This window comes from Paraburkholderia fungorum, from assembly GCF_046027215.1.
Lineage (GTDB): Bacteria > Pseudomonadota > Gammaproteobacteria > Burkholderiales > Burkholderiaceae > Paraburkholderia > Paraburkholderia fungorum_D.
Genome location: NZ_JAQQEN010000002.1, coordinates 2,475,945 through 2,533,615 on the forward strand (window position 1 = coordinate 2,475,945; position 57,671 = coordinate 2,533,615).

Consider the following 57,671-nt stretch of genomic DNA (forward strand, 5'->3'; position numbering starts at 1 on the left):
ATACCCATGCGGTTGTCGCCCTGCAGCTTACCGGCGACCGCCATGCCGAGCGCGGCGGAGATCGAGGTGCTGGAGTGCGCGGTACCGAAGGTGTCGTATGCCGACTCGTCGCGCTTCGGGAAGCCCGAGATGCCGCCCAACTGACGCAGCGTGTGCATCTGGTCGCGGCGGCCGGTCAGGATCTTGTGCGGATAGGTTTGATGGCCGACGTCCCAGACAATCCGGTCACGCGGCGTGTCGAACACATAGTGCAGCGCAATGGTCAACTCGACCGTGCCGAGGTTGGACGAAAGATGGCCGCCCGTCTGCGATACGCTGTCGAGCACGAAGGCACGCAACTCGTCGGCAAGCGGTTGCAACTGGCGGCGATCGAGGCGGCGCAGGGCTGCCGGGTCGTCAATGGTTTTCAGCAAGTCGTACATCGTCGTTCCATTGTAGGAAAACTTACGCGCCCGCACTTCATACATGCACCTTCTAGCAAAGGTGCGCGGCGGCGGGCTTTCGCGTTCAGCTAACCCGGTTCACCACCAGGTCGGCCAATTCGGCAAGACGCTGCGCACGCGCGCCAAACGGCGCGATTGCAGCGTGGGCGTCGGCGCGCAGTTGCGCTGCGAGAGCGCGCGACGCATCGAGCCCAATAATCGACACGTAGGTCGGCTTGCCGTCCTTCGCATCTTTACCTGCCGTCTTGCCAAGCGTCGCGGAATCGGTCGTGACGTCGAGAATATCGTCGACGACCTGAAACGCGAGGCCGACAGCGGCCGCATACGCGTCAAGCGAACGCATGGCGTCCGCATCCGGCGTTTCGCCCGCCAGCGCGCCCATGCGTACCGCAGCACGCAGCAAGGCGCCGGTTTTCATCCGGTGCATGGTTTCCAGTTGCGTGCGCGTCAGCGTGTGGCCGACGCTCGCGAGATCAATCGCCTGACCACCGCACATGCCGATCGAGCCGCTCGCCAGTGCCAGCTCCCGCACCAGCGAGGCCTGCTGCGCAGGAGCCAGAACCTCGGACGTCAGCGCGACGAACGCCTGCGACTGCAGCGCGTCGCCCACCAGCAGTGCCGTGGCTTCGTCATATTTGACGTGTACCGTGGGTTTGCCGCGGCGCAACGCGTCGTCGTCCATACAGGGCATGTCGTCGTGCACGAGCGAGTACACGTGAATCATTTCCAGCGCCGCCGCTGCCGCATCAAGGCATTCTGCGCGCGCGCCGGTCAGTTCGCCGGCCGCGTGACACAGCAGCGGGCGAACCCGCTTGCCGCCGCCCATTACTGCATAGCGCATGGCTTCGTGCAGTGTGGCCGGCGCGGTTGCTTCAGTCGGCAGGTAATGGTCTAGTGCCGTTTCCACTCGTTCAAGTACCGAGCGTGTCCATTGTTCGAATGTCATAGGTCGTCCCCGCTTTCAGTAGCGGCTGTGCCTGCGCTATTCATGGGCAGCGGCTTGAGCGTCTCGCCATCGAGCACGCGCACCTGCTGCTCGACCTTCTCGAGCTGCTGCTGGCAAAACGCCACGAGAGCTGCGCCGCGCCGGTAAGCAGCGAGCGACTCCTCGAGACTCAGACTGCCGCCTTCCATGCGCGCGACCAGCCCTTCCAGCTCCGCCTGGGCCGCTTCGTAGTTCTCGGGCAGCGGCGCGGTGTCGACGCCTTCGGCAGGCGCGGCAGCAGTATCCTTCGATGCGGTCTTCGCCATGAATAGTCGCAAAATTAAAACAAGTCGGACATTCTACGGCAAAAGAGACATTTCCGATCCGCTGGCCCTCCACGCCCCGCCTGTGGCCTCCGCGCCGCCCTGCACAGTCTCGCAGAAAAATATCGATTGGTCCGTGGCGAAAACAGCGAACTTTCTTGACATTTTTGACCCAAATCAGTCACTTAATGGCCCCAGGAAGGGGGAAACGGGTATAATCTTGGGCTCCCTAAATCGAATCTTCGATGGTTGGGTTGTTCACTGCTTTCACGTCTTCATCGGGAGTGGGAATGTCCAATCTGAGCAATGCATTGCAGTTGCGGTCTGTTCACAGCCAGCTGCCAGTCACGGCTTACTTTGACGAAGCGCTTCTAACGCGCGAAATCGACACCCTTTTCAAGAAAGGTCCTCGTTACATCGGTCACGATCTCATGGTGCCCGAAGCGGGGGATTATTTTGCCTTGCCCAGCGAGAGCGAGGGGCGTGTGCTCGTCCGTAACCAGCAGTCGCAAGTCGAACTGCTGTCGAACGTGTGCCGCCACCGGCAAGCCATCATGCTCAACGGCAGCGGGCAGACGGAGAACATCGTCTGCCCGCTGCATCGCTGGACCTACGACCTGAACGGTCAGCTCCTCGGCGCACCGCATTTTGCGGACAATCCCTGCCTGAATCTCGGCGCCACGCCGTTACAAAACTGGCAAGGCCTGCTGTTCGAAGCACAGGGGCGCGATGTCGCACGCGATCTGGCGCGGCTCGGCACCAAGCAGCACTTCGATTTTTCGGGCTTCATGTTCGATCACGTCGAAGTGCACGAGTGCAACTACAACTGGAAGACCTTTATCGAGGTCTATCTGGAGGACTACCACGTTGCGCCGTTCCATCCGGGCCTCGGCAGCTTTGTCTCTTGCGACGACCTGACGTGGGAATTCGGCGAGTGGTACAGCGTGCAGACAGTCGGCGTGCACAAGGATCTGGAGCAACCGGGTAGCCCCACCTATCGCAAATGGCACGACGAAGTGCTGCGCTTTCGCGGCGGCCAGCCGCCGGAATTCGGCGCGATCTGGATGGTGTACTACCCGGGCATCATGATCGAATGGTATCCGCACGTGCTGGTGGTGTCGTGGCTGATTCCGCGCGGTCCGCAGAAAACCACCAACGTGGTGGAGTTCTATTACCCTGAGGAAATCGCGCTGTTCGAACGCGAGTTTGTCGAAGCCGAGCGCGCCGCCTACATGGAAACGGCGCGCGAAGACGACGAAATCGCCGAGCGCATGGACGCCGGCCGCCGCGCGCTGATGGAGCGTGGCGAATCGCAGGTCGGGCCTTACCAGAGCCCGATGGAAGACGGCATGCAGCACTTCCACGAGTTTTTGCGGCGCGAACTCGGCGCGATCTGATCGGGCGTCGGTCGGGCTGGCGCAGGGCCAGCATCAAAGCATCGAAAGACGGGCTTCGGCCCGTCTTTTTTTGTTTAGACTAACGAGATCGTTCGGCTTCTCGCCAGCGGCGCCACGCCGCCGGAGGGGAGCCGCAACCGCCTGTTTCGAGGAGACGTCATGCCCCACACTCACTACACCACTCTGATCTCCGCGTCGAATCTCGCCGAGCGGCTCACCGCGGCGCCGGGAAGCGTGTTCGTCATTGATTGCCGGTTCGATCTGGCCGATACCGAGGCGGGCGAAAAAGCCTATCTGGCTGGGCATCTGCCGGGTGCGCACTATCTGCATCTCGACCGCGACCTGTCAGGGCCGAAGACGGGCACCAACGGCCGGCATCCGCTGCCGGATCGTGCGCGTCTCGTCGAAACGCTGGAATCGCGCGGCCTGAAGCAAGGTCAACAAGTGGTCGCTTATGACGCGCAAGGCGGCATGTACGCCGCCCGCGCCTGGTGGCTGCTGCGCTGGCTCGGCCACGACGCGGTCGCGCTGCTCGACGGCGGATTGCAGGCCTGGCAGGCCGCCGGACTGCCGCTGACGCAGGATGCTCCCGCGCAAAACACCGGCGACTTCAAGGCAACAGCGCCGCTGTCTGTCACGGTGGACGCCCAGACGGTCGAGCGCAATCTCGGCACCAGGGAGCGCGTTGTGGTCGACGCGCGCGCGGCGGACCGCTATCGCGGCGAGAACGAGACGCTGGATCGCGTCGGCGGCCATATTCCGGGTGCGCTCAACCGCTTCTTCAAGGACAACCTCACCGCCGACGGCCGCTTCAAGTCGGCTCATACGCTGCGCGAGGAGTTTCATGCGCTGCTGTCCGACACGACGCCGGAGCATGTCGTGCTGCAATGCGGCTCCGGCGTGACGGCATGCGTCAACGCGCTGGCGATGGAGGTCGCCGGCATGCACGGCGCGGCGCTGTACGCAGGGTCGTGGAGCGAATGGACGTCGAATCCGGCACGGCCGGTTGCCACGGGCCCGACACCTTAACGCACAGGATCTGGAAAAAGGCCGTTGCCGCTCACAAGCGGCAACGGCCTTTTTCTTTCCTCAAACCGAACGGCGGAACCTAGGCCGGCTCAAGCCACCCCGTGCTGCTTGAACCACACCAGCACCCGGCGCCAGCCATCCTCGGCATCGGCCTTTTTATAACTTGGGCGATAGTCGGCAAAAAATGCGTGGCCCGCATCGTCATAAACGACGAATTGCGAACCGCGCCCCGCCTGCGGACCTTGCGCGATGGCCTGTTTCATCTGTTCGAGTGTGTCTTGCGGGATGCTTTTGTCCTGAAGTCCGTACAGACCCAGCACCGGCGCATGCAGATCCGCGACCAGGTCGAATGGATTGGGCGGCATTAAGGCATTCTTCGCGCCCACCACGCGCCCATACCAGGCCGCGCCCGCTTTCAGCCGCGGATTGTGCTCGGCATACAGCCATGCAATACGCCCGCCCCAGCAAAAACCATTCACACCAAGCCGGTTCAGATCGCCGCCATGTTCGCCGGCCCACGCGACGGTTGCATCGAGATCGGCCATGGCCTGCTCGTCAGGCACCTTGCTGATGATCTGATCGTCGATCTGCTGGACGGTCGGCAGCACCGCCGGATCGCCCTCCCGCTCGAACAGATTCGGCGCGATCGCCAGATAGCCCAGCTTCGCAAAGCGCCGGCACACATCGGCGATATGCTCGTGCACGCCAAAGGCCTCGTGCACGACGATGATCACCGGCAAGTGCGTCTTGCCCTTGGGCTGCGCCCGATACGCCGGCACCAGCGTGTCGCCCGAACGCACGGCAATCTCGCCGGCCTCGAGGCCGTCGCTATCGGTATGGATGGTTTGCGCGGACACCGGCATCACGGCCGCGGCGAAACCGGTGCCGAGTGCGGCTTTGATGAAGGTGCGTCGGTTGAAGGGAACGTGCGGGACCAGACTGTCAATTTCGGGTTTCAGCATGCGGCACTCCTCCGGTAAATGGCTCAGGTGAATCAAGGCGACAGGATACGCTTCACACGCATCCTGTTGCAGATACACCCAATTCCAGCACCGTTAGTGCAGCTTGACCCGCGGCAGCGTCGTGCGACGCAACCAGTGCGCGAAGGTATCCAGCACCATACGCGCATAGCCGTGCAGCGCAGCGATATGCAGGCGGTACAGCGACATGTACATGAACCGCGCGAACAGCCCTTCGATCAGCATATTGCCGCCGATCACCCCGCCCATCAGATTGCCGACCGCGCTGAAGTGCCCAAGAGACACCAGCGAGCCGAAGTCACGGTAGGTGAATTCCGGCAACGGCTTGTTCTCGAGCCGGGCCGCGAGCGTCTTCAGCAGAAAGCTCGCCTGCTGGTGAGCCGCCTGCGCGCGCGGCGGCACGTTGCGTTCGTTACCCGGCCACGGGCACGCCGCGCAATCGCCGAGTGCGAAGATGTTGTCGTCGATTTCGGTTTGCAGCGTGCGGCGCACGTTGAGTTGCCCCAGACGATTGACCGGCAGGCCATCGAGCTGACTCAGGACGGCGGGCGCCTTGATCCCGGCCGCCCACACGGTCAGATCGGCGCGCACGGTTTTGCCGCTTGCCGTGCGGATAATGCCCGGCGCGACCTCGGCCACCGTCTCGCCGATCATCAGCTTCACGCCGAGCTTGGTGAGCAACTCGGCGGTGGCTGTCGACACGCGCTCCTGCAAGGCCGGCAAAATACGCGGCCCCGCCTCGATCAGCACGATGCCGACGTCGTGCCGCGGATCGAGCTTGTGCAAGCCGTACGCGGACAACACCTGTGCCGTATTGCGTAATTCAGCAGACAACTCCACACCCGTCGCGCCGCCACCGACGATTGCCACCTGGATGCGCGGCTCGCCCGATGGCGACGTACCCGGCCCGCATTCGACCGGCTCATGCACCTGATGCTCCGCGCGCATACACGCCGCGATCAGCCGTTTGCGAAAGCGCTCCGCCTGGCTCACCGTATCGAGCGCAAGGGAAAACTCAGGCGCACCCTTCACGCCGAAGAACGCCGTGGTGCTGCCGATCGCGATGACCAGCGTGTCGTATTCGAGTTCACGTTGGGGCAGCAACTCGGCGCCGTCATCGTCGAGCACGGTGCCAAGCGTCAGACGTTTGTTCGCGCGGTCAAGACCGGCCAGTTCGCCCTGCTGAAACTCGAAGCCATGCCAGCGCGCTTGCGCCGCATATTCGAGTTCCTGCGTGAAGGGGTCCATGCTTCCGGCGGCCACTTCATGCAGCAGCGGCTTCCAGATGTGGGTTGGATTGCGGTCGACCAGCGTCACCTGCGCTCGTACGCCGCCCTTGTTCTTGTGTGGCGCGTAGCGATCACCCAGCCGTGTCGCCAGCTCCAATCCCCCCGCACCTCCGCCAACGACGATAAAACGATGCATTGAACTCTCCGTGTTTGCCGATGGGTTGTGCGTCGGGACGGCACGGATGTGATGCACACTCGCACCGTCTGTCAGCGATTGTCCGCGAGCAGCACGGGTTGTCACAAGCCATCAAAACACATGTGTGACATGCGCACGACGTTATTGCCGATCGTGCGCGCCGTCACATGTATGTCAATGCGCTTCTTCCCAGTTCAGGCCGGCGCCCACTTCGGCGACCAGCGGCACTTTCAGCGCGGCCACACCGCACATCAATTCCGGCAAGCGCTTACGTACCTCGGACAGCTCGCTATCCGGTACTTCGAGAATCAGTTCGTCGTGTACCTGCATGATCATGCGCGTGCCGATGTTCGACTCTTCGATCCACTTCTGCACGGCGATCATCGAGAGCTTGATCAGATCCGCCGCCGTGCCTTGCATCGGCGCATTGATCGCGGCGCGCTCGGCGGCCTGGCGGCGCGGACCATTGCCGCCGTTGATCTCCGGCAGCCACAGGCGGCGGCCGAACGCCGTTTCGACATAGCCCCTGGCTTTGGCGCTCAGACGCGTCTCGTCCATATACCGCGCGACGCCCGGATAACGCGCGAAGTAGCGGTCGATATAGAGCTTGGCCGCATCGCGCGTGATGCCGAGATTTGCCGCAAGGCCGAACGCGCTCATGCCGTAAATCAGGCCAAAATTGATGACCTTTGCCACCCGGCGCTGATCGTTCGAGACTTCGAGCGGCGTCACGCTGAAAATTTCCGCCGCGGTGGCGCGGTGGATGTCCTCGCCTTGCGAGAATGCGCGCAGCAGGGATTCGTCGCCGGAAATGTGCGCCATGATGCGCAATTCGATCTGCGAATAGTCGGCGGAAACCAGCTTATGACCCGGCGGGGCAATGAACGCCTCGCGGATGCGGCGGCCCTCGCCGGTGCGCACAGGGATGTTCTGCAGGTTCGGATCGTTCGACGCCAGACGCCCGGTGACCGCCACGGCCTGCGCGTAATTCGTATGCACACGGCCCGTTTGAGCGTTGATCATGCGCGGCAACTTGTCGGTGTAGGTCGACTTCAGTTTCGACAAACCACGGTGTTCGAGCAGGATCTTCGGCAGCGGATAGTCTTCGGCGAGCTTTTGCAGCACCTCTTCGTCCGTGGAGGGCGCGCCGCTCGGGGTTTTTTTGACCACCGGCAATTCCAGCTTCTCGAAGAAGATCTGGCCGATCTGCTTGGGCGAACCCAGATTGAATTCGCCGCCGGCCAGCACGTACGCTTCGCTTTCCAGCTGGATCAGACGCGCGGCAATCTCGCTGCTTTGTGCACGCAGTTTGTCTGCATCGATCAGCACACCGGTGCGCTCCATCTTGCGCAAAACGCGCGACGTGGGCACTTCGATGCCACGATAGACATGTTCGAGCGTCTTCTCCGCGGCCACTTGCGGATACAGCGCCTGATGCAGACGCAAGGTGACGTCGGCGTCTTCCGCGGCGTATTCGGCGGCCTTGTCCAGCGCAACTTCGTCAAAGCCGATTTGCGACGCGCCCTTGCCCGCCACCTCTTCGTACTTGATGGTTTTGATGCCGAGATGACGCAGCGCGAGGCTGTCCATGTCGTGCGTACGATGCGATTCGAGCACGTACGATTGCAGCAGCGTATCGTGTTCGATACCGCGCATTTCGATGCCGTAATTTGCCAGCACCTGTTCGTCGTACTTCAGATGCTGACCGACCTTCTTATGTTCGGCGCTCTCCAGCCACGGCTTGAGTTTCGCGAGCGCTTCTTCGCGCGGAAGCTGCTCGGGTGCGTCCGGGCCGCGATGCGCGAGCGGCACATAAGCGGCACGACCCGGCTCGACCGACAGCGACAGGCCCACGATTTGCGCGGTCATCGGATCGAGCGAGGTGGTTTCCGTATCGAACGCGGTCAGTTCGGCCGCGTTGATCTTCTCGAGCCATGCGTCGAACTGTTCCCACGTCTGCACGGTTTCGTAGTGGCGTTCGTGGTCCACGCTGAGCGCTGGCGGCACATCGGTTTCCGGCCCTTCCACCGCGTCCGCGATTTCCACTTCGCGCAGCCAGGTCTTGAAACCATTGCGCGTAAACACGTCGCGCAGTTCCTCGCGCGATTCCGGACGGCTTTCCAGACTTTCTTCAATCGACTCGATATGCGCGGTCAGATCGCAATTCCGGTCGACGGTGACGAGCTTCCTCGCCATTGGCAGAAAATCGAGCGCACGACGCAGATTGTCTCCTACCGCACCTTTGATCTCGTCCGCATGTGCGACGATGCCGTCAAGCGAGTCATATTGCGTGAGCCATTTGATGGCGGTTTTCGGACCGCATTTTTCGACCCCCGGCACGTTGTCGACGGTATCGCCGATCAACGACAGGTAATCGATGATGCGCTCCGGCGGCACGCCGAATTTGGCGATCACGCCCTCGCGATCCAGTGTTTCGTTAGTCATCGTATTGATGAGGGTGACATGATCCGTCACGAGCTGAGCCAGATCCTTGTCCCCAGTCGACACGATCACGTTCATACCGCGCTTTTCCGCCGCGGTGCTGAGCGTGCCAATCACGTCGTCAGCCTCGACGCCTTCGATCATCAGCAACGGCCAGCCGAGCGCGCGCACCGCGACGTGAATCGGCTCGATCTGGCGCGAGAGATCGTCCGGCATCGACGGGCGATTCGCCTTATAGTCGGGATACCAGTCGTCGCGGAACGTTTTGCCCTTGGCGTCGAACACGCACGCGCTATACTCTGCTGTGACTTCCTTGCGCATGCGCCGCAGCATGTTGATCATTCCATAGAGCGCACCCGTCGGGCCACCTTCGGGTCCACGCAGATCAGGCATCGCATGATAGGCCCGGTACAGGTAACTCGAACCGTCGACCAATAGCAGGGTCTTACCTTCAAGGCTTCGTTCTTCAGGCATTATGACTAAGAGAAAAGTGATTCCGAGTCTGCGATCACTCGCAGATCAAGAGCGCGCAACGGCCAAGAAGGCCCGCGCATCGTGGCAGATGTTCACGATTATGGCAGAGTTTATCGAGGCGACCGAGTACCTCTCGGAGATTCGTCCGGCTGTCAGCATCTATGGTTCAGCGCGCCTGAAACCGAACTCGCCCTACTACAAACTCGCCACGCAGATCGCGCGCAAGCTGTCGGACGCCGGCTTCGCGGTGATCTCCGGCGGCGGCCCCGGCATCATGGAAGCGGCCAATAAAGGCGCTCACGCGGGTAAGGCACCGTCGGTCGGCCTGAACATCGAACTGCCGCACGAGCAATCGGGCAACCAGTGGCAGGACATCTCGCTGCGCTTCCGCCATTTCTTCACGCGCAAGGTCACGTTCGTGAAGAACTCGGACGCGGTGATCGTGATGCCAGGCGGCTTCGGCACGCTGGACGAACTCGCGGAAGTGCTCACGCTGATTCAAACCAAGAAGTCGCGCCACGTGCCGATCATTCTGGTGGGCGCGGAGTTCTGGGAAGGCCTGCTCGCGTGGTTCAAGAACTCGCTCACGCCCATGGGCCTGATCAATCCGACCGATATGGACTTGATGCAGGTGATCGACGACCCCGATCAGGTGCTCGAAGCGGTTCTGAAGTTCTATGAAGACCGCGAAGAGACCGAGCCGCATCCTACAAAATCGGATGAAGACCGGATGTTCTATCTGTAACGCTGCTGCTTCACGCTTCGGCGTGAACTGAATGCGGAGCTAGCGGACTTTAGCGGGCGGCCTCCATGCCGCCCGCTTGCATTTCATCTGTCTGGTCGCCCTGCGCTTGCAGCCATGCGCAGAACTGCGCCACCAAAGGCGCTTGCGCGACCTCGCGCCTCGCCACCCACCAATAGCCGCGTGCATCGATACGCGGGCCGGCCAGCGGCACGACAAGCCGCCCCGAAGCCAACTCATCCGCCAGTAACGGCAACGGGCCCAGCGCCACGCCGAGCCCATCCACTGCTGCCTGCAAGGCCAGATAAAAATGATCGAACGATTGCTTCTTGCGGCATTTGGCTGTGACCCCAGCCGCCGATAACCAGTTGCGCCACGCATCGGGCCGGGTGTCCGAATGCAGCAGGACATGGCGCGCGAGATCGCCAGCCACGTTGATCGGCGAGCGCTGCAGAAGCGTTGGACTGCATACGGGGAGCTCGCTTTCGCCAAGGAAATGGCCACTCACACAGTTCGGCCAGTGAGCCGGTCCACGCCGTACGGCGACATCGAAACTGTCCAGCGTTTCGACCGGTGCGTTTGAAGTAGATAAGCGCAGTTCTACATTTGGCACCTTGCGCTGGAATTGATGGAGCCGCGGCAGCAGCCATTTCATGGCGAAGGTCGGCAGTGCATTCACCTTTAAAACGTGAACGACGCCCGTATCGCGCAGTTGATCCGTGGCCAGCGCGATGCTGTCGAACGCGGCCTGCACGGTGGCCAGATAGCGGCGGCCGTCGTCGGTCAGGCGCACGCGCTTGCCGCGGCGATGGAACACCTGCACACCGAGCCACGTTTCAAAAGCCGCGACTTGCCTGCTGATTGCACCGTGCGTCACATGCAATTCGTTCGCCGCGGCAGTGAAGCTTTCATGCCGTGCGGCAGCCTCGAAGGCACGCAGCGCCGGAAAAGGAGGAAGATTACGAGCCATGCTTGTGATTCTAGATCACAAAGGTGCGCTCAAAAAATCGTTTTGCGCAGATCCAGTTCAGCGCTAACCTCCAGAGCTTGAACTGGAAGCTTAGCGATATGGATCACGATCTCACCTCAACCGAGGCCGCACAGGCGCCCACACCCACATTGCGGGAAATTTTTGGCGGCTTTCTCGGCCTCGGGCTGATCTCGTTTGGCGGCGCACTGCCGCTGGCGCGGCGCGCCCTGGTCGAGCAACGGCGCTGGCTGACCGGCGCGGAATTCACCGACTTGCTGGGCCTGTGCCAATTCCTGCCGGGTGGCAATGTGATCAATCTTTCCGTGGCAATCGGGATGCGCTTTCGCGGCGTGCCGGGCGCGCTCGCCGGCCTGCTCGGTCTGATCGCGGGGCCCTCGCTGGTGGTGATCGGCCTTGGCGTGCTGTACGAACACACGCAAAACGATCCGCATGTCAGGCACCTGTTTGCCGGTCTCGCTGCGGCGGCGTCCGGCCTGCTGATCTCGATGGCCGTGAAAATCCTGCTGCCGCTCCGGCGAAAACCGATGGCCGCCCTGATCGCGGCGCTCGGCTTCATCGCGATTGCGGTCATGCGCCTGCCGTTGCTGCCCACCATGCTGGTGCTCACGCCGCTCAGTATCTATATCGCGTCGAGGGCCACGCGATGAACGACACGCTCATTTCACTAGCCGTTATTTTCAGCCAGCTTTCGCTGCTCGCGTTCGGCGGCGGCAATACGATTCTTCCCGAGATGCAGCGTCAGGTAGTGGACGTGCATCACTGGATGCCGGCCAGCGAATTCAGCGCGCTGTTCGCGCTCGCGCAAGCCGCGCCGGGGCCAAACCTGATGATCGTCACGCTGGTTGGCTGGCACGTGGCCGGCTGGGCCGGGATGCTGGTCACGTCGGTGGCGAAGTTCGGGCCGTCCTCGATCGTGACGATTCTCGCGCTGCATGCATGGGACCGCTTCAAGGACCGCCCGTGGCGCCGTTACGCGCAGGCCGGGCTGGTGCCCGTGACGGCCGGTATCGTGGCGGCGAGCGCGGCCTTGATTGCCGAAGCGTCGAACCCGACGGCGATTGCGTGGGCGATTACCGCCTTCACCGCCGTGCTGGCGCTGAAAACGCGCATCCATCCGCTGTGGCTGCTGGCGGCTGGCAGCCTGATCGGGCTGACGGGCTTCGGGCAGTTTTAAACGGCAAGATCAAGGCGAGCGACATCATCGCTCGACCGTCCGCACCGGACACCGTTCACTGGAACGCCACCTCCGCAAAACTGCGCAGCTTGCGGCTATGCAGACGATGCAGCCCGTTCATCCGCAGCAACTCCATCGCCTTGACGCCGATCTGCAGATGCTGATCGACCTGCGCGCGATAGAACTGATCAGCCATGCCAGGCAGCTTCAACTCGCCGTGCAACGGCTTATCGGACACGCAGAGTAAGGTGCCGTAAGGCACGCGGAAGCGAAAACCGTTCGCGGCGATCGTCGCGCTTTCCATATCGAGCGCAACCGCGCGGCTTTGCGACAGCCGCTGCACCGGTTCGCGATGATCGCGCAACTCCCAGTTGCGGTTATCGACACTGGCTACCGTACCCGTGCGCATTACGCGCTTCAACTCGACGCCATCGAGCTGCGTGATCTGCGCGACCGCGCGCTCCAACGCCACCTGCACTTCCGCCAGCGCCGGAATCGGCACCCACAGCGGCAGATCCGCGTCGAGCACGTGATCCTCGCGCACATAGCCGTGGGCCAGCACATAGTCGCCCAGGCGCTGCGTGTTGCGCAGCCCCGCGCAATGGCCGAGCATGATCCAGGCATGCGGACGCAGCACAGCGATGTGATCGGTGATCGTCTTCGCGTTCGACGGCCCGACGCCGATGTTGATCATCGTGATGCCGCTACCGTCCGCGCGCTTCAGGTGATAGGCGGGCATCTGCGGCAGACGCGGCGGCGCCGTGCCTTCCTGCTCCTGTTCGCCGAGGTTCTCGTTATAGATGACCACGTCGCCCGGTTCGACGAACGAGGTGTATTCGCTGCGGTATGTGCGCAGTTCTTCGTCGTCGGTGTGGGCCATCATTGTGCGGCCGAGTTTGACGAACTCGTCGATATAGAACTGGTAGTTCGTGTACAGCACGTAGTTCTGGCAATGGGTGGGCGAGGTTGCCGTGTAGTGCTTCAGCCGATGCAGCGAGAAGTCCACTCGCGCCGCCGTGAACAGCGCCAACGGATGCGGCTCGCCCGCCAGCGGCTCATACGTGCCGTTGACGATACGGTCGTCGAGCAGTGCGAGATCCGGCGTATCGAATACGTCGCGCATCAGGAACAGGCGCTCGCGGTCCAGATCGCCTTCCAGATGGATGCCCTCGGCAAATGCAAAGTGAATGGGAATCGGCTGGTCCGAGACGCCGACTTCGATCTTCACGTGATGGTTCTTTGCCAGCAACCGCAATTGTTCACGATAGTAGTTGCCGAACAGATCGGGCCGCGTCACTGTCGTCTCGAACACGCCAGGGCCCGCGACGAAACCGTATGAACGGCGCGAGTCGATATGCGTGTTGACCTCGGTGCACACTCTGACGAAGGGGTAGCAGGCGCGCACCCGGCGTTCGAACAATTCGTTGCGGCGATAACGCGCAAAGGCGTCGCGCAGGAACGAGGTGTTCGCCTCGTAGATGGCGGACAGGCGGGTGACGGCCTCGGCGGCGTCGTCAAAGGATTCGGTGGGGAAGCTGTTGGCGGGAGTCTGCACCGCGCGTTGATTGGTATCGTTGTTCATCTTCATTCGCCTCGATTGATGAGGCGACATTACCACGGAACCCGTGATCGCCAAATGACCTTGCGGTGCGTACAACACACGCTGCAACAGCACTCGCAAGATTGCCGGCACGCCGCGCGAAAGCGGCGCAAAATAAGGCGGTCGCGCCCGTGGGCAAGGCTGGATTTGCTAGAATCGGGGCACCATATTGGAGAATCACCATGAAGCCGCTCCTTCCCGTCGCCGTTGCACTGGCCCTCGCCTTTGGCAACGCCGCGATGGCTGCCCAGCCTGTCGACGCCACGCCGCCCCCGGACCAGCCGCAGTCCGCTAACGAACGGGCCGGCCTGCCGGACCTGGCGGCGATCAACCGGCCGGCCGCGGAAGTCAGCTCCAAGGTCGAAATCAATGTGCCGCGTACGCCGAGCTTCCACGAACGCAGCGCGAACGGCACCGAAATCACTGAATATCGCGACAAAGGCAAGCCCGTTGAAATCAACGTGCGTTCGAATTTCGGCACACGCTATCAGATGAGCGCGCCGCTCGACACGTCGCCCACCGTGCGTGACAACGGCCACCCAAGCACGCGTCTGCCCTCGGTGAATCTGATCTATTGACGGAGGCAGGGGTAGCAGTGTGGCGGGGGGCTGCCCCGGCATGCCCCCGGATTCCGCGCAAACGAGAGGTGTTGTGTTGGCCATCGGCCTGCTGGTTGATGAGCGATGGTGGTTGCAGTCCTGCATGACCGCACTACTGATCCCGCACCCGGCACCGCCTTCAAGACCGCTTTTGTACCACCTCGCACTGGCCGCACTGCGCCAGCCCGACCAACCTGATCCGACGTTTCCCGCATGGCTGTCTTCACCGCTGTCACCGAACCCCAACTAGCAGAATGGATGCGTCACTACGATCTCGGCGATGTCGTCGAGTTTCGCGGCATCCCGTCCGGTATTGAGAACAGCAACTTCTTTCTGACGACGACGCGCGGCGAGTACGTCCTCACGATTTTCGAAAAGCTGACGGCCGAACAACTGCCGTTCTATCTCGATCTGATGCGGCATCTGGCCGCGCACCGCGTGCCGGTGCCGGACCCCATGCCGCGCGAAGACGGCGCGCTGTTCGGCACGCTGCACGGCAAGCCCGCGGCGATCGTGACCAAGCTCGAAGGCGCGCCGGAAATGGCGCCTCGGGTCGAACACTGCGCCGAGGTCGGGCATATGCTCGCGCGCCTGCATCTGGCGGGTCGCGATTACCCGCGCCATCAGCCGAATCTGCGCAGTCTGCCGTGGTGGAAGGAAACCGTGCCGACCATCCTGCCATTTCTGGAAGGCGCGCAACGTGACCTGCTGTCGTCCGAACTGGCGCATCAGGAGGCGTTCTTCGCCTCGGCCGATTACGCCGCGCTACCCGAGGGTCCTTGCCACGCCGACCTGTTCCGCGACAACGCGCTGTTCGCCCACGCCGCGCCGGAGACCGGCCACGAAGTGCGCCTCGGCGGTTTCTTCGACTTCTATTTCGCCGGCTGCGACAAATGGCTGTTCGACGTCGCCGTGACGGTCAACGACTGGTGTGTCGACCTCGCCACCGGCAAGCTCGACCAGACGCGCACGGCAGCCCTGCTGCGCGCCTACCAGAGCGTGCGTCCCTTCACCGCCGAAGAAAACCGCCATTGGGGCGACATGCTGCGTGCGGGCGCGTACCGTTTCTGGGTCTCGCGCCTGTATGATTTTCATTTGCCGCGCGCGGCCGAGTTACTCAAACCGCACGACCCCGGCCATTTCGAGCGCATTCTGCGCGAACGCCTGACCGGCGTTGCACTTCCAGGCATTCATACCTCATGCAACTGATCGAAGTCCCCGCGAAAACCGGCTATGTGTGGTTCCGGCAGGGTATCTGGCTGTTCCGCAAGAATCCCCTCGCGTTTCTGACGCTGTTCTTCACCTATCTGCTGGTGATGACGCTGGTGTCGCAGATTCCGGTGATTGGCGGCGTGCTGCCGCTCCTGTTCATTCCGGGCGTCGCGGTCGGCTTCATGGCGGCCTGCCGCAATACCATCGCGGGCAAGCCGGTATTCCCGACCATCCTGGTGGACGGCTTCCACTCGTATGGCCCGGCGGTCGCCAAACGGCTGCTGGTGCTCGGCGTGCTGTATGTCGTCGCCATGGCGCTGGTCCTGGCAGGCTCCGCGCTCGCCGACGGCGGCATGCTGCTGAAGGTCATGCTCGGCGGCGCCACCATGGATCAGGAAGCAATCGCCAACAGCAATATCCCGTTGGCGGTGATCACCGCACTCGCGTTCTACATTCCAGTGGCAATGATTTTCTGGTTCTCGCCGGTTCTCGCCGCCTGGCACGACGTGCCGCCCGTCAAGGCGATGTTCTTCAGCGTTGTCAGTTGCTGGCGCAATCGCGGCGCGTTCATCGTGTTCGGCGCGCTGTGGTTCGCGGTGGCGATAACCGTCTCGCTCGGTCTGTCCGCGTTGATGCAGGCGTTGGGCGCCGGCGACTTCGCGTTTGCGATCCTGATGCCCGCCACGATGATCGTCACGACCATGCTGTATTGCTCCTTTTACGCGACATATCGCGGCTGCTTCGGCGTGCAATCACCGGAAGCACCCGACCTGCCGACCACGCCGGCAGCCTGACGCTCTGGATCAATGTCCCCTGACGCGGGCGCCCTACCGGCGCCCGCGCTCACGTCTGCTGCCGGCCCCGCCGCTTCGGCTGCTTCGTCGAACCCTCATGCACACTCGTCAACCTGCCTCGATTTGCGGCACAATGATTTGCGCGCAATCGATTTGCACGCTCTTTTTAGACGAGATGTCATCATGACCCAGCGCCCCGCTTTGCCCTTCACCCTCGACGAGCAACTATGCTTCGCCCTCTATTCGACGTCGCTTGCGATGACGAAGGCGTACAAACCACTGCTCGACAAGCTCGGCCTGACGTACCCGCAATATCTGGCCATGCTCGTGCTCTGGGAAGCCGACGACGTCACGGTCAAGGACATGGCCGCGCGGCTGAATCTCGACTCGGCCACGGTCACGCCGCTGCTCAAGCGCCTGGAGACACAAGGCTACCTCGAGCGGGTGCGGGGCGTTGAAGACGAGCGGCTCGTCTACATCCGCCTGACCAAAGCCGGTACGGCCCTGAAGCGCCAGGCGCGCGAAGTGCCCGCGGAAATCTTTTGCGCAACCCAGCAGACGCCAGAATTCCTGCTACGGCTGCGTGACGACCTGACCCGTCTGCGCGCCACGCTCAACGACTACATGGACCACTAACCGGCCTGCTTCAAAAAAGCGCGCTATCGGCTCTATCCAAAAATTCATTTGCACACAAATGATTTGTGCGATATCTTTATCGCATGCCGCTTCGATAGCAGCCGGCCGGAACGGCGAACCCGCAGTGGCAAACAGTCAAACCCTGACAACCCAGATTGAGGAGCAACAAAATGAACGTACTTTACAAAGCAAGCGCAACTAGCACCGGTGGTCGTGACGGCCGTGCTGTGTCGTCGGATAACGTGCTGGACGTGAAACTGGCCGCACCGCGCGAACTGGGCGGCAACGGCACCGTGGGCACGAACCCGGAACAACTCTTTGCAGCCGGCTACTCGGCCTGTTTCCTGAGCGCCATGAAATTCGTCGCCGGCCAGCGCAAGCAAGCTTTGCCGGCGGACACGCAAGTTACCGCAGAGGTGGGCATCGGCCCGAACGACAACGGCGGCTTCGCACTCGATATCGATCTGCGCATTTCGCTGCCGGGCCTCGCTGCGGACGCAGCCAAGGAACTGGTCGACGCCGCGCATCAGGTTTGCCCGTACTCGAATGCCACGCGCAACAACGTCGCGGTGCGCTTGCAAGTCGCTTAAGCTCCGACGATCGGTCAATCGCACGCGGCACAGCAAATCCGCGCCGCTGCGAACAGCGCCCGTACCTTGCAAAACAGGTGCGGGCGCTGTGCCGTTTTGCGGACGCGGGCATGTTACGTGCGGGCGCGTTCATGCCGTTCAGCGAGTCAAGCCGTGCCTCGCCGAGCGGCTCAGCCATATTGTCGCCTGACAGTTCTTGCGCCGGCCACGCGTCGTCGCGCAACCACACACTTCGACTCACGATTCCAATGACACGCGTCCGACGTCTGCACGACACCTTCGACACCGGTCTGGTCTGGTTTCGCCGCGACCTGCGCAGCAGCGACAACGCGGCGCTCTACTACGCGCTCAAGCATTGCGAACGCGTCTGGTGCGTGTTCGTATTCGACACGACGATCCTGCAACCGCTCATCGATACCTGGCAGGCACGTCATGCGGATGAGCCGCCGCAGGACCGCCGCATCGAGTTCATTCTTGCCGCACTCGGCGAACTGGACCAGGCATTGCGCGCGAACGGCGGCGGCCTGATCGTGCTGTACGGTGATCCGGCCGATCTCGTGCTCAAACTGGCCGACGAACTCGGCGTCGATGCGGTGTTCACCAATCACGATTACGAACCGGTCGCGCTCGAGCGCGATGAGGCGGTACGCGAGCGGCTCGCCGGCGCCAAACGCCAGTTGTTGACGTTCAAGGATCAGGTGATTTTCGAGCGTGAGGAACTGCTGACCGGACAGCGCAAGCCCTTCACGGTGTTCACGCCGTACAGGAATGCGTGGCTCAAGCAGCTCACGGCCTTCGATCTGAAACCGTATCCGGTGGAGACTTACGCGAAGCATCTGGCGGCGTTGCCGCCGAAGCTGAACCGCCAGCTACCGACGCTCGATCAACTTGGTTTCGCACCGGGCAATCTCACCGACCTGCCGTTGCCCACCGGCATGAGCGGCGCACAACGTCTGCTCGACGACTTTATGACCCGCATCGATAGCTATGCGGACCGGCGCGACTTTCCTGCCGCCAAGGGTCCGAGCTACCTGTCGATACATCTGCGCTTCGGCACAGTGTCGATCCGCACGCTGGCGCGTCTTGCATACGAACTCTCACTGCAGCCCGGCGGGCAAGGCTCAGCGACGTGGCTTTCGGAGCTCATCTGGCGAGACTTCTATTTCATGATCCTCGCGCATCACCCTAAACTGGCGGCCGGCGCGTCGTTCAAGGAAGAATACGACCGGCTGCGCTGGGAGCACGGCCCGGAAGCGGACGAGGCCTTCGCCGCCTGGTGCGAGGGTCGCACCGGCTATCCGCTCGTCGACGCCGCCATGCTGCAGCTAAACCGCACCGGCTATATGCACAACCGACTGCGGATGGTGACCGCAAGCTTTCTGGTGAAGGATCTGGGCGTCGACTGGCGGCTCGGCGAGCGCTATTTCGCCGACTTGTTGAACGACTTTGATTTCTCGGCGAATAACGGCGGCTGGCAATGGGCGGCGTCGACAGGATGCGATGCGCAGCCGTATTTCCGGATTTTCAACCCGATCACGCAATCGGAAAAATTCGATGCTGAGGGGCGCTTCATCAAGCGCTACTTGCCTCAACTAGCGCAAGTGCCGGCCAAATGGATTCATGCGCCGTGGCTTGCAGGCGCGGAACGGCTCGCGGAATTTGGCGTCGTGCTGGGTAGAGACTATCCCGAGCCGATCGTCGATCATGCCGAAGCACGACAACGCACACTGGCCCGTTTCGGCAAGTAAAAGCCCGAGGGAGATTTAAAGATGCGCCGTTTGCCGTCGTTGGTGGTTTTTCTTGTCCTGACGCTCGCTGCGGCGTTCGTCGCGAGCCGGTTTTTGCCCGACGCGTGGTATGCAGCGCTGCAAAAGCCCGCGTTCAACCCGCCGAACTGGGTGTTCCCGCCTGCGTGGTCGGTGCTCTATGTGCTGATGGCGATTGCCGCGTGGCGCGTGTGGAAACGCGATGGCCTGAGCGCGGCGATTGTCTTGTGGGTGGTGCAGTTGCTGTTCAACGCGGCCTGGATGTGGCTATTTTTCGGCCTGCATCGACCCGGCGTGGCGCTGGCCGATATTGTGATGCTACTGGCATTGATTGTGGCGTTGACATTCGCCTTCTGGCGACGGGACCGCTGGGCAGGCGGCTTACTCGTGCCCTATGTGGCCTGGGTGGCGTTCGCCGCGGTGTTGAATCACGCGTTATGGCAATTGAATCCGGCTGTCTGAGCGTTCATGACAGCTTGGGCGCCTCACCCTGAACACCGGCGTAATTCGATACCCGCCGATGCTTTCACTACCCGCAATTTAGTGCTGGCTCATCCACGACGGTTGGCGGGGGGACGCCTCACGGTCGAGCTTGCGCATGCGGAATTCGAGATCGTACAGATCAGTCGCTTCAGCGAGGAACGCGTCAGCACGTTCTTTTGCAAGCTGGTCGGGCGATTTGGTCAGAAGCAGGAACAGGCGGCTAAGCAGATACATGGTCAACCTCGGCAATAAAGTTAGGCGGTAACGTCTAAGGGATAACCCGCATTATAGGGAAAACCCTAGGGACGCGCCACCTCTCATTTTGAGGTGTTGTTCCTGCGTCAACTAGCGCCGACCCAAGCCGTTGCGGGCGCGCCTTCCGCGATTCGGCCAGTGCCCGTCCGGCGCTGATGTCTGAAAAATTCCCAGATCAGCGCGCTTGCATCCGGCCCTTTAGCGGAATGGAACGGGACGGCGTCGTCACCGCCGGCCCAGGCATGCGCCAGCCCTTGCACGCGGCAGAGGCGCACCACCCGCCGCCCGCCGCGCAGGTAGTCGCGCGTGACTACGCCGCCCTTGCGATCTTCCCGCACTTCGCCGGATTTACGTGCGCCTTTCTCGTCGACGATCCGGTTCAGCCGCAGAAACTGCACGGCCAGTTGATCCGCATTCACCGGCGCGACCACGTGGTCTGCGTCGCCGTGAACGATGATCGCCGGCATACCGGGGTAGTGCGCGACATTGGCGACTTCGTCGACCAGTTCTGCCGGTTCCCGGCGCGCGCCACGCCGCATGACGTCCATCGCGGTGATGCCTGAACGGGCTTCGCCGAAAGCGGGGCCAGAATGCAGCGCAACCGCCGCAAAGTGGTCCGGATAGGTGACGGCCAGTAGCGCGGTCAGTCCAGCGCCCGCGGAAATGCCGGCGACATACACGCGCTCGCTGTCGAAACCATGCTGCGCGACGAGCGCATCCACCAGCGAAACCACCGCGCGCGTTTCGGCCCCGCCGGCGCTGTCGCCAGCGTCGTACCAATGCCAGCAGCGGTGTGAATGCACGTGCTTGGATTGCTCGGGATACACCACGGCAAAGCCGAAGCGGTCGGCAAGCACATTCATGCGCGTGCCTTCGGCGAATTCGTCAATCGACTGTGTGCAGCCGTGCAGCATCACGACCAGCGGCATTTGCTCCAGCGCATGGCCAGCCGGGATGTACAACCCATACTGAAGATGATTGACGAGCCGCCCAGGCGAAGCGGGCGCCGAATGGAACGAGCGCGTCCACGAGCCGCTCGCCCATGCCGACGCACGCGGACGAACCCGCGATTCCCTGACCGCAGCGCGCGGCGCCTCGCGTTTGGCGGGCGCACGCAGTGTGACGGCTGGCTTGATCGGACGAACCTTGGCGGACGGCTTGGGCGCGGCAGGCCGCGCCGGCCGCTTGGCGTTGCGCTTGGTGGTTTTATGGGCGTGCTCGGTCTGGATCGCCAGCAGCCGCTTGAGGCCTCGCAGCCAGATATTCGATAGACTTTTTGCCATCGGCGGATAACCTCGCAAAAAGGGGCAGGTGTCGTTCGATCGAACGACGCTTCGTTGTGCAATGCACAATAACACCAATCCTCATGCGATGCTGGCGGTACAAACCTCCGTTCGCGGACGAAATTTCCGCCCGGCGAACCTTGCAGCACCACCCCCGTCAAACCGCTGCAACGCGTGATGGCAAGCCCACCATGCCATGACAAAAGGGACGGTATGGGTCGAATCCGCAACCCGCCGCCCGTCTATACTGGCGGTGAGATAATTGCCTTGCGGGCCTTTGCCGCGTCGGCGATTCGCGCCTTTCATGCGTTCATTCAATACCAACCCGATTCTACGCGGCCTTGGTCGCGCTTTTTGCCATGCCCGACTTACCTCTCCACCTGTGGATTGCGATTACCAGCCTCGGCGCCTCCGGCATGACGCTGCCGCTCGCGTTCGCCATCGCGCTGTGGCTGGCGGTCGGCTATACGTGGCGCATGGCCGCGGGCTGGTTGCTGCTGCTGGGCGCGGCGATCGGCGTTGTGACCGTTACGAAACTCGCCTTTCTCGGCTGGGGCGTCGGCATACGCGAACTGGATTTCACCGGCGTCAGCGGTCATGCCATGTTCTCCACGGCGGTCTATCCGGTCGCGCTGTTCCTGATGCTATTGCCGGCCCGCCCGGCCATCCGTCTGCTCGGTGTGGCGCTTGGGCTTGCCGTGGGCATCGTGGTCGGCCTGTCGCGCGTCGTACTGAGCGCTCACTCACCGTCTGAGGCCATCACCGGCTGCATTGTTGGCGCGCTGGCTGCGCTGTTCTTCGTGCGCATGGCCTGGCATGCCGAGCCGGGCCGGTTGTCGGCGCTGCCCGTCGCCGCGAGTCTGATGATCCTCGCGGTACTGATGCACGGTGTGCATGTTCCCACCCAGCGCTGGGTCACGCGTATCGCGCTCAAGGTGTCCGGTCACGAACGGCCGTTTATTCGCGCGAAGTGGAAAGCCACGCGCGCCGTCCGCCCCGCCACGGCGCCGCTGTCGCAAACGCTCAATACGCTTGCGGCGCCGCGCTCATCCGACATTTGACCCGCGCCCCTGCAATTTCACGCGCGGCGCCATGCGCATAGTTGAATAATCGTCATGGGCATCGTTATAACCTTTCATATATTACGATAGCGTTTTAACCTGCTGCTCCGGCCTGCACCGGACATCCGAGTCTCCATGACACTCTCCCGCCGCCTTGTGAAACATGCGCTGTTCATTGTCAGCGCCGTCTCCGTTGCCGTTAGCGCCAATGCGCGCGCCGACGAACTGGTGGTCTCGGCCGCCGCGAGCCTGACCAACGCGTTCAAGGCGGTCAGCGAGGTCTTCGAGCAGCAGCATCCCGGCACTAAGGTCCTGCTGAACTTCGGCGCCTCCGACGTGCTGATGCAGCAGATTGCCAAGGGCGCACCCGCTGACGTCTTCGCTTCCGCGGATCAGAAAGCCATGGACAAGGCCGCTGCCGAAAAAGTGATCGTGCCGGCCACGCGCCGCGACTTCGCTGCCAATTCGCTGGTGCTGATCGTACCGACCGACAGCCACTTCGCACCCGCCTCGCTTGGCGATCTGACATCCGCGAACGTAAAGCGGGTCGCTTATGGTGATCCGGCTTCCGTGCCGGTCGGCCGCTATACGCAGGGCGCGCTGCAGGCCGCGGGCGTCTGGGACGCCGTCAGTGCGAAGGCCGTGCTGGCATCGAACGTACGCCAGAGTCTTGACTACGTGTCGCGTGGCGAAGTCGACGCCGGCTTCGTGTTCAGTACCGATGCCGCGATCATGCCCGACAAGGTCAAGGTGGCGATGAACGTGCCGACGCAAACGCCGATCACCTACCCGATCGCGCAGGTCGAAGGCAGCCGTCACGCGGCCGACGCGCAGGCGTTCATGAACTTCGTGCTGTCGCCGGCCGGCCAGGCGGTGCTCGCGAAGTACGGCTTCAAGCCCGCGCACTAACTTCCCGCAGGCACGTCCCCTCGTCCACTCGACACTTCGCACGCTCATGCAACAGGCCTGGATTCCGCTCATGCTGTCGCTGAAGGTAGCGGGCTGGGCCACTGCGCTCAACCTGGTGTTCGGCGTCGCGGCCGGCTTCGGCTTGTCGCGCTGGCGCTCGGGCGCGCGCGATGTGATCGATTCCCTGCTGATGCTGCCGCTCGTCTTGCCGCCTACCGTGCTCGGCTACTACCTGCTGGTGCTGCTTGGGCGGCGCGGCGTGATCGGCGCCTGGCTCGACCGCCTTGATATCCAGCTGGTGTTCACGTGGCAGGGCGCGGTGATCGCGTCGACGGTGGTGGCGTTTCCGCTCGTGCTGAAGTCGGCACGCGCCGCCTTTGAAGCGGTCGACCCGCAGCTCGAACGTGCCGCTCGTACGCTGGGCGTCAGCGAAACGGCGGTGTTTTTTCGCGTGACGCTACCGCTCGCGGCGCGCGGCATCCTCGCCGGCGGTCTGCTGGCGTTCGCGCGCGCGCTCGGCGAATTCGGCGCGACGCTGATGATCGCGGGCAACTTGCCGGGGCGCACGCAGACGCTTTCAGTGGCGGTCTACTCCGCGGTGCAAGCCGGTGACGACAGCACCGCCAATTTCCTCGTGCTCGTGACCTCGGTGACGTGCGTCGTGATCCTGTTGCTCGCAGGCCGTCTGGTGCCGCAGCACACGCTTTTGTCGTCCCGCTGACATGCCGCTCGCCGTCGACATCCGCAAGACCTTCCAGAGTGCCGAGCGCCGTTTCACGCTCGACGTCTCGTTCAAGGCGATCACGCAGCGCGTCGTGTTGTTCGGGCCGTCCGGCGCGGGAAAGAGTCTGACCTTGCAGGCCATCGCCGGCCTGCTTCGCCCTGACGAGGGCAGCATCGCGCTGCATGGCAATGCGCTGTTCGATAGCACGCAAGGCGTCGATCTGAAGCCGCAGGCGCGCAAGATCGCGTATCTGTTTCAGGACTACGCGCTGTTTCCGCATCTGAACGTGCGGCAGAACATCGGCTTCGGCTTGCAGCCGGGCTGGTTCAATCCGCGCGCGCGGAGCGCTCATCCGCAAGTTGATTACTGGCTCGAGGCGCTCGAACTGCAAAGCGTTGCCGGCAATCATCCGGCCCAGCTTTCCGGTGGACAGAAGCAGCGAGTGGCACTGGCTCGGGCGCTGGTGGCGCAACCTCGCCTGCTGTTGCTCGACGAGCCCTTCTCGGCGCTCGATAGCGCGTTGCGTCAGCGGATGCGGCACGAACTATCGGAACTGCAAACGCGGCTCGATATTCCGATGGTGTTGATCACGCATGATCCCGACGACGTCGCCGCGTTCGGCGATCAGGTCGTGCAGGTCAGCGATGGCTGCGTGCGCGAGAACCACCCGTTCGCCGGCTACGAGCGCAGCGTGCCTTAGCGGCGCGCGTTCGCGCCTAGTCTTTCACGCCGAGAATCACGCTCGACGCCTTGAATGCCGCAATCGCCGTCCCGCTTTCCACAAGCCCTAGCGTGTCAACGCTTTCATTCGTGACGACGGCGGTGATCACGGCGCCGCCTTCGAGCACGAGCGAGACCTCCGCGCTTACCGCACCGCGCTTGACGCTCTGCACTGTGCCGCGCAGCTGATTGCGCGCGGACAGCTTGAGCGGGGTGCCATCCGTGTCTTCGACAAGCAGCACCACCCACGAAGCCTTGATCAGCGCAAACGCCGCCGAACCTGTCGCGAGTCCCAGCGTCTCCGTGCTTTCATGCGTGAGCACCGACACAATCGCATGGCCGCCAGGCAGCGCGAGCGACACCTCGTCGTTAACCGTGCCGCGCGTGATTGCCGACACCGTCCCGTAGAGCTGATTGCGCGCGCTCGTTTTCACGCCGATGCGCCCGATCAGATCCCAATCGGTCGCGAAACCTTCAATGGCTGCACCCGCGCGTTCGAGAAAACGCCGATGCTCGCGTTCGACAGCGCGAAACGTCTCAATCAGCTTCACGGCGCGCGGCGTAAGCGTCGTGCCTCCCCCGCCTTTACCGCCGGTAGAACGGACCACGAGCGGCTCGCCGGCGAGATTGTTCATGGTGTCGACGGCATCCCACGCGCCTTTGTAGCTGATGCCCACCGCTTTCGCCGCGCTCGTAATCGAGCCGGTCTGACCGATTGCCGCGAGCAGCGCGATGCGCGCCGCGCCGCCGAGCGTTTGCGCGCCCGCCTGAAACCAGACCGAGCCGCCAATTTCGAGAGGCTCGTGAGACGAGCCGGTATGGTCAGTTGTCATGGCGGGAAAAGTGGTCAACGGATGAGGGAAGGACAGCGAATCATTATAGCCACGCCGACGCGCACGACCTCCTCCAGGCACTGAAACGGACAGGCGGCACGGTCAACCGACCGTGCCGCCCGTTTCGCATTGAACGCGTGCCCAGCGGGCCATCACACTGCGTACTGCGCGATCCCGTTACCAAACGACCAGTTCTCCTTCAGTACCTCGACGAGATTAATGAACACATCCTCCCGTCGCAGCCCAGGCGATTCCGCCAGTTCATCCGCCATGCGTTTGTAGAGCGCCTTTTTCTGCTCGAGCGTGCGCGTGTTGTTCAAGGTGATCTGAATCACCACGAGATCGTCGCTGCGGTCGATGTTCAGGTACTGGTTGTCGTAGACAAAATTGCCAGCCTCATGCTCGGTAATCAGCATGAAGATGTCGTCCTTCGGCACATTGAACGTGTCCACCAGCGAACGCTGGATGCTGGCCGTCAGCGCCTTCCGGTATTCAGCCGGCTTGCCGGCGCGCAAAGCGATTCGTGTGAGCGGCATGATGAAACTCCTTCGGTTGAAGTGGATGTGTCAACACAGCTTAGGCGCATCCAGTCATAATAAACAGACATCATTGACTATTTCATCTATATCCAACTGAAATGAAAGTGCTCGATCTCGACGCCGTGCGCGCCTTCGTGCTGGTCGCCGATCTACACAGCTTCACGCGGGCGGCGGACGCGCTCGATACCACGCAGTCGGCCGTCAGCCTGAAGCTGAAAAGGCTGGAAGCGCATCTGGGCAAGCAACTGCTGGAGCGTACGCCGCGTCTCGTGCGTCTTTCCGCGGACGGCAACGCGTTCCTCGGCGCAGCGCGCGATCTGTTGAACGCGCATGAGCGGGCGCTGGGTTCGCTATCCGTGGAGCGTCGGCGGCTGACTTTGGGCCTCAGCGAGCACGTGGCGGGTGCGGATCTGCCGCAGTTGCTCGCGCGGCTCAATGCGCATGATCCCGGGTTGGTGGTCGAATTGCATCTGGGGATGTCCAATGCCCTGCTCGCGCAACTCGACGAGCGTCGGCTGGATGCCGTCATCGTTCGATATGGCGCCGACGAGCCACCGCGCGACGACGCGCAACCGCTCTTTAGCGAGCCGCTCGGCTGGCTCGCCACGCCGGAATGGTTGCCGCGCGTCGGCGAGCCATTGCCGCTCGCGCTGTTAACGGCGCCGTGCAATGTGCGTGCTATCGCGCTGCAAACCTTGAATGAGGCGGGGATTGCCTGGCAGGAAGTGTTCGTCGGCGGGGGTGTGGCAGCCGTCGGTGCGGCGGTGGCGGCAGGCCTGGCGGTGTCGCCGCTGGCGCGCCGGGTGGCGCCGCGCGGCTTGATCGATGTTGGCACGAAGCTGGGGTTGCCGCCGCTACCCGAATCGCGAGTGACGCTGCATTCTCGGGTGAAAGACCGGCGTTCAGCCGAGACCTTGCGGCTGGTGGCGACGGGCTTGGCGAGCGTTTGACGGTTGGCGCGCGCGGCGCTTACCTGGACTGGGCGCTCGTGTCTTTCCGGCTCTCGATGTCGTGGTGTCAGTGCACGGCCTGACCGCGAGCTCAGTGGAGGATCGGCGGTAGCGAGCCACTGTTGGCGGTAGCGGGATTGGCTGCCGGGTCCGCGGGACTCGTCATGGCGGTCGCCTGGGGTGCCGGCGGTTTGACGGGACCGGTTTTCGCCGTGACCGTGGCCGCAGGGGGATGAGCCGTATGGGCCTGGACCGGATCGGCATGCGTTGGCTTAGTCTGATCCGGCTTCACCTGAACCATTTGCGCGTGCGGCTTTTTACCCTGTGTCGCGACGGCCGGCTTCGCTTTCACCGCAACCTTCTTCTCGCTAGCCTGAGACGGCTTCGCCCCACTCTTCGGCTCCGACGCGACCCGTTGCGTCCCGTGCTGACTGCTAGCCGCGTGCTTGGGCGTCGCCTTCGCGTCGCCGCCATGTTTAGGCGCCGCGCCACCCGCCGTGTTCTTTACATGCCCAGTGGCATGCCCGGCGGCCTCCGGCGGATTCCACACTTCCGCATAGCCCGCAGCGATTGCCGCGCCAGACACACTCCACACCGCCGCCGCCATTGCTGCCGTTGCTACTCCTCGAACCCACATCTCCTGCTTCTCCTGATCTCGACTTCATAATGAGCCGGAATTATATTCCCTTGCAAAAGTCCGTATTTAGACTAATATCAATTAAAAGTACACATAAGGACTTACCCGCTCATGTCCCACGCAGCCCGAGCCAGCCATCCCGAATCGCCGATACGCCGGCCCGTACCGGAACCCACGCTGACGGAAATGTCCGCCGCGGGCCTGCGCGCGTTCTTCAACGTCGCCCGGGACTGGGACTTGAGCGCCGAAGAGCAGATTGTGCTGCTCGGCTCGCCGGCGCGCTCCACCTACTTCAAATGGAAAGCCACGCCGCAAACCGCGCGGCTGGGACGCGACACGCTCGAACGTCTGTCGCTGCTGCTCGGCATCTATAAGGCACTGCAGATTCTGCTGCCGCAGCCCAGCGCCGCCGACACGTGGATCAAGCGTCCCAACAGCGCGCCGCCGTTCGGTGGCCGCCGCGCGCTGGACCGCATGCTGGCCGGCAACATCAGCGATCTCGTGGCCGTGCGCCAGTATCTCGACGCAATGCGAGGCGGCTGGGCGTGACAGAACAGCATTGGCAGGACCGCTGGCGCACCGCGCCGCTCGACTGGTCGCCCGCGTATCGCGTGATTCCCACACGCTTTCCCGCCGTCAACCTGTTCGACCGGGTGGCGTCGCCGGAAGACTTCGACGCCCTCTACGCGCTCGAGGCCATGACCAACGACCGTCTGCGCACGGAGGTCGGCGAACTCGATCTGGTGCCGCGCGAGGAGCGCCGCTTCGGGCCGGGTTATGGGCCGATCATGGCCGCGTTGACGCATCTGAATCCGCTCGGCAGCCGCTTCTCGGACGGCAGCTATGGCGTGTTCTATTGCGCCCGCTCGCGCGCCACGGCGATCGCGGAAACGCGCTATCACACGGGCAAATTCCTCGCGGCCACCGCCGAGGCGCCGCTGCGCCAACAGATGCGTCTCTACACGGTGGTGGCGCAGGGCAAGGTGGTCGACATTCGCGGCGACGCGCAACTCGATCCCGCGGTGCTCTCGCCCGACGCCTACCTCGCCGGCCAGTCGCTCGGCCGCGCCGTGCGCGAGGCCGGGGCGCCGGGCATCGCGTATCCATCGGTGCGGGATCAGGGCGGCGAGTGCCTCGCCGCGTTCAGAACGACGCTGCTGCGCGACTGTCATCACGCGGCGTATCTGGAATACAACTGGAACGGCAGCAGCGTGGATATGGTGTTCGAACTCAATCAGGTCGGCTGAAAAGGCCCATCGGCAGCGAGGCGGCTCAAGGCAACGCCAGTTCCGCCGCGCCTTCCGCGCGCGCGACTTCGACTGAGATCGACCAGCGCCGCAATGCATGAGGCTCGACGATCGTCAGCTTGCCGCCCGGCCCGAATGCGCCGGTGTCGATAAACACCTGCGAGCCGATCTGCTGGATGTCGCGCATCGGCGTATGGCCGCAATAGGTCAGCGAAAGACCGCGTTGCCGCAGCGGATCACCATTGCCCACCGCAAGCTCGCGGCCCCACAGCAATTGCTGCCGCACTTCGGCGGAAAAATTGCCGGCATCGAGGTCGGCGTCCGTGCCGAAGAATTCGGCATGCAGAATATTGAAGCGATCCTTGCCGCTGCCCACCACGCGCACGAGCGGCAGCATCCGCAGATGTTCCGCGTAGTGCTGCAATTGTTCGTCGGATAAACCCGCGGCCCAGATGCCGCCGATCCCGTACCACCACTGGCGGCGCAAACGGCCATCGGCAACCGCGCATAGCGTGTCCTCGTGATTGCCGAGCACGGCGTGGAACCACGGCTTGTCGAGCAGCGCCAGGGCCTGTTCGGAATGTTCGCCGCGATCCACCAGATCGCCGACCGAAAACAGCCGGTCGCGCGCCGGGTCGAACGCAATCTCGCGCAACAGATAGCGCAATGCATCGACGCAGCCATGCAGATCGCCGACGATAAAATCGCGGCCGCCCGGATTGGCTGGATGATGCTGGACAGAGTTCGCAAGGACGGAAGCCATTCGCTCATGATAGTGCGGCACGCACAAGTGCGTATGCGCGCTGCCTCTCTTTTCGGAGCGTCCGGAATGGCTCGATCGACGCAAAAACGGCGTGTTTCCGGTAGAGCTTGCCGGAAACACGCCGTTTGCGTGGTCATTATTGCTGCGAGCGGAGCTTGGCCACCTGATCGACCGTCAGGGTCGACTGCGGATTGCCGAACTGTTTGGTCACGTAGTTGGTGATCGCGGCCACCTGGTCATCGGTGAGCTGGCTGGCAAATGCGGGCATCAGCACGTCGGCCTGTTTCGTCGTACGAGTGACGCCGTGCAGGATCACCATCGCCAGATTATTGGCGTCGCTCGCGCCAACCGCCGTGTTGTGGATCAGCGACGGATACGCACCAGGCGCACTCGCGCCTGCGCCCTGCCCGGTCCAGTTGTGGCATGTCGCGCAATTGGCGATGAACAGTTGCGCGCCGTTCACTCCGTGAATCGTGGTGCCGCGCAGCGCGGTCACGTCGTTGGCGGGACTGCCCCACTGGTCACGCGGACGCGCTTCGCCACCGTTGATCGGCGGCACCGAGCGTAGATACGTGACAATCGAGCCGAGGTCCTCGCGGGTCAGATACTGCGTGCTGTCAGTCACCACTTCGGCCATCGGACCCGCCGCATTGGCACGGCCCGGCGCCGCGCCGGTGGAGAGATACGCAATCAGTTCGTCATCGCTCCAGCTGCCGATCCCGCTGTTCTTGTCCGGCGTGAGGTTGTATGCATGCCAGCCGGCCTGCACCGCGCCGGCGAAACGCGAACTCGTCTTCAGGCCTTGCGTGAAATTGCGCGGCGTATGGCACTCCTCGCAATGCGCCAGTCCTTGCACGAGATACGCGCCCCGATTCAATTCGGCGCTTTGTTTCGGATCCGGGACGAAGCGGCCTTCGGTGAAATTGAACATGTTCCAGAACACCATCAGCCAGCGCTGGTTGAACGGAAACTTCAGGCTGTTGCTCGGCGGGGCGTAGTGAATCGGCGTGAGCGTGTTCAGATACGCGCGAATCGCCAGCACGTCCCGGTCCGTGACCTTGGTGTACTCGGCGTATGGGAACGCCGGATAAAGCCGCTCGCCGCTTTTGCCGACACCCTCATGCATCGCGCGCAGGAAATCGGCGTCGGTCCATTGGCCGATGCCGGTGTCGGGATCGGGCGTAATGTTCGGCGTCACGATCGTGCCGAATGGCGTGTTGATCGGCAGACCGCCAGCGAAGGGCCGTGCCTTGTCGGTGGTGTGGCAGGCGACGCAATCGCCGGCGCGCGCGAGGTATTCGCCTCGCGTGACCAGATCGCTGGCGGCCCCGGCGGGCGTACCCGCCGCGCCGGCTTGCGAGGTGTCGTCGGCATGGGCCTGCATGATCGGCAGTTCGTCGTCTCGCGGCGCACCCGGTCCGTGCGCTTCGTGCCAGGCAACATACAGCGCGAACACGGAAAAGAACGCGGCTAGCGTGGCCATCCGGAAGCCGCGGCGGCGTCCATTCTGCGCGAGCCGTGCAAGCGCATCGGCCGGCCGCACGCGAGAAGTGTGCTTCATCATGGGGGCTCTCCGTTCAGGGCTCAGATTTCACGCTTGAGTTTGTCGGACAGTTTCAGCGACAAAGCCGCGATCGTCAGCGTGCAATTGACCGATGCAGCGGTCGGCATCACACCGCTGCTCGCAATGAACAGATTGGAATGATCGTGCGTACGGCAATCCGCATCCACGACCGAATCGGCTGGATCGTTGCCCATGATCGTGGTGCCCATGATGTGATTGTTCGGCGCGAAGGTATCGTCGAACGACACTTCGGCGCCGCCGAACAGTGTCGCGATCTGCGCATACAGTTCGTGCGTGTTCGCCGCGCTCTTCTTCACGTAGTCGTTGATCGAGTAGTAGATCTCGGGTTGCGGAATGCCGAGCGAGTCCTTGTGATCCGCCGACGGCACCACGCGATTCTGTGGCTCCGCCAGATGCTCGTGAAAGCTGTTGATATTCAGCGTGCGCGCCGCGCGATCGCGAATCTGCCGGTCGAACTCCGCGCCCGTGAGGCCTTTTTTCAGCAGATCGGCGGTCACGCCCATGGTCGGCACGCCGTTCGACAGATGCAGCTTTTTCGCCGAGTAATCGGAGCGGAACGCGCCGTCGCGAAAGTTGACGATCGAGGTCATTTCCATCGGCCCGCGCCCCGGCCACAGCGGTTCATTGGCGAGAAACGTGACACCGGTGCCCGGATGGTCCATCAGGTTGCGGCCCACCTGGTCCGAACTGTTGCCGACGCCATGCGGGAATTTGTCGGAGGTCGACATCAGCATCAGCTTCGGCGTTTCGATACCGTTCGCGGCGAGCACGAACAGCTTGCCGGTCACGCGCGTACTGTTGCCGTTCGGATCCTTGTAATGGACTGCGGTGATCAAGCCTTTATTGTCCGCTTCGACGCGGTACACCACCGCTTCGGGAATCAGCCTGGCGCCGGCCTGCTCGGCCTTTTCGGCGTGCACCACGCCGTTGTACATCGCGGCGATCGGGCAGATCGGCATGCAATTATTGTTGCCGCAGCAGGTAGGCCGCGCATCGTAAGGACGGCTGTTACGCGCCACCGGTTCGGGCACCACCTTGAAGCCCTGCGCATTGAGCACGTCGCTAAAGCGCTGATCCATGTACGAGAGCGGCAATTGGCTCATCGGATAGGGCTTCGAGCGTGGCGAGCCAAGGTCGATTGTGTTGTCGGGTCCGGACACACCGAGCTGCACTTCTGCCGCCGAATACCAGGGCTCCAGGGTTTCGTACGGATACGGCCAGTCACGCCCCACGCCATACAGCTTGTGCAACTGGAAGTCCGACGGCAACAGCCGCCACGCGGCCGCGGCCCAGTGCCAGGTCGTGCCGCCCACCAGCCGCACGTACTGCGAGTTGTACGGATAGTCGCCCTTCTGGATCAGATAATTGTTGGCCGGCGCGTATTCCGGATGCGGCGCATACGGCGTTGACGGATACGGCGTCGCGAAGTCGGATTTGGCCGGCGAGTTGCGGAAGTTCTCGACAATCTGCCAGCGCGGAATGCGCGGTCCCGCTTCGAGCAGAATCACCGACGCACCGGCCAGCGCCATCTGATGCGCGACCAGCCCGCCCGCCACACCAGAGCCGACCACGACGATGTCGGCGGAATTTGAGTTTGCCATTGTTGCCCTCTTCTGTGTCGACCAGAGTTGGCGCTTTAGCGCCTACTCGGGTCCCATGCACGTTGTGCTGGCTTAGCGTTGCTTGCTGTGCCGGCGTGCCGCCGCTGAGTCAAACCCAATCAAAGCAGTGAGGCGGTAAAGCGTGGCACGCGTGAGAGGCATTTCGTTCAGGCGCCTACTGGCTTGCGCGTCCAGTAGAACGGCACGTCGCGGCAATACGATGGAATCGTCAGCACGTCCTTGACCGGCTCGAACATCAGCGCCTGTTCATACGCGACTACTTCCACATGCGGCATGTCGCCCACGAGCCCGAGATACCAGGCGCGCATGATCGCGCCGACCGATTTGGCCAGTGGCGGCTGATCGGCCTGCAAAGCCTGGGTGACGGTATCGGATGGCACGCCGCCATGACCTTGCAGCCACGTGTTGAGCGCGGCGACGTTCTGGGTGAACTGGTTGTCGGATCTGGCGAGGGCGTCATAGACGCGTTTGCCGAGCACGGTATCGAAGCCGGTGCGGCCGGTGAGACGCTGCGAGAGAACAAGGAAAGCGTCGAGGCCGCCGCCGGCAGGTGGCGCATCGGCGAATGCCGGCGCGATCCACGACAGGGAACGGCCCGCGCCGGCAAACGCGAGCGCTGCGGCGCTAGCACACGCACCCAGCACCCACGCCCTGCGCGAGGACGAAAACGAATCCGACGATAAGAATGGAGGTAAGCGCGAAGATGAGCGCGAAGCTGAGCGCAAAGACGAAGCTGACGACGACAACCCGGCTGAATGCGTCACGTCGTGGTGCGCATCATTGTGCTCAGGAACATCTGTCATGGGGGCTCCAGATGGTGAGTCGTTTCAAACGGGCAACGTGGCGATGGCGCGATGCTGCTCGCGCGTTGCGTCGATTTCTCTACCCCAAAACCTGGTCTGACGCCGCTTGAGCGGTCTTGTCTGGCTTCATGTCGCCGATGAACGCCGCATTACGTTGTGCTGATGACAGCATGATGAAAAGCGGCACGTACTGTGAAAAACTCGCTGCCTGCCAATCGCCTTTCAACTGAAAGCGACGCGCAAGGCCGATGCGAAAGACTATAGCCTGTGAGCTACCCATTCGACAAATGGTGCCCGAAGCGCGAGTAGAATCCGCGACACGCGACACAGACGGCTCATCACTCTCTACCCCATGCTCATAAAATACTATCCGCAGGTTTTCCGTAATCGCCCACGCATGCTGGTCGGCCTCGCTATTGGTGTGGTGGCTGCGCTGGTGGTACCTGAGCACACGCGTGTCATGGTGCGCGTCCTGATCGGCTGGGACGCCGCCGTATGGAGCTACCTGATCCTGATCTGGATACACATGGCCTTCGCCGACGAAGGGCGCGTCCAGGAATTCGCCCGGCGCGACGACGAAAACGCCGGCGTCGTGCTATTCGTGATCTGCGTGGCGACCATTGCCAGTATTGCCGCGATCGTGCTGGAACTGGCGTCGGCGAAGGGCACGGCTGGCGCTTCGACTGCGTGGCACTACCTGTTGACCGGCCTCACGCTGATCGGCGCATGGTTCATGATCCCGACCATTTTCACGATGCACTACGCGCGACTCTATTACGACCCGGATGCCAAGGAGACCGCGCTGCTGTTCCCCGACCACGCACTGCAGCCCGACTACTGGGACTTCATGTACTTCTCGTTCACGATCGCGGTGGCGTCACAAACGTCCGACGTGGTGCTGCGCTCACGCTCGATTCGCCGCGCAACCCTGGCGCAATCGATCCTGTCGTTCTACTTCAACGTGGCGGTGCTCGGCTTGTGCGTGAACATCGCGGCCGGCCTGCTCGGCTCGTAACGCCAACCGCAACTTCACTTTTTGCCGTAAAAGTACGGCTCACCCCTCGCCCCGTGTAAAACCGGACGACATCCGCCCGATTTACACGGGCACCGTCTCCTTCAGCGCGCCGTCCGAAGCGCGCGCACCCTGTTCCGCGCACGCCTCCCGCCCTTTCGCTCCAGCCCCACAACCCGCTGGCATAACGTTTGCTGCGTGTTCCCAATCGATCTGGCCGGCCCCGTGCAACCGATGTCTGGCGTCAAAGCACCTGTTACTGGCCAGCGGCGTGACGATCTTTGCACTACATTGACCAGTACGCGCCCTCGCTTCTCGCATCGGGCGGTAGCCGGCTCTGGAAGCCCAATGAGCGCTGTGATCGCATGCTAATTGCATCCACACCGCAGCAGGACGAATCTGGAAACCACCGATGGAATCCCCAAACGGGTACGCGCCGCGGATTTACTTTCTCCATTCACTCCTCGTTGGGCCGCTCGATGCCTGGCCTGCGCAGTTTGCTCACGCAGCCGCGCTGGGCTTCGATCACGCGCTCCTGGGCAGCGTCTTTGAGCCTGGGCAGGCGCGCCACGGACAGGTGGTCGGCCATCATGGCAGGTTGCATCCCGTGTTCGAGACCCAGCAGCCGGCCACCGAGGCGCTCCGCACCCTCGCGGACGCTGCCCGGCAGAACGGCCTGACCTTGCTGGTCGATCTGGTGATCGACCGGATGGCCGCCGATGGCGCGCTGTACGCCGAACATCCCGACTGGTTCCACCCACTCGAGTCCGAAGAGGCGCGGCTCGATCCGCGTCACGTGCATCGCGAGGACAACGTCGCGTATGCCCACTTCAACGAGGCGGGCAGTGGCGCGGCACTGGTCGACTGGTGGACCCATCAGTTGCTGGCGCTGGCCGACGCGGGTGTTGGCGGGTTCCGTTTCGATTCGCCGCATCGTGTGCCGGCGGCCGTCTGGCGGCAACTCGGCGACGCGGTCCGCGCAAAGCATCCGGACGTGCGTTTCCTCGCCGCAACGCCGGGCCTCGCGCGTGGCGATCTGCTCAACCTTGACGGCGCGGGCTTCGACAGCGTGTTCTCGTCGATGCGCTGGTGGGACTTCCGCGCGGCCTGGATGACCGAGGAGCACGCCGCGCTCGCGCGCATTGGCGCCCCGATTGCGTTCCCCGAGGCGCCTTACGGCACCCGCCTTGCCGCCGATCTGAGCGGCGAAGCGCATGACGCCACGCTCGTCGAGCGGGCTTATCGGCGCGCGCTGTTCACCGCCGCCTCGACCGGCACGGGCTGGATGATGCCGATGGGCTTCGAATACGGCATCACCGAGCCGATGTCCCAGACTCGCGGCGACGCAGCGCAATACGCCCTCGCCTGCCAGTCTCGGCAATTCGATCTCTCGGAACGGATCACGCATGCGAACGAGGTAGTGCGCAATTCGAAAGCGCTGCACGCCAACGGCGAATTGCGGCCGCTCAGCGGCCCCGGCGCCCCCGCAGCCGTTTTGTTGCGCGCCGACCATCCCGACCTACGCGAAGCCGGCGAAGCGGCCCTGATCGCGATCAACCCCGACCTCGGCGCACCGGTGCGCGTCGATCCAGGCCGCTTCCTCGCGGGCGTGCCGGGCAACTTCACGCGCTTCGTGCCGCTGGATGCACCCGGCCATGTCGCGCCCGCCGCCTTGACGCCGTTCACGCTCGCGCCCGGCGCATGCCGGCTGTTTCGCGCGGTGGCGGAGAAGCCGATCCGCCTCGCACCGCCGATCGACAAGGCAAACAGCAAGCGCAGCGGTCGCAAGACCGTGCTGGAAGCGATTGCCGCGCCGCGTGTGGCGATCGAAAGCGTGACGCCCTCGGTCGACGGCGGACGCTTTCCGGTCAAGCGCAGCGTGGGCGAGCGCGCCGAAATCACCGCCGCGATCTTCGCCGAAGGTCACGACAAGATCGCCGCCGCCGTGATCTGGCGCGCCGCCGACGAAACCGCGTGGCATGAGGTGCCGATGTCCCCGGCGCAGCCCGCCGGCCTTGACATCTGGAAGGCGCGCATCCCGCTGGAGCGGCTCGGCCGCCACGAATTCACCGTGATCGCCTGGCGCGACGACTTTGCCTCGCTGGTCGAGCACATCCAGAAAAAGCTGAAGGCGGGCCAAACCGTCGAACTCGAACTCGACGAAGCCACGCATCTGTTCGCACTCGTGCTGGCCGAGGTGGAAACGGCGGAAGGCGCGGTAACCGAGCCGCTCGAGCATATCGTCAAAGTCTTCACCAAAGCCGACCCGGAAACGAAGCTCGCGCTGATCCTCGCGCCGACCACGGCGAAGTCGATGACCGCCGCGCGTCATCGGCCGTTCCTGAGCCGCGATCCGGTGGTCTACAAGATCGACGCCGATCGCACCGCCGCGCGCTTTGCGAGCTGGTACGAAATCTTCCCGCGCTCGATGAGCGACGATGAATCGCGCCACGGCACTTTCGCCGACGTCACAACGAAACTGCCGCGCATTCGCGACATGGGTTTCGACGTGCTGTACTTCCCGCCGATCCATCCAATCGGTCTCGCCAATCGCAAAGGTCGCAACAATACGTTGAATGCGCAGCCCGGCGATGTCGGCAGTCCGTACGCGATCGGCGCGGCTGAAGGCGGCCATACCGCCGTGCACCCGGAACTCGGCACACTCGACGACTTCAAAAAGATGCTGGCCGCGGCGCACGCTCACGGCCTCGAAATCGCGCTCGACTTCGCGATCCAGTGTTCGCCCGATCACCCCTGGTTGAAGGAGCATCCAACGTGGTTCGCCTGGCGGCCCGACGGCACGTTGCGTTACGCCGAAAATCCGCCGAAGAAGTATCAGGACATCGTCAATCCCGACTTCTATGCGCACGACGCCAAGCCCGATTTGTGGCTCGCGTTGCGCGACGTATTCCTGTTCTGGATCGAAGCCGGCGTGCACATTTTCCGCGTCGACAATCCGCACACCAAGCCGCTGCCATTCTGGGAATGGGTGATCGGCGACGTGCGCGCGCGTTATCCGGACACGATCTTCCTTGCCGAAGCATTTACGCGGCCGAGAATGATGAACCGCCTCGGCAAGATCGGCTTCTCGCAGTCGTACACGTATTTCACGTGGCGGGAATCGAAGCGCGACTTCATCGAGTACATGAACGAACTCACGCAAACCAGCGCGCGTGATTCCTATCGGCCGAATTTCTTCGTCAATACGCCGGACATCAACCCGCGTCATCTGCAATCGTCCGGACGTTCGGGCTTCCTGATTCGTGCGGCGCTGGCCTCCACGCTCGCCGGCCTGTGGGGCGTGTACAGCGGATTCGAACTGTGCGAGGCCGCCGCGCTGCCGAACAGCGAGGAATATCTCGACTCCGAAAAGTATCAACTGCGCGCATGGGACTGGCACCGGCCCGGGAATATCGTCGGCGAGATCACGGCGTTAAACCGGATCCGGCGCGCCAACCCGGCGCTGCAGACGCATCTCGGCCTGACCTTCCTGCCCGCGTACAACGACCACATCCTGTTCTTCGAGAAGGCGACTGAAGCTCGCGACAATGTGATCGTGGTCGCCATCAATCTCGACCCGTTCAACGAACAGGGCGCGGATATCGAATTGTCGTGGGACACTTTCCAGCATTGGAATCTGCACGACCACGGCGCGCTGGAAGTGACCGATCAGATGACCGGCGCGCGCTTCGAATGGCACGGCCGCAGGCAGCATGTGCAGCTCGGCTCGGGTCAGCCATTCTCGATCTGGCGCATCGCGCCGCTCGGCGGCCTGCCCGCCGAACGCCCCGATGAAGCCGACAGCGACTATCACGCAGACGCTGGCAACCCAACCCCAACGGAAGGTGCGACATGAAGCGTGACGATCCAGCCCAAACCACGTCGCAGGCCCACACGAGCGCAGCCACCGGCAGCGCGGCGAAAACGCGGGCCTCACGGCGCGGCAAACCGGTCGCGCTCAGCGACGACCCGCTCTGGTACAAAGACGCGATCATTTATCAGGTGCACATCAAGTCGTTTTTCGACGCGAACAACGACGGTGTCGGCGATTTTCCCGGCCTGATCGCGAAGCTCGATTACATCGCGGAACTCGGTGTCACCGCGATCTGGCTGCTGCCGTTCTATCCTTCGCCGCGCCGCGACGACGGTTACGACATCGCCGATTACCGCAACGTCCACCCCGATTACGGTCAGCTTTCCGACGTGAGGCGCTTCATTCAGGAAGCGCATGCACGCGGCATCCGCGTGATTACCGAGCTGGTGATCAACCACACGTCCGATCAGCATCCGTGGTTTCAGCGCGCCCGCCGTGCCAAGCCCGGCTCGAATCATCGCAATTACTACGTGTGGTCCGATACCGATCAGAAGTACCAGGAAACGCGCATCATCTTTATCGATTCGGAGCCGTCGAACTGGACGCATGATCCGGTCGCGGGCGCTTACTACTGGCACCGCTTCTATTCGCACCAGCCCGACCTGAACTTCGACAATCCGGCCGTGCTGCGCGAGGTGTTGCAGGTGATGCGCTTCTGGCTCGACATGGGTATCGACGGGTTGCGTCTGGATGCCGTGCCGTATCTGGTCGAACGCGAGGGCACCAACAACGAAAACCTGCCGGAAACGCACGCGGTGCTGAAAAAGATCCGCGCGACGATCGACGCCGAATATCCGAACCGGATGTTGCTTGCCGAAGCCAACCAGTGGCCGGAAGACGTAAAGGAATACTTCGGCGACGAAGACGAATGCCATATGGCCTTCCACTTCCCGCTGATGCCGCGCATCTACATGTCGATCGCGAGCGAGGACCGCTTTCCGATCACCGATATCATGCGGCAGACGCCGGACCTCGCCGAAACGAACCAGTGGGCGATTTTCCTGCGCAATCACGATGAACTGACGCTCGAAATGGTCACGGATTCGGAGCGCGATTATTTGTGGAACACGTATGCGAGCGATCGCCGCGCGCGGCTGAATCTCGGCATTCGCCGCCGCCTCGCGCCGCTGATGGAGCGCGACCGTCGCCGTATCGAACTGATCAATTCGCTGCTGCTGTCCATGCCGGGCACGCCCGTGATTTATTACGGCGATGAACTCGGCATGGGCGACAACATCCACCTGGGCGATCGCGACGGCGTGCGCACGCCGATGCAATGGTCGTCGGATCGTAACGGCGGTTTCTCGCGTGCCGATCCTGAACAGCTGGTGCTGCCGCCGGTGATGGGCGCGCTGTATGGCTTCGACGCGGTCAACGTCGAAGCGCAAAGCCGCGACCCGCATTCGCTGCTGAACTGGACCCGCCGCATGCTCTCCACGCGCCGTGCGAAGCAGACGTTCGGACGCGGCACGATCCGCTTCCTGAAGCCGGAAAACCGCAAGATTCTCGCGTATCTGCGCGAAATGCCGGACCAGCCGCCCATTCTGTGCGTGGCGAATCTGTCGCGCGCGCCGCAAGCGGTCGAACTCGATCTGTCCGAGTTCGACGGCTCGGTGCCGATCGAAATGACCGCCGATTCCGTGTTCCCCGCCATCGGCCAACTGACTTATCTGCTGACGTTCCCGCCGTACGGTTTTCTGTGGTTCATGCTGTGCCCGGGCGGCCAGCGTCCAACGTGGGCGCAGGCGCATTCGGAACCGTTGCCGGAATTCGTCACGATCGTGATCCGCGAAGGACAGGCCGGCCCGACACCGGAAAACGTCCGCCTGCTCGAATCGGAAGTGTTGCCGTCATGGCTCAGCCGGCGCCGCTGGTTTGCCTCGAAGGATCAGAAGATGCACGCCGTGCGTCTCGCCGCGCTGACGACGATCCCCAATGGCGGCTTCGCCTTCACCGAAATCGAAGCGGACGTCGGCAATCACACCGAGCGCTACGTGGTACCGATCGCGATCACCTGGGGCGGAGAAACCACCACGCCGCTCTTCAGGCAACTGGCGCTGGCACGGGTGCGGCGCGGCCGCAATGTCGGCCATCTGACAGACGCCTTCGCGTTGCCGATCTTCGCGCATGGCGTGATGCGCAAGCTGCGTGAACGCGCGGTCGTTCCCACCGTGCAGAAAAGCGAAATCAGGTTCATCCCGACGGACCGTTTCGACGAACTCGATCTTGGCGAACGACCCGACATCCGCTGGCTCGCAGCCGAGCAAAGCAACAGTTCGCTGATCATCGCGGACACCGCCGTGCTGAAGCTGGTGCGCCGTCTGGTGAGCGGCATTCATCCGGAAGCGGAAATCAGCCGCTACCTGACCCAGCTCGGCTACGCGAACACCGCGCCGCTGTACGGTGAAGTGGTGCGCGTCGATCCCGCGGGCGTGCCGCATACGCTCGCCATCGTACAAGGCTTTATCGACAATCAGGGCGACGCGTGGAACTGGTCGCTGGACTTCCTGCGCCGCTCGGTGGATGAACTCGCCATCGCGGTCGATGCGGACGCGCAATCGCTGGACCGTACCAACGAAGCCATCCTCATGGACGGCTACAGTGCGCTCGCCGGCATCATCGGCAAGAGGCTGGGCGAGTTGCATGTGGCGCTTGCTTCGCCGACGGACGACCCGTCCTTCGCGCCAGAACCTGCCAGCGGCGAACAGGTGCAGGCATGGGTCGACGGCACGCAGGCGATGCTCGCAAGCGCGCTCGATCTGCTGGCACCGCGCATCGAGCAGATGACCGAGCCGGAAACCAAAGCGTTGGCGCAAAGCCTGATCGACCGCCGCGCCGCGCTCGTGGAAGCGGTCAACACACTCGTATCGGGCGATGCAGGCGCGCTGCGCATCCGCATCCACGGCGACTTCCATCTGGGCCAGGTGCTGGTCGCGCAGGGCGACGCGTATCTGATCGATTTTGAAGGCGAGCCCGCGCGGACCCTTGAAGAGCGGCGCCAGAAGTCGAGCCCGTTGCGCGATGTGGCCGGTCTGATGCGCTCGCTCTCCTATGCGAGTGCTGCGGCGCAGTCCACCATGGAAAGCGCGCCGCCACAAACCGCCGATCGCAAGCGCGTGCTGTTCGAGCGGTTCCGCGCACATGCCACGGAAGTCTTCCTGCGGGAGTATCGCGCGGCCGTCGCAACGGCGGAGCAATCGCTGGTCGCGCAGCATTCGGAGCAGGCCTTGCTGGATCTGTTCCTGATCGAGAAAGCCGCTTACGAGATCCGTTACGAAGCCGCCAACCGGCCGACCTGGCTCAGCTTGCCGGTGCGCGGACTGGCCGCGCTCGCCAGCCGTCTGCTGGGCGACACCGGCACGCCGCCGCACCACGATCCATCAACCCAGGCGCCTGGCGCCGACACACCGCCTAACCCGGCCGAGGGCGACTATGAGTGAGCATGATCCGGCCGCGGGCCTCCAACCGCTCGATATCGACGCGCTCGTCGAGGCGCGTCACCCCGATCCTTTTTCGCAGCTCGGGATGCATCAGACGGACGCCGGTCCTGTCGTGCGCGCGTTGTTGCCGAATGCCGCGCACGTCAGCGTCGTGGCGCGCACGGACGGCGCGCTGCTGGGCGAACTCGAGCAACTGCGGCCTGGGCTCTTTGCCGGCCGCATCACGTCGGCGGCGCCGTATCGTTTGCGGATCGACTGGCACGGTGTGACGCAGGAAATCGAGGACACGTATTCATTCGGCCCCGTGCTCGGCGACGAACCGCTCGGGCGTCTCGCCGGCGGCGATCCGTATGCGGTGCTCGAATGCCTCGGCGCGCATCCCATGCAGGTGGACGGCGTACCCGGCGTGCGCTTTGCCGTGTGGGCGCCGAATGCGCGGCGCGCGTCGGTGGTGGGCGACTTCAACGCGTGGGACGGCCGTCGCCATCCGATGCGGCTGCGTCATCAGGCAGGCGTGTGGGAGCTGTTCGTGCCGCGCGTAGGTCCCGGCACACGCTACAAATACGAGTTGCTATCGCGCGACGGCCATCCGTTGCCGCTCAAGGCCGACCCCTGCGCGATGCAGACTGAGAAGCCGCCAGGTACCGCTTCAGTCGTCGCGCACGTCGACGAGATCGAACAGTTTGAATGGACCGATCACGAATGGATTCAGTCGCGCGGGGGCAAGCAGACCGCGCGCTCGCCAATCTCGATCTACGAGGTGCATGCGGAATCCTGGCTGCGCGTGGCCGAAGAAGGTCAGCGCGGCCTTGTCTGGGAAGAGCTCGCCGAGCGGCTGATTCCCTACGTCAAGAGCATGGGTTTTACGCACGTCGAGTTCATGCCGGTCGCCGAGCATCCGTTCGGCGGCTCGTGGGGCTACCAGCCGCTTGGACAGTTCGCGCCGTCCGCGCGATTCGGCAAGCCCGAGCAGTTCGCCGCGTTCGTCAACAAGGCGCATGAGGCTGGTCTCGGCGTGATTCTCGACTGGGTGCCCGCGCACTTTCCAAACGACGCGCACGGCCTCGTCGATTTCGACGGCACGCCGCTATACGAGCACGCCGATCCGCGCGAAGGCTATCACCAGGACTGGAACACGATGATCTACAACCTCGGCCGCCACGAGGTGAGCGCGTTCCTGATCGCCTCGGGCCTCGCGTGGCTCAAGCGTTATCACGTCGACGGATTGCGCGTGGATGCGGTGGCCTCGATGCTGTACCGCGACTATTCGCGCGCCGCCGGTGAATGGGTGCCGAATATCTACGGCGGCCGGGAAAACCTCGAATCGATTGCGTTCCTGAAGCGGCTCAATCATGAGGTCGGCTATGTGCCGGGCGTGCCGGGCGCGATCACGATCGCCGAGGAATCCACCGCGTGGCCGGGCGTCACGGCACGCGTGGAAGACGGCGGCCTCGGCTTCCAGTTCAAGTGGAACATGGGCTGGATGCACGACACGCTGCACTACATGGAAGAAAACCCGGTCTACCGCCAATATCATCACCACATGATGACGTTCGGCATGGTGTACGCGTATTCGGAGCGCTTCGTCCTGCCGCTCTCGCACGACGAAGTGGTGCACGGCAAAGGCTCGCTGCTCGGCAAGATGCCGGGTGACAAATGGCAACGCTTCGCCAATCTGCGCGCGTATTTCGGCTTCATGTGGATGCATCCGGGCAAGAAACTGCTGTTCATGGGCGGCGAATTCGGGCAGATGGCGGAGTTCGACCACGACACGTCGCCGCATTGGCATCTGCTCGACGATCCGGATCATCACGGTCTGCAGAAGCTGGTGCGCGATCTGAATCATCTGTACAGCCAGGAACCCGCGCTATACCGGCTCGACAGCGAGCCAGGCGGCTTCGAATGGCTGATCGGCGACGACCAGGGCAACAGCGTATTCGCCTGGCGCCGCACCGACGGCGAAGGTCGCGAGGTCGTGGTGGTCTGCAATATGACGCCGGTGCCGCGGGTCGGATACCGGATGGGCATGCCCTGCAGAGGCCGCTGGTCCGAAGTACTGAATACGGACGCCGGCGTATATGGCGGCTCGAACATGGGTAACGGCGGGATGATTCACACCGATGAGATCGCGAGTCACGGCAGGCCGTTTTCGGCTTCATTGATTCTGCCGCCGTTGGCGACGATCGTTTTACGCGCCGATTGACTGGCGCGCGGTCATGCGGGCGCGCGGCGTAGTGGTCGCGCGCCCGTTGCATGAAGACCCACGATAGCGTTCGCAAAAAACAGAACAAGGAAGGGGAATCATGTCGCATGCAATGCCCGACCGGCTGTTGCCGGGCTCGCCCTATCCGCTCGGCGCCAGCTGGGACGGCCTGGGCGTCAACTTTGCGGTGTTCTCGGCGAACGCGCAGAAAATCGAGCTTTGCCTGTTCGACCCCACCGGCCGTAAGGAACTCCGGCGTTTCACGCTGCCCGAATGCACCGACGAAATCTGGCACGGCTATCTGCCGAACGCGCACCCCGGCACGGCGTACGGCTTTCGCGCGCATGGGCCGTATCAGCCGCAGCACGGGCATCGCTTCAATCCGCACAAGCTGTTGCTCGATCCGTATGCGCGCAAGCTGGTCGGGCAGTTTCGCTGGTCGGATGCGCTCTTCAGCTATCGCGTGCATTCGAATCGCGCCGACCTGTCGATCGACCGGCGCGATTCGGCGCCGGCCATGCCGAAATGCGTCGTGATCGACGAAGCGTTCGACTGGTCGCACGACAAGCGCCCGAACCTGCCGTGGGGCGAAACCGTCATTTACGAGGTGCATGTGCGCGGGGCCTCGATGTTGCGCGCCGATCTGCGCCAGCACGAACGTGGCACGTTCGCCGCGCTGGCTTCGCCGGAGTTCATCGAGCATTTGCTCAAGCTCGGCGTGACCGCTGTCGAACTGCTGCCCGTGCATGCGTTTCTGAACGACCGGTTTCTGGTTGAGCGCGGTCTGCGCAATTACTGGGGTTACAACACCGCGGCGTTTTTTGCGCCCGAGCCCTCGTATCTGAGCACGCACCGGCTCGACGAAATGCGTATCGCCGTACGGCAGTTACACGCGGCCGGCATCGAAGTATTTCTCGACGTGGTCTACAACCACACCTGCGAAGGCAATGAAATGGGGCCCACGGTGTCGTGGCGCGGGCTGGACAACGCCAGCTACTACCGGCTGATCCCCGGCGACGAACGCCACCATATCAACGACACCGGCTGCGGCAATACGCTGAATCTGCCGCATCCGCGCGTGCTGCAGATGGTGATGGATTCGCTGCGCTACTGGTCGACTGCTTTCAATATCGACGGCTTCCGTTTCGACCTTGGCGTGACGCTCGGCCGCGAGCAACACGGCTTCGATCCAGGCTCCGGCTTTTTCGATGCGCTGCGTCAAGACCCGATCCTGTCGCAACGCAAGCTGATCTCCGAACCGTGGGACATCGGTCCCGGCGGCTATCAGCTCGGCAACCATCCGCCGGGCTTTGCCGAATGGAACGATCGTTTTCGCGACACCGTGCGCCGCTTCTGGCGCGGCGACGCCGGCTTGCGGCCCGATCTCGCCGCGCGCCTGACCGGCTCGGCCGATCTGTTCAACCGCCGCTTCAGAAAACCGTGGGCATCGGTTAATTTTGTCGCGTCGCACGACGGCTTTACGCTCGCCGACATCACCGCCTACGAGCAGAAGCACAACGAGGCGAATCGCGAAGGCAACAACGACGGTCACAACGAAAATTGCAGCCGCAACTGGGGTGCCGAAGGCCATACCGACGATCCGGCGATTCTCGAGACCCGCAAGCGCGTGGCCCGCTCGCTGAACGCGACGCTGCTGATGGCGCTCGGCACGCCCATGCTGCTGGCGGGCGACGAATCGCTGCGCACGCAGAATGGCAACAACAATGCGTACTGCCAGGATAACGAACTATCATGGCTCGACTGGGAGCGCGCGCAATCGCCGGACGGGCGCAAGATGACCGAATTCGTCGCGCGGGTCGTCGCATTGCGCAAACAGCACCCGTTGTTACGCGAAACGCGGTTTCTGTTCGGCGACCGCGAGGTGTTGCCCGGTCTGTTCGATGTCGGCTGGTTCGACGAACACGGCGATCCGCTCACCATCGAAGCCTGGCAAGATCCGGAGGGCCGCGCGTTTACGCTGCGGCGCGCCGGCCCGGGCCTGAATCACGAAACCGAAGTATTGTTGATGATGCTCAACGCGTCGGCGGAAACGCGGCGTTTCACACCGCCCGCGCCGCATCTGGAATGGCAAGTGCTGCTAGATACAGCTGAGCCGGAAAGTGCGCCGCATCGGCTGGCGGTGCCGGAGGTTGAAGTGGCCGCGCATAGCCTTGTCATGCTGGCTGCGCAACCTGTCGGCGAGGCGGATTGGCAGGCAGGCTGGATAGCCGGTGCAGAGCACGGGCCGCGGCTCCTGACTGCGTTGCCGCCCGATCCCGGCGCGCATCCGGCGAGCGTGGATACCTCGCCGACCAGTTGAGCGCTGCCCGCTTCGCAGCACATGCAGCATGGTAGGGCGGCCGCGTCGTCAGGTATCCGGCACGGCTCCCGAGCAAAACCGAATGGTGACGAATCATGTCCGATAGTCCGATTGATCCTCACGCGCATCACCACGCGCATTGCCTGCCGTTCAGCGCACAGCTGATCGGCGCGGCGGGGGCGAAGCCGCGCACGCGGTTTCGCTTCTGGGCGCCGTCATGCAAGACGGTGCACGTGGATATCGAAAACGGACCTGCCCAAGGCGCGGTCGAGATGGAGCCGACCGGCAACGGCTGGTTCGAGGCCACCGCCGATTGTGGCGCGGGCACGCTCTACCGTTTCCGGCTCGATGGCGAGCACGCCGTACCCGATCCCGCATCGCGCTTCCAGCCGCAAGACGTGCATGGTCCGAGCGAAGTGATCGACCCGCGCGCGTATCGCTGGGAACATACGAACTGGCATGGCCGGCCGTGGGAAGAAACCGTGCTGTACGAGGTGCACGTTGGCGCGCTCGGCGGTTATGCGGGCGTGCAAAAACGCCTCACGGCGCTCGCCGCGCTCGGTGTCACCGCCATCGAGTTGATGCCGCTGCACGATTTTCCCGGCAAGCACAATTGGGGCTATGACGGCGTGCTTCCCTATGCGCCGGACTCGGCATATGGCCGCCCGGAGGAACTGAAAGCACTGATCGATGCCGCCCACGGTCTCGGCCTGATGGTGTTCCTCGACGTGGTCTACAACCATTTCGGCCCGGACGGCAACTATCTGCACGCGTATGCCCGCCCGTTTTTCCGCGAAGGCACGCACACGCCGTGGGGCCCGGCCATTGACTTCGAGCGCCCGGAAGTCAGCGATTTTTTCACTGACAACGCGGTCTACTGGATCAACGAATATCGCATCGATGGCCTGCGTTTCGACGCGGTGCATGCCATCGACAATCATGCCTGGCTGCGCGAATTGTCCGACCATATCCGCGCGAAAGTGCAGCATGGCCGGCACGTGCATCTCGTACTGGAGAACGAACACAACAGTGCGAGCCTGCTCGAAACGCATTTCGACGCGCAATGGAACGACGATGCGCACAACACGCTGCACGTTCTCCTGACCGGTGAAACGGAAGGCTATTACCACGCGTATGAAGACCAGCCGATCCGGCGGCTCGCGCGCGTCCTGTCGGAAGGCTTCACCTATCAGGGCGAAGCCTCGCCGATTCACGACGGCGCGCCGCGTGGCGAATCGAGCAAGCACCTGCCGCCCACTTCGTTCGTGATGTTTCTGCAAAATCACGATCAGATCGGCAATCGCGCATTTGGCGAACGCCTGCGCAAGCTGACGTCTGATGACGCTTTGCGCGCCGCCACCGGCCTGTTGCTACTGTCGCCGCAAATCCCGCTGCTGTTCATGGACGAGGAATACGGTTCGACCCGACCGTTCCTGTTCTTTACCGACTACACCGGTGAGCTCGCCGACGCCGTTCGCGAAGGGCGGCGCCGCGAATTCGCGCGCTTTTCCGTCTTCAGCGACGAACAGCGCCGCGCGCAAATTCCCGATCCCAACGACGTGAACACCTTCGCGGCATCGGCGCCACCCGAGCTCACGGAAGCCCCGGCGCACGACGACGATCCGAAAGACCGGCTCGACTGGATGCACTTCTACAAATCCGCGCTCGCCGTGCGCGCGAAGCTGATCACCCCGCGGCTGAAGCACGCCAAAGCGCTCGGCGCGACGGTGCTCACCGCCGCTGATGGCGGCGACGCCAACGCGTTGGTGGCACGGTGGAAACTGGGCGACGGCGAGACGCTGTCAATCGCCCTGAATCTGTCGCCGGCAAGCGTATCGTTCGCTGACATTCCCGCCGGCAAGCTCATTTTCGAAACACCGCCGCGCGTGCGTGAACAGATCGACGCGAAGGTGTTGCCGTCCAATACGTTTGCCGCGTGGCTGACCGGCGACGTCAGCGACTACGCAATCGGCCACGATGCCCGCATTGCGGGCCAACAGGAGCGCCACGCGTGAGTCCGACCCGCCGCCCGAACAATTCGATCGTGAACCTTGCCATGCGCGCCGGCTTTGAAGTCGAGTGGCAGGACGCGCACCATACGACACAGCATGTGCCCGAAAGCACGCTCGCCGTGCTGCTCGAACGGATGGGCCTGCCGTGCGGCAACGCAACGCAAATCCGCCATAGCGCCGCCGCGCTGGATGCCGAACTGTCTGGCCGCAAACTGCCTCCGCTGATGACCGCGGAAGTCGAGCGCGGCATCGCCTTGCCTGCGGCCGCGATCAAATCCGGCAGCCATTACCGGATCGAACTGGAAAGCGGCTCGATCATCGACGGCCGTTTCACCGCGCCCAAAGGCGAGGAAGCGTTGCTCACACCGATCGACGAGCCCGGCTACCACAGGCTCGTGATCAACGACCAACACATGACGCTGGCCGTCGCGCCGTCGCGCTGCTACACCGTCGCCGACGCATGGCGCACGCTGCACGACGACACCGCCCACGCGCCGCCGCTGTGGGGCATTGCCGCGCAGCTGTATGGATTGCGCCGTACCGGCGACGGCGGCATCGGCGACTATTCGGCGCTCGCGCAACTGGCGATCGAAAGCGCGAAGCGTGGCGCGCATGCGCTCGCCGTGAGTCCGACGCATGCCATGTTCAGCGCCCAGCCGCACCGCTTCAGCCCGTATTCGCCGTCGTCGCGCTTATGGCTGAATGTCGCGCATATCGATCCCGCCGCGGTGTTCGGCGCCGATGCAGCGCACGCCGCGCTTGAAGCGGCAGAAGCGAGCGCTGCGTGGTCGAAGCTCGAAGACCTGCAGCTGATCGATTGGCCGAACGCGGTCGTGTTGAAGCTGAAAGTCTTGCGCGCCTTATACGAGAACTTCTGTACCGGAGAGCGCAAGCACGGCACGCCGCGCGCGCTGGAGTTTCACGGCTTTTGCGAGCGTGCCGGACGCGCGCTCGAAGACCATGCGCGCTTCGAGGCGCTGCAGGCGGCGCAGCTTGCAGAGCCAGGCGGCGACGGCCACTGGCGCAATTGGTCCGAGGCGCTGCGCGATCCACGCAGCCCGGAAGTCGACGCTTTCGCCGAGGCCAATCGCCACGAAGTGGAGTTTTATCTCTTCCTGCAATGGCTCGCCGCCAAGGGGTTGTCGCACGCCCAGCACGCGGCGCGCGACGCCGGCATGGCGGTCGGCCTGATCGCCGACCTCGCCGTCGGTTGCGATAGCGCCGGCAGTCATGCGTGGTCTTATCGTGACGACATGTTGCAAGGCGTGTCAGTCGGCGCGCCGCCGGATCTGTTCAATCAGGCTGGCCAGACATGGGGACTCACCACTTTCTCGCCGCGCGCGATGCGCACGCAAGGCTTCTCCGCGTTCATCGACATGCTGCGCGCCGCGTTCGTGCATGCGGGCGGCATCCGTATCGATCACATTCTCGGCTTGCGACGCCTGTGGCTCGTGCCCGAGGGAGAAAGCGCGCGCAACGGCGCCTATCTGCGTTATCCGCTCGAAGATCTGTTGCGGCTCATTGCGCTCGAATCGTGGCGGCATCGCGCGATCGTGATCGGTGAGGACCTCGGGACCGTGCCGCCCGGCTTTCGCGAGCGGCTCGACGAGCATGGCGTGGCCGGCATTCGTGTGCTGTGGTTCGAGCATGCTGCGCACGGCGACGGTTTCAAGCCACCCCACGCATGGGACCGCAACGCCGTCGGCACCACGACCACGCATGATCTGCCGACTGTCGCCGGTTGGTGGAACGGCAGCGATATCACGTGGCGCAACCGCGTCGGTCAGACGATGGCGCGCGCCGATGGCCGCGATCCGGTCGCGCTTGCGCAGGAGGAGCGCGCCGCCGACCGCGCGAAACTATGGGCGGCATTTCAGCAAGCCGGCGTGGCCGCGCCCGAGGTCCCCGCGCCGACGCTGGAGAACCCGCCTGTGGATGAAGCGCTGGCCTTCGTCGCGGCCACGCCGGGTCCGCTCGTCACCTATCCGCTCGAGGATCTGCTAGCGCACGTCGAACAGCCGAATCTGCCCGGCTCGATCGACGAGCATCCGAACTGGCGCCGCCGCGTAGCCCTGTCGATCGAAGAACTGTTCGAAGACGCGACGTTCCGCGATCGGCTGCTGGCGGTCGACCGCGCACGCAGCGCGGCGATACGCTCTTCTCCTAACGCCTCCGTGGAGCCTGATACGCCATGACTGTTCCACGCTCCACGCTTCGGCTCCAGTTTCATCGGGGCTTCACCTTCGACGATGCCGCGAAGCACGTCGAGTACTTCGCCGCCCTCGGCATCAGCCATCTCTACGCGTCGCCCATCACAACGGCCGAGCCGGGCTCGATGCATGGCTACGACACCGTCGACTACACCCAGGTCAGCACCGAGTGCGGTGGCGAGGCGGCGCTCAAGCGTCTTGTCGATAAGCTGCGCGCGCACAACATGGGTCTGATCGTCGACATGGTGCCGAACCATATGGGTGTTGGCGGCGCCAGCAACGCGTGGTGGCTCGATATTCTCGAATGGGGGCGGCACAGTGCGTATGCGCGGCATTTCGACGTCGACTGGCACTCACCCGATCCGGCCTTGCGCGGCAAGGTGCTGATGCCGATGCTCGGCGCGCCCTACGGCGAAGAACTCGCGGCAGGCAACATTGCGCTGCGATTTTCGGCGGGCACCGGGCACTTCTACATCGGCTACGGTCCGCATGTGTTTCCAGTGTGTCCGACCGACTACGCGTCGATTCTGCAAAGCGCTGAGCGCCCCGATCTCAGCGCGCTGGCCGAGCGCTTTCAGGGCATGACGACCCAACCGGCCGACCAGCCGCGCGCCGCCGAGGGGCGCGAGTTGCTGCGCGAATTCGCCGCACAGCACGGTGTGTCCGCGATTGAAACCGCTCTGGCAACGTACGCGCCGGGCGACCCGGTTTCGCGCGACCGTTTGCATCGCTTGATCGAGCGGCAGCATGTCCGTCTCGCATGGTGGCGCACCGCCTCGGACGAAGTGAACTGGCGGCGTTTCTTCGATATCTCGACGCTAGCCGGCGTGCGCGTGGAGCGGCCCGAAGTGTTCGACGCCGTGCACGCGCTGATTTTCCGTCTGTATCAGGAGGGCGTGGTGGACGGTTTGCGGATCGACCACGTCGACGGGCTCGCCGAGCCGCGCGAGTATTGTCAGCGGTTGCGCCAGCGCCTCACTGAACTGCGCGATACCGCGCCGTATGTGGTCATCGAAAAAATTCTCGGCCGTGGTGAACCGTTGCGCGACGATTGGCCCGTGGACGGCACGACCGGTTACGATTTCATGAACGATGTGGGCGCGTTATTGCACGATCCCGCCGGCGCCGAGCCGCTCGCGCAATCGTGGCGTGAAATCACCGGCCGCAGCGCACGATTCGCCGACGAAGCATTGATCGCACGACGCAAGATTCTCGCCGAAAACCTCCCAGCGGAACTGGACCGCGCGGCGCGCGCATTGCATCGTATTGCTCGCGACTCGCTAGCGACGCGCGACTTCACCTACACCGCGCTGCGGCGCGTGCTGACTGAACTGGTCGTGCATTTTCCGGTGTATCGCATCTATCCGCAGAACGGCTTGCGCAGCGTTGCCGATAACGTTTATTTCGACCAGGCACTGGCCGGCGCCCGGGAGACGCTCTCGCGTGCTGACCATGTCGTGCTCGATCGCGTGAATGCGTGGCTTGGCGGCAGCGCCGAGGATACGCCGAATGGCCGCCCCAGCACGCCGCCACAGCAAGGGCAGAACGGTACACCGCCGACTCACGCGGGCTCCGCGCGGCGCACCGCGCAGACGCTGTTTTCGCAACTGACCGCACCGGTTGCCGCGAAGGCGGTTGAAGATACCGCGTGCTACCGCTATGGGCGTTTATTGTCGCGCAACGAAGTCGGCGCTGATCCGGGCGAATTCGCGTTGTCAGTCGAGCAGTTTCACGCCGCGAATCTGGAACGCTCGCAGCGCTTTCCTCACGCAATGCTCGCCACCGCCACACACGACCACAAGCGCGGCGAAGACGTGCGCGCGCGGCTTGCGGTGTTGAGCGAGATCGCACCCGAGTGGAGTTCAATTTTGCGCGCGTGGTCCACGCTGAATGCGCCGCATCGCCGTTCGCTCGACGGCAAGCCGATCAGCAGCGTCAGCAAGGACACACGCTACGACTGGGCACCTGGCCCAGCGGCGGAAGCGATGCTGTATCAGACGCTGGTGGGTTGCTGGCCGCTGGATTTGTCGCCGGACGACGAAGACGGCGTCAGGACGCTGGCTGAGCGTGTCGCGCAATGGCAGTTGAAGGCGCTGCGTGAAGCGAAACTGCAGACCAACTGGCTCGCGCCCGACGAAGCGTATGAAGCCGCCTGTCGCGACTTCCTGTTCGACATCCTGGCGCCGCAGCGGCGCGACGGCTTTTTGCGCGAATTGTCTGCGTTTGTCGCGCGGATTGGGCGTGCGGGTGTGCTCAATAGTTTGCAGCAGACCGTGTTGCGGCTGGCCTCGCCTGGGATTCCCGATCTTTACCAGGGCACCGAGTTGTGGGACTTCAGTCTGGTCGATCCGGACAATCGCCGGCCGGTGGATTTTGCGCAGCGCGAGGCGTGGCTTGCACAGACACCGCCATCGGAATTTTTGTCTGACTGGCGCGATGGACGCGTGAAGCTCGCGGTGGTGCAGCGGGTGCTGGCATTGCGCGCGCATCTGCCGGAATTGCTGAGTCAGAGTACGTATCTGCCGTTGGTGGTGCGCGGTGCGCATGCATCGAATGTGATTGCGTTTGCGCGGCGGCATGGTAATGCGTGGGCGGTCGTCGTGGCGAGCCGACTCGCTGCCGGGTTGCTCGGTGAGGGTGGCGATTTGCCGATCGTTGATCCGGGTAAGTGGGGCGATACGGCAATCGAGATGCCCGCCGATCTGGCTGCGCGGGCGTTGTTTGATTGGCTTTCGCCGGCGGCGCCTAAGGTTGATGAGAATGGATTGCTGTATCTGCGGGATGCGGTGGCGGCTATGCCGATTGCTGTGTTGGTGGAGGATGGGGTGCCTAGGAGTTGAATGTTTTTTTTGCCTTTGGCGGCGGCATTTCCTTGTGCCTACGGCGTTGGTTGTTTCTATTCTTATTGGTTTATTAGCGTTCCCCCTGTGCGGGGGGCACCTACTTTTCTTTGCCCACCAAGTGGACTTCCTTCGGGGCGCCGCCGCAAAGAAAAGTAGGCAAAAGAAAGCGGCTCACACCGCCAATTCTTAAGTGGATCCCCTGGCTTGGAGGGTGCAGTGGCTCCGTAGAGATTGAGCCTGCGCACCTGCTCTCGTGAGTGACCAAGCCGTCATACCTCCGGCGGCGCTGCGCGCGCCGAAGCGATACTTCATCCAACCGCCCGCCGGGTTTGCGCATCCGGGTTATCCGGCGCGGTGGCTCGCGGTTGCATGGCATGGCGTGACTTGCTGCCTTCGATCCTGGCAAGCCGGCTCTTGGTCTCTCAATTAAAACGCTAGCTGACCTGCCAACCTGGATGCCGGCGCACCGACACTTCCAAAACACTCGGTGTTTTCAGCACCTCGCCGAGGCGAAGCCGATGGCCCCCGCTACGCAACCGAAGCACCCGGTTTCCCTGGCAGACCCAACCGCGACGCACGCAGTGCGAAGTGGGAGCGGATGACGGCTGTGTCACTGACGCTAATGGACCGAGATGTGATCCGTTAATCGGACCACCGGCCCCTCCAAGCCAGGGGACCCGCTTAAATGTTGGCGGTTGGAGCCGCTTTCTTTTGCCTACTTTTCTTTGCGGCGGCAAAGAAAAGTAGGTGCCCCCCCCGCACAGGGGGAACGCTAATAAACCAATAAGCAAACAAGGAAAGGCCAAAGAAGCGAGAACCAGGAAAATGCCGCCGCCAAAGGCAAAAAAAACCTTTATCCACCTTCATCATCAAAACTCTTCGGATAAACCCGCACCAACACAATCCTGGGACCCTTCATCTTCTTGACCACCACATCAAACCGATCAAACTCAACCCGCTGCCCCTCAGTGGGCAGATCATTCAAAGCCTGAATCACCAACCCGCCTACCGATTCAGCCTGCCCCTCATCGATATCGATCCCCAACGCACGTTCCAACGACACCACGGGCAAGCTCCCCTTGCCCATCAACGTGCCGTCATCCATCCGCGACCAATCCGCATCGCCCTGGCGGAATTCATCATGAATCTGCCCAACCAATGCGCCGAGCAGATTATCAAGCGTCAGAAAACCAATCGGCTTCGAGTTCTTGTGGCCCACCAGCGCAAAATGCGGCGCGCCCTTCCGGAAGCGGCGAAACAGTTCAAGCGCAGGCATATCGGGTTTCACGTATTGCACCGGCCGCGCGTACTTCGAAAGATCGTCAAGCGTACTGCCCGCATGCCGCGCCAGCAGCAAATCCTTCAAATGGATCATGCCGGCCACACGCTCGCCAGCAGCATCTTCGAACAGCGGATAACGGCTGAAGCGATGCCGCGCCACCACCTGCATGTTTTCACGCATCGGCAGATCGCGCCGCAAACCCACCATTTCATAAGCCGGACGCATCAGGTCGGACACGGTCATGCGCGAAAAGTCCAGCGAGTGCGCAATCGTGTTCCATTCGTCCTGGCTGTACGCGCCATCCGGCGAACCCAGTTCCGTCGCGACGTTAGCGCGGCGGCCTCGCAAAATCAGCTTGAGTTCGTCAGTCGAATAGTGGGAATCGTGGCCGTGGTCCGCGTCGAGACCCGCAAGCTTGAGTACCGCGTTAGCGCTCGAATTGAGCACCCAGATCGCCGGATACATGGCCCAGTAGAAACCGTATAGCGGCGTGGCGGCCCACAGCGAAACTTTCTCCGCTTCACGAATCGCCAGCGACTTGGGCGCCAGTTCGCCCACCACGATGTGCAGGAACGAAATGCACGAGAACGCGAAAAACAGCGAGATGCCGTGAATCAGCTTCTCGGATTCGACACCTAGCAGAGTAAACAGCGGTGTGAGCAACTCGGCGAAGGCAGGCTCGCCAATCCAGCCCAGACCAAGCGAAGCCAGCGTAATGCCAAGCTGACACGCGGACAGATACGCGTCGAGCCGGCCATGCACCTTCGCCAGCAAACGCCCGCGCATGCCGTGCCGGGCAGCAAGGCTTTGCACACGCGTTTGCCGCAGCTTCACCAGACCGAATTCCGCGGCGACGAAAAAACCGTTGAGGGCAACGAGAAACAACGCACCAATAAGGGCGACAACCTGGATCAAAGCGAATGGCTCCGGCAACAAAAGTTGTCAGTATAAAGTGCGAAAGTTCGGTGAAAGTTAACCGAGCACAAGCGACCGTGCCAATGGCCGGCGCTCAAGTCTTTACCGTCGCGCTAAGGGGCACGCGCAGCACGAGCGTGGCCGCTTCGGCCTCCTGCGTATCACTCTGCTCAAAACTGCCGCCATGCGCCTCCGCTACACGCTTGCACAACGCGAACACCCACGCGATCCGCTTGGCTTCGCGCGGTTCACACGCCTGTTTACGGGCAAATGCTTCAAGCACGTGCGGCAACGAGGGATCGTCCAGCGCGGCGGTGCTCACGTTGAAGGTAACGGTCACGAGCCATGCCGATGCGTCGGCCCGTGTGGCGAGTTCGACCTTGGCGCCCTCCGCGGCCGCCTCGACAGCGAACGTGAGCATCACCCACAGCGCGGCGGCAAGACGCTCCCGGTCGCCGTTGAGTTGCTCGGTTGCGAGTCGGGAGTCGATGGCAAGCTCGACGCCACGTGAACGCGCCAGCCCTGTGCGGACTTCCTCAACCGTTTCATCGAGCAGCGGATGCAGCGGGAACGGCGCATAAGCGAGCGCAAGCGTTCTGGTCTCGGCGCGCGTGGCGTCGACAATCGTTTCAAGCAGCTTCACCTGCTGGTCCACGCCGTTACGGATGCCGGCGACGGCCCGCTGCGAGTTAGGGTCGTTCGCATCGAGCTTGCGCTCGAGCACATACGCCCAGCTGTGGATGGCGTTCAGCGGACCGCGCAAGTCGTGCGATACGAGCGACAGCACATGATCACGCATGAACAGCGCGGTCTCCGCGCGCAGATGCGCGGTGCGCTCGGATACGGCGAAGCCGGGACGAACCGGCTGTTCGCCGCCGGTCCCGGTGGAAGACGTTGTCACGATCGAGCCCTCTCAGGCAGTGCGTAAGTTCTTGAAAGAAGCCCCATTATAGGCATGCCGCCGGGCACGACCAGCCTGGCCGGACGGCCAATGCAGGACAGCTGCAATCCGCGTGCCTGACCGCAATCCTCGCCAATCCTCGGCGATGCGGCGCCAACGCGCCTACAATGTCGTTTTTTCGATTTGACCTAAGGAGCGACACATGTCGACTGTGACTACCGAATCCGGCCTGAAATATGAAGACATCGTTGAAGGCACGGGCGCCGAAGCCGTCGCCGGCAAGACCGTCAGCGTGCACTACACCGGCTGGCTGACCGATGGCCAGAAGTTCGATTCGAGCAAGGACCGCAATGACCCCTTCGCCTTCGTGCTGGGCGGCGGCATGGTCATCAAGGGTTGGGACGAAGGCGTGCAGGGCATGAAGGTTGGCGGCACGCGCAAGCTGACGATTCCGCCGCAACTCGGCTACGGCGTGCGCGGCGCGGGCGGCGTCATTCCGCCGAATGCGACGCTCGTGTTTGAAGTCGAATTGCTCGACGTCTAAAGTTCACTGCTTTGTAATAAGGCATTGCCGTGCGCCACGTCGCCATTCCCGCACCTAGCGTCTCGTTGCGCTGTTACGGCGAGATTGAAGCGTCGGATGTGCACGACTTTCATCAGGTCGTACTCGGGCTCGACGGCGCCATGGTAATGGCGGTGGATG

Annotated in this window: 49 protein-coding genes (2 of these 49 cut by a window edge); 29 read left to right on the plus strand and 20 right to left on the minus strand. The window is 63.1% G+C overall.

Annotated features, from left to right (window positions below):
- The 3 genes from dxs to PQR27_RS31490 all read right to left on the minus strand — a co-directional run.
- Window positions 1–422: the 5' portion of a 1-deoxy-D-xylulose-5-phosphate synthase gene (dxs, locus tag PQR27_RS31480; RefSeq protein ID WP_408527468.1), read on the minus strand. Its footprint begins 1,486 nt before the window's first position; the window shows 422 of its 1,908 coding nt (coding positions 1–422); it begins with the start codon at window positions 420–422; the stop codon falls past the left edge of the window.
- 85 nt (window positions 423–507) lie between these two features.
- Entirely contained in the window at window positions 508–1,389 is an 882-nt protein-coding gene (locus PQR27_RS31485; protein WP_408527469.1) for a polyprenyl synthetase family protein, read from the minus strand.
- Window positions 1,386–1,694: an exodeoxyribonuclease VII small subunit gene (locus PQR27_RS31490; protein WP_408527470.1), complete on the minus strand. Its 309-nt coding sequence runs from the start codon at window positions 1,692–1,694 to the stop codon at window positions 1,386–1,388. Before PQR27_RS31490 ends, PQR27_RS31485 begins: the two co-directional genes overlap by 4 nt.
- A 287-nt stretch (window positions 1,695–1,981) precedes the next feature.
- Here PQR27_RS31490 and put2H point away from each other — a divergent pair, with 287 nt between their 5' ends.
- On the plus strand, window positions 1,982–3,088 hold the full coding sequence (put2H, locus tag PQR27_RS31495) for a putrescine 2-hydroxylase Put2H (protein ID WP_408527471.1): 1,107 nt from the start codon (window positions 1,982–1,984) through the stop codon (window positions 3,086–3,088).
- 159 nt (window positions 3,089–3,247) lie between these two features.
- Window positions 3,248–4,117: a sulfurtransferase gene (locus tag PQR27_RS31500; protein ID WP_408527472.1), complete on the plus strand. Its 870-nt coding sequence runs from the start codon at window positions 3,248–3,250 to the stop codon at window positions 4,115–4,117.
- A gap of 89 nt (window positions 4,118–4,206) precedes the next feature.
- On the opposite strand, the gene PQR27_RS31505 is transcribed toward PQR27_RS31500, so the two are convergent.
- The 3 genes from PQR27_RS31505 to polA all read right to left on the minus strand — a co-directional run bounded on the left by PQR27_RS31505 (window position 4,207) and on the right by polA (window position 9,438).
- Window positions 4,207–5,079: a dienelactone hydrolase family protein gene (locus PQR27_RS31505; RefSeq protein ID WP_408527473.1), complete on the minus strand. Its 873-nt coding sequence runs from the start codon at window positions 5,077–5,079 to the stop codon at window positions 4,207–4,209.
- 93 nt (window positions 5,080–5,172) lie between these two features.
- Complete coding sequence (locus PQR27_RS31510) at window positions 5,173–6,522, minus strand: NAD(P)/FAD-dependent oxidoreductase (protein WP_408527474.1); 1,350 nt, start codon at window positions 6,520–6,522, stop codon at window positions 5,173–5,175.
- A gap of 174 nt (window positions 6,523–6,696) precedes the next feature.
- Window positions 6,697–9,438, minus strand: a complete 2,742-nt coding sequence (gene polA / locus PQR27_RS31515) for a DNA polymerase I (RefSeq protein WP_408527475.1) — start codon at window positions 9,436–9,438, stop codon at window positions 6,697–6,699.
- Window position 9,439: 1 nt separating this feature from the next.
- Between polA and PQR27_RS31520 the strand changes: the two genes are divergently transcribed.
- Window positions 9,440–10,183, plus strand: a complete 744-nt coding sequence (locus PQR27_RS31520) for an LOG family protein (protein WP_408527476.1) — start codon at window positions 9,440–9,442, stop codon at window positions 10,181–10,183.
- A 49-nt stretch (window positions 10,184–10,232) separates the two neighbouring features.
- Here the strand turns inward: PQR27_RS31520 and gcvA are convergent, their stop codons facing one another.
- Window positions 10,233–11,150 carry a transcriptional regulator GcvA gene (gcvA, locus tag PQR27_RS31525; RefSeq protein ID WP_408527477.1) on the minus strand — a complete coding sequence of 306 codons (918 nt, stop codon included), beginning with the start codon at window positions 11,148–11,150 and terminating at the stop codon, window positions 10,233–10,235.
- 98 nt (window positions 11,151–11,248) lie between these two features.
- Between gcvA and PQR27_RS31530 the strand changes: the two genes are divergently transcribed.
- Window positions 11,249–11,818 carry a chromate transporter gene (locus tag PQR27_RS31530; RefSeq protein ID WP_408527478.1) on the plus strand — a complete coding sequence of 190 codons (570 nt, stop codon included), beginning with the start codon at window positions 11,249–11,251 and terminating at the stop codon, window positions 11,816–11,818.
- Window positions 11,815–12,345, plus strand: coding sequence for a chromate transporter (locus PQR27_RS31535; protein WP_408527479.1), 531 nt, complete (start codon window positions 11,815–11,817; stop codon window positions 12,343–12,345). Before PQR27_RS31530 ends, PQR27_RS31535 begins: the two co-directional genes overlap by 4 nt.
- Before the next feature lie 55 nt (window positions 12,346–12,400).
- Here PQR27_RS31535 and PQR27_RS31540 read toward each other — a convergent pair whose 3' ends face one another.
- Window positions 12,401–13,927, minus strand: coding sequence for an AMP nucleosidase (locus PQR27_RS31540; RefSeq protein ID WP_408527480.1), 1,527 nt, complete (start codon window positions 13,925–13,927; stop codon window positions 12,401–12,403).
- Window positions 13,928–14,127: 200 nt separating this feature from the next.
- Between PQR27_RS31540 and PQR27_RS31545 the strand changes: the two genes are divergently transcribed.
- The 7 genes from PQR27_RS31545 (at window position 14,128) to PQR27_RS31575 (ending at window position 20,004) form a co-directional block, all read left to right on the plus strand.
- Window positions 14,128–14,523, plus strand: a complete 396-nt coding sequence (locus PQR27_RS31545) for a hypothetical protein (protein ID WP_408527481.1) — start codon at window positions 14,128–14,130, stop codon at window positions 14,521–14,523.
- 234 nt (window positions 14,524–14,757) lie between these two features.
- Window positions 14,758–15,753: a homoserine kinase gene (locus PQR27_RS31550; protein ID WP_408527482.1), complete on the plus strand. Its 996-nt coding sequence runs from the start codon at window positions 14,758–14,760 to the stop codon at window positions 15,751–15,753.
- Window positions 15,744–16,550 (plus strand): BPSS1780 family membrane protein, encoded by an 807-nt coding sequence (locus PQR27_RS31555; RefSeq protein ID WP_408527483.1) that lies wholly within the window; start codon window positions 15,744–15,746, stop codon window positions 16,548–16,550. The genes PQR27_RS31550 and PQR27_RS31555 overlap by 10 nt, the downstream gene beginning before the upstream one ends.
- Before the next feature lie 183 nt (window positions 16,551–16,733).
- A complete protein-coding gene (locus PQR27_RS31560) occupies window positions 16,734–17,186 on the plus strand; it encodes a MarR family winged helix-turn-helix transcriptional regulator (protein WP_408527484.1) in 453 nt (150 codons plus the stop codon).
- A 170-nt stretch (window positions 17,187–17,356) separates the two neighbouring features.
- Window positions 17,357–17,776, plus strand: a complete 420-nt coding sequence (locus PQR27_RS31565) for an organic hydroperoxide resistance protein (RefSeq protein WP_408527485.1) — start codon at window positions 17,357–17,359, stop codon at window positions 17,774–17,776.
- A gap of 248 nt (window positions 17,777–18,024) precedes the next feature.
- A complete protein-coding gene (locus PQR27_RS31570; RefSeq protein ID WP_408527486.1) occupies window positions 18,025–19,524 on the plus strand; it encodes a cryptochrome/photolyase family protein in 1,500 nt (499 codons plus the stop codon).
- A 21-nt stretch (window positions 19,525–19,545) separates the two neighbouring features.
- On the plus strand, window positions 19,546–20,004 hold the full coding sequence (locus PQR27_RS31575; RefSeq protein ID WP_408527487.1) for a TspO/MBR family protein: 459 nt from the start codon (window positions 19,546–19,548) through the stop codon (window positions 20,002–20,004).
- 78 nt (window positions 20,005–20,082) lie between these two features.
- Here PQR27_RS31575 and PQR27_RS31580 read toward each other — a convergent pair whose 3' ends face one another.
- Complete coding sequence (locus tag PQR27_RS31580; RefSeq protein ID WP_408527488.1) at window positions 20,083–20,259, minus strand: DUF3563 family protein; 177 nt, start codon at window positions 20,257–20,259, stop codon at window positions 20,083–20,085.
- Between the two features lie 107 nt (window positions 20,260–20,366).
- Window positions 20,367–21,563 carry an extracellular catalytic domain type 1 short-chain-length polyhydroxyalkanoate depolymerase gene (locus PQR27_RS31585; RefSeq protein ID WP_408527489.1) on the minus strand — a complete coding sequence of 399 codons (1,197 nt, stop codon included), beginning with the start codon at window positions 21,561–21,563 and terminating at the stop codon, window positions 20,367–20,369.
- A gap of 359 nt (window positions 21,564–21,922) precedes the next feature.
- Between PQR27_RS31585 and PQR27_RS31590 the strand changes: the two genes are divergently transcribed.
- The 4 genes from PQR27_RS31590 to PQR27_RS31605 all read left to right on the plus strand — a co-directional run bounded on the left by PQR27_RS31590 (window position 21,923) and on the right by PQR27_RS31605 (window position 24,957).
- A complete protein-coding gene (locus PQR27_RS31590) occupies window positions 21,923–22,624 on the plus strand; it encodes a phosphatase PAP2 family protein (RefSeq protein ID WP_408527490.1) in 702 nt (233 codons plus the stop codon).
- 135 nt (window positions 22,625–22,759) lie between these two features.
- A complete protein-coding gene (gene modA, locus PQR27_RS31595) occupies window positions 22,760–23,533 on the plus strand; it encodes a molybdate ABC transporter substrate-binding protein (protein WP_408527491.1) in 774 nt (257 codons plus the stop codon).
- 46 nt (window positions 23,534–23,579) lie between these two features.
- Entirely contained in the window at window positions 23,580–24,254 is a 675-nt protein-coding gene (modB, locus tag PQR27_RS31600) for a molybdate ABC transporter permease subunit (protein WP_408527492.1), read from the plus strand.
- Window position 24,255: 1 nt separating this feature from the next.
- Entirely contained in the window at window positions 24,256–24,957 is a 702-nt protein-coding gene (locus PQR27_RS31605) for an ATP-binding cassette domain-containing protein (RefSeq protein WP_408527493.1), read from the plus strand.
- Window positions 24,958–24,973: 16 nt separating this feature from the next.
- On the opposite strand, the gene modE is transcribed toward PQR27_RS31605, so the two are convergent.
- Both modE and PQR27_RS31615 read right to left on the minus strand, forming a co-directional pair.
- Complete coding sequence (gene modE, locus PQR27_RS31610; protein WP_408527494.1) at window positions 24,974–25,810, minus strand: molybdenum-dependent transcriptional regulator ModE; 837 nt, start codon at window positions 25,808–25,810, stop codon at window positions 24,974–24,976.
- Between the two features lie 152 nt (window positions 25,811–25,962).
- Window positions 25,963–26,346, minus strand: a complete 384-nt coding sequence (locus PQR27_RS31615) for a tautomerase family protein (RefSeq protein ID WP_408527495.1) — start codon at window positions 26,344–26,346, stop codon at window positions 25,963–25,965.
- Window positions 26,347–26,447: 101 nt separating this feature from the next.
- On the opposite strand from PQR27_RS31615, the gene PQR27_RS31620 reads away from it, so the two are divergent.
- The gene (locus PQR27_RS31620; RefSeq protein ID WP_408527496.1) at window positions 26,448–27,299 is read left to right on the plus strand and encodes a LysR family transcriptional regulator; all 852 of its coding nucleotides are present in this window, start codon (window positions 26,448–26,450) and stop codon (window positions 27,297–27,299) included.
- 91 nt (window positions 27,300–27,390) lie between these two features.
- Here PQR27_RS31620 and PQR27_RS31625 read toward each other — a convergent pair whose 3' ends face one another.
- Window positions 27,391–27,936, minus strand: coding sequence for a hypothetical protein (locus PQR27_RS31625; protein WP_408527497.1), 546 nt, complete (start codon window positions 27,934–27,936; stop codon window positions 27,391–27,393).
- Between the two features lie 111 nt (window positions 27,937–28,047).
- Between PQR27_RS31625 and PQR27_RS31630 the strand changes: the two genes are divergently transcribed.
- Both PQR27_RS31630 and PQR27_RS31635 read left to right on the plus strand, forming a co-directional pair.
- Window positions 28,048–28,485, plus strand: a complete 438-nt coding sequence (locus PQR27_RS31630; RefSeq protein ID WP_408527498.1) for an MbcA/ParS/Xre antitoxin family protein — start codon at window positions 28,048–28,050, stop codon at window positions 28,483–28,485.
- On the plus strand, window positions 28,482–29,183 hold the full coding sequence (locus tag PQR27_RS31635; RefSeq protein WP_408527499.1) for an RES family NAD+ phosphorylase: 702 nt from the start codon (window positions 28,482–28,484) through the stop codon (window positions 29,181–29,183). Before PQR27_RS31630 ends, PQR27_RS31635 begins: the two co-directional genes overlap by 4 nt.
- A gap of 25 nt (window positions 29,184–29,208) precedes the next feature.
- Here PQR27_RS31635 and PQR27_RS31640 read toward each other — a convergent pair whose 3' ends face one another.
- The 5 genes from PQR27_RS31640 to PQR27_RS31660 form a co-directional block, all read right to left on the minus strand.
- Complete coding sequence (locus tag PQR27_RS31640; RefSeq protein ID WP_408527500.1) at window positions 29,209–29,946, minus strand: metallophosphoesterase; 738 nt, start codon at window positions 29,944–29,946, stop codon at window positions 29,209–29,211.
- Window positions 29,947–30,082: 136 nt separating this feature from the next.
- Complete coding sequence (locus PQR27_RS31645) at window positions 30,083–31,510, minus strand: c-type cytochrome (protein ID WP_408527501.1); 1,428 nt, start codon at window positions 31,508–31,510, stop codon at window positions 30,083–30,085.
- A 20-nt stretch (window positions 31,511–31,530) separates the two neighbouring features.
- A complete protein-coding gene (locus PQR27_RS31650) occupies window positions 31,531–33,132 on the minus strand; it encodes a GMC family oxidoreductase (RefSeq protein ID WP_408527502.1) in 1,602 nt (533 codons plus the stop codon).
- A gap of 167 nt (window positions 33,133–33,299) precedes the next feature.
- Window positions 33,300–33,956 carry a sugar dehydrogenase complex small subunit gene (locus tag PQR27_RS31655; protein ID WP_408527503.1) on the minus strand — a complete coding sequence of 219 codons (657 nt, stop codon included), beginning with the start codon at window positions 33,954–33,956 and terminating at the stop codon, window positions 33,300–33,302.
- Window positions 33,957–34,035: 79 nt separating this feature from the next.
- Window positions 34,036–34,236: a hypothetical protein gene (locus tag PQR27_RS31660; RefSeq protein ID WP_408527504.1), complete on the minus strand. Its 201-nt coding sequence runs from the start codon at window positions 34,234–34,236 to the stop codon at window positions 34,036–34,038.
- Window positions 34,237–34,308: 72 nt separating this feature from the next.
- On the opposite strand from PQR27_RS31660, the gene PQR27_RS31665 reads away from it, so the two are divergent.
- The 8 genes from PQR27_RS31665 (at window position 34,309) to treY (ending at window position 53,867) form a co-directional block, all read left to right on the plus strand.
- Entirely contained in the window at window positions 34,309–34,971 is a 663-nt protein-coding gene (locus PQR27_RS31665) for a DUF1345 domain-containing protein (RefSeq protein ID WP_408527505.1), read from the plus strand.
- A 409-nt stretch (window positions 34,972–35,380) separates the two neighbouring features.
- Window positions 35,381–38,824, plus strand: coding sequence for a maltotransferase domain-containing protein (locus tag PQR27_RS31670; protein ID WP_408527506.1), 3,444 nt, complete (start codon window positions 35,381–35,383; stop codon window positions 38,822–38,824).
- Window positions 38,821–42,282, plus strand: a complete 3,462-nt coding sequence (gene treS, locus PQR27_RS31675) for a maltose alpha-D-glucosyltransferase (protein ID WP_408527507.1) — start codon at window positions 38,821–38,823, stop codon at window positions 42,280–42,282. Before PQR27_RS31670 ends, treS begins: the two co-directional genes overlap by 4 nt.
- A complete protein-coding gene (glgB, locus tag PQR27_RS31680) occupies window positions 42,275–44,485 on the plus strand; it encodes a 1,4-alpha-glucan branching protein GlgB (protein ID WP_408527508.1) in 2,211 nt (736 codons plus the stop codon). Before treS ends, glgB begins: the two co-directional genes overlap by 8 nt.
- 100 nt (window positions 44,486–44,585) lie before the next feature.
- The gene (gene glgX, locus PQR27_RS31685) at window positions 44,586–46,805 is read left to right on the plus strand and encodes a glycogen debranching protein GlgX (protein ID WP_408527509.1); all 2,220 of its coding nucleotides are present in this window, start codon (window positions 44,586–44,588) and stop codon (window positions 46,803–46,805) included.
- A gap of 95 nt (window positions 46,806–46,900) precedes the next feature.
- Window positions 46,901–48,820 carry a malto-oligosyltrehalose trehalohydrolase gene (gene treZ, locus PQR27_RS31690; protein WP_408527510.1) on the plus strand — a complete coding sequence of 640 codons (1,920 nt, stop codon included), beginning with the start codon at window positions 46,901–46,903 and terminating at the stop codon, window positions 48,818–48,820.
- 41 nt (window positions 48,821–48,861) lie between these two features.
- Window positions 48,862–51,012, plus strand: coding sequence for a 4-alpha-glucanotransferase (malQ, locus tag PQR27_RS31695; protein WP_408528366.1), 2,151 nt, complete (start codon window positions 48,862–48,864; stop codon window positions 51,010–51,012).
- Window positions 51,009–53,867: a malto-oligosyltrehalose synthase gene (gene treY, locus PQR27_RS31700; protein WP_408527511.1), complete on the plus strand. Its 2,859-nt coding sequence runs from the start codon at window positions 51,009–51,011 to the stop codon at window positions 53,865–53,867. The genes malQ and treY overlap by 4 nt, the downstream gene beginning before the upstream one ends.
- Window positions 53,868–54,723: 856 nt before the next feature.
- Here the strand turns inward: treY and PQR27_RS31705 are convergent.
- Window positions 54,724–56,067 carry a hemolysin family protein gene (locus PQR27_RS31705; protein WP_408527512.1) on the minus strand — a complete coding sequence of 448 codons (1,344 nt, stop codon included), beginning with the start codon at window positions 56,065–56,067 and terminating at the stop codon, window positions 54,724–54,726.
- A 94-nt stretch (window positions 56,068–56,161) separates the two neighbouring features.
- A complete protein-coding gene (locus PQR27_RS31710) occupies window positions 56,162–56,968 on the minus strand; it encodes a sensor histidine kinase (RefSeq protein ID WP_408527513.1) in 807 nt (268 codons plus the stop codon).
- 202 nt (window positions 56,969–57,170) lie between these two features.
- Here PQR27_RS31710 and PQR27_RS31715 point away from each other — a divergent pair, with 202 nt between their 5' ends.
- The gene (locus PQR27_RS31715) at window positions 57,171–57,512 is read left to right on the plus strand and encodes an FKBP-type peptidyl-prolyl cis-trans isomerase (protein WP_006047612.1); all 342 of its coding nucleotides are present in this window, start codon (window positions 57,171–57,173) and stop codon (window positions 57,510–57,512) included.
- Between the two features lie 29 nt (window positions 57,513–57,541).
- On the plus strand, window positions 57,542–57,671 hold the start of the coding sequence (locus PQR27_RS31720; RefSeq protein ID WP_408527514.1) for an AraC family transcriptional regulator. It continues 650 nt past the right edge of the window; the window shows 130 of its 780 coding nt (coding positions 1–130); the start codon lies at window positions 57,542–57,544; its stop codon lies beyond the right edge, outside the window.

What these genes read in the sequence shown, in the direction of transcription:
- malQ (WP_408528366.1), top strand. Translation starts at nt 48,862, where the DNA reads ATGCGCGCCGGCTTTGAAGTCGAGTGGCAGGACGCGCACCATACGACA.
- PQR27_RS31535 (WP_408527479.1), top strand. Translation starts at nt 11,815, where the DNA reads ATGAACGACACGCTCATTTCACTAGCCGTTATTTTCAGCCAGCTTTCG.
- PQR27_RS31540 (WP_408527480.1), bottom strand. Translation starts at nt 13,927, where the DNA reads ATGAACAACGATACCAATCAACGCGCGGTGCAGACTCCCGCCAACAGC.
- PQR27_RS31510 (WP_408527474.1), bottom strand. Translation starts at nt 6,522, where the DNA reads ATGCATCGTTTTATCGTCGTTGGCGGAGGTGCGGGGGGATTGGAGCTG.
- treS (WP_408527507.1), top strand. Translation starts at nt 38,821, where the DNA reads ATGAAGCGTGACGATCCAGCCCAAACCACGTCGCAGGCCCACACGAGC.
- PQR27_RS31485 (WP_408527469.1), bottom strand. Translation starts at nt 1,389, where the DNA reads ATGACATTCGAACAATGGACACGCTCGGTACTTGAACGAGTGGAAACG.
- PQR27_RS31645 (WP_408527501.1), bottom strand. Translation starts at nt 31,510, where the DNA reads ATGATGAAGCACACTTCTCGCGTGCGGCCGGCCGATGCGCTTGCACGG.
- PQR27_RS31630 (WP_408527498.1), top strand. Translation starts at nt 28,048, where the DNA reads ATGTCCCACGCAGCCCGAGCCAGCCATCCCGAATCGCCGATACGCCGG.
- PQR27_RS31545 (WP_408527481.1), top strand. Translation starts at nt 14,128, where the DNA reads ATGAAGCCGCTCCTTCCCGTCGCCGTTGCACTGGCCCTCGCCTTTGGC.
- polA (WP_408527475.1), bottom strand. Translation starts at nt 9,438, where the DNA reads ATGCCTGAAGAACGAAGCCTTGAAGGTAAGACCCTGCTATTGGTCGAC.
- PQR27_RS31650 (WP_408527502.1), bottom strand. Translation starts at nt 33,132, where the DNA reads ATGGCAAACTCAAATTCCGCCGACATCGTCGTGGTCGGCTCTGGTGTG.
- PQR27_RS31560 (WP_408527484.1), top strand. Translation starts at nt 16,734, where the DNA reads ATGACCCAGCGCCCCGCTTTGCCCTTCACCCTCGACGAGCAACTATGC.
- PQR27_RS31665 (WP_408527505.1), top strand. Translation starts at nt 34,309, where the DNA reads ATGCTCATAAAATACTATCCGCAGGTTTTCCGTAATCGCCCACGCATG.
- PQR27_RS31670 (WP_408527506.1), top strand. Translation starts at nt 35,381, where the DNA reads ATGGAATCCCCAAACGGGTACGCGCCGCGGATTTACTTTCTCCATTCA.
- treZ (WP_408527510.1), top strand. Translation starts at nt 46,901, where the DNA reads ATGTCCGATAGTCCGATTGATCCTCACGCGCATCACCACGCGCATTGC.
- PQR27_RS31575 (WP_408527487.1), top strand. Translation starts at nt 19,546, where the DNA reads ATGCGCCGTTTGCCGTCGTTGGTGGTTTTTCTTGTCCTGACGCTCGCT.
- modB (WP_408527492.1), top strand. Translation starts at nt 23,580, where the DNA reads ATGCAACAGGCCTGGATTCCGCTCATGCTGTCGCTGAAGGTAGCGGGC.
- glgX (WP_408527509.1), top strand. Translation starts at nt 44,586, where the DNA reads ATGTCGCATGCAATGCCCGACCGGCTGTTGCCGGGCTCGCCCTATCCG.
- PQR27_RS31605 (WP_408527493.1), top strand. Translation starts at nt 24,256, where the DNA reads ATGCCGCTCGCCGTCGACATCCGCAAGACCTTCCAGAGTGCCGAGCGC.
- PQR27_RS31640 (WP_408527500.1), bottom strand. Translation starts at nt 29,946, where the DNA reads ATGGCTTCCGTCCTTGCGAACTCTGTCCAGCATCATCCAGCCAATCCG.
- gcvA (WP_408527477.1), bottom strand. Translation starts at nt 11,150, where the DNA reads ATGGCTCGTAATCTTCCTCCTTTTCCGGCGCTGCGTGCCTTCGAGGCT.
- modE (WP_408527494.1), bottom strand. Translation starts at nt 25,810, where the DNA reads ATGACAACTGACCATACCGGCTCGTCTCACGAGCCTCTCGAAATTGGC.
- PQR27_RS31625 (WP_408527497.1), bottom strand. Translation starts at nt 27,936, where the DNA reads ATGTGGGTTCGAGGAGTAGCAACGGCAGCAATGGCGGCGGCGGTGTGG.
- PQR27_RS31520 (WP_408527476.1), top strand. Translation starts at nt 9,440, where the DNA reads ATGACTAAGAGAAAAGTGATTCCGAGTCTGCGATCACTCGCAGATCAA.
- PQR27_RS31655 (WP_408527503.1), bottom strand. Translation starts at nt 33,956, where the DNA reads ATGACAGATGTTCCTGAGCACAATGATGCGCACCACGACGTGACGCAT.
- PQR27_RS31500 (WP_408527472.1), top strand. Translation starts at nt 3,248, where the DNA reads ATGCCCCACACTCACTACACCACTCTGATCTCCGCGTCGAATCTCGCC.
- PQR27_RS31550 (WP_408527482.1), top strand. Translation starts at nt 14,758, where the DNA reads ATGGCTGTCTTCACCGCTGTCACCGAACCCCAACTAGCAGAATGGATG.
- treY (WP_408527511.1), top strand. Translation starts at nt 51,009, where the DNA reads ATGACTGTTCCACGCTCCACGCTTCGGCTCCAGTTTCATCGGGGCTTC.
- PQR27_RS31530 (WP_408527478.1), top strand. Translation starts at nt 11,249, where the DNA reads ATGGATCACGATCTCACCTCAACCGAGGCCGCACAGGCGCCCACACCC.
- PQR27_RS31490 (WP_408527470.1), bottom strand. Translation starts at nt 1,694, where the DNA reads ATGGCGAAGACCGCATCGAAGGATACTGCTGCCGCGCCTGCCGAAGGC.
- PQR27_RS31615 (WP_408527495.1), bottom strand. Translation starts at nt 26,346, where the DNA reads ATGCCGCTCACACGAATCGCTTTGCGCGCCGGCAAGCCGGCTGAATAC.
- PQR27_RS31570 (WP_408527486.1), top strand. Translation starts at nt 18,025, where the DNA reads ATGACACGCGTCCGACGTCTGCACGACACCTTCGACACCGGTCTGGTC.
- PQR27_RS31505 (WP_408527473.1), bottom strand. Translation starts at nt 5,079, where the DNA reads ATGCTGAAACCCGAAATTGACAGTCTGGTCCCGCACGTTCCCTTCAAC.
- PQR27_RS31715 (WP_006047612.1), top strand. Translation starts at nt 57,171, where the DNA reads ATGTCGACTGTGACTACCGAATCCGGCCTGAAATATGAAGACATCGTT.
- modA (WP_408527491.1), top strand. Translation starts at nt 22,760, where the DNA reads ATGACACTCTCCCGCCGCCTTGTGAAACATGCGCTGTTCATTGTCAGC.
- PQR27_RS31660 (WP_408527504.1), bottom strand. Translation starts at nt 34,236, where the DNA reads ATGGGTAGCTCACAGGCTATAGTCTTTCGCATCGGCCTTGCGCGTCGC.
- glgB (WP_408527508.1), top strand. Translation starts at nt 42,275, where the DNA reads ATGAGTGAGCATGATCCGGCCGCGGGCCTCCAACCGCTCGATATCGAC.
- put2H (WP_408527471.1), top strand. Translation starts at nt 1,982, where the DNA reads ATGTCCAATCTGAGCAATGCATTGCAGTTGCGGTCTGTTCACAGCCAG.
- PQR27_RS31585 (WP_408527489.1), bottom strand. Translation starts at nt 21,563, where the DNA reads ATGGCAAAAAGTCTATCGAATATCTGGCTGCGAGGCCTCAAGCGGCTG.
- PQR27_RS31590 (WP_408527490.1), top strand. Translation starts at nt 21,923, where the DNA reads ATGCCCGACTTACCTCTCCACCTGTGGATTGCGATTACCAGCCTCGGC.
- PQR27_RS31555 (WP_408527483.1), top strand. Translation starts at nt 15,744, where the DNA reads ATGCAACTGATCGAAGTCCCCGCGAAAACCGGCTATGTGTGGTTCCGG.
- PQR27_RS31620 (WP_408527496.1), top strand. Translation starts at nt 26,448, where the DNA reads ATGAAAGTGCTCGATCTCGACGCCGTGCGCGCCTTCGTGCTGGTCGCC.
- PQR27_RS31580 (WP_408527488.1), bottom strand. Translation starts at nt 20,259, where the DNA reads ATGTATCTGCTTAGCCGCCTGTTCCTGCTTCTGACCAAATCGCCCGAC.
- PQR27_RS31565 (WP_408527485.1), top strand. Translation starts at nt 17,357, where the DNA reads ATGAACGTACTTTACAAAGCAAGCGCAACTAGCACCGGTGGTCGTGAC.